The organism is Rhodoferax sp. (genome assembly GCF_018063565.1).
Lineage (GTDB): Bacteria > Pseudomonadota > Gammaproteobacteria > Burkholderiales > Burkholderiaceae_C > Rhodoferax.
On the sequence record NZ_JAGPBB010000017.1, the window covers coordinates 1 to 51,499 of the forward strand.

The 51,499-nt window shown below is 59.6% G+C and carries 52 protein-coding genes and 2 pseudogenes; 24 read left to right on the top strand and 30 right to left on the bottom strand.

What is annotated here, in order from left to right; all coding sequences use genetic code 11:
* A partial coding sequence (locus KBF66_RS06010) for a sensor domain-containing diguanylate cyclase (protein ID WP_296653913.1) occupies window positions 1-1,089 on the top strand: 1,089 nt, incomplete at its 5' end.
* A 221-nt stretch (window positions 1,090-1,310) separates the two neighbouring features.
* The gene (locus KBF66_RS06015; protein WP_296653915.1) at window positions 1,311-3,050 is read left to right on the top strand and encodes a methyl-accepting chemotaxis protein; all 1,740 of its coding nucleotides are present in this window, start codon (window positions 1,311-1,313) and stop codon (window positions 3,048-3,050) included.
* Between the two features lie 157 nt (window positions 3,051-3,207).
* Here the strand turns inward: KBF66_RS06015 and KBF66_RS06020 are convergent, their stop codons facing one another.
* Entirely contained in the window at window positions 3,208-3,831 is a 624-nt protein-coding gene (locus tag KBF66_RS06020) for an FMN-binding negative transcriptional regulator (protein WP_296653918.1), read from the bottom strand.
* Between the two features lie 85 nt (window positions 3,832-3,916).
* Here KBF66_RS06020 and KBF66_RS06025 point away from each other — a divergent pair, with 85 nt between their 5' ends.
* Entirely contained in the window at window positions 3,917-5,434 is a 1,518-nt protein-coding gene (locus tag KBF66_RS06025) for a PLP-dependent aminotransferase family protein (RefSeq protein WP_296653922.1), read from the top strand.
* On the opposite strand, the gene KBF66_RS06030 is transcribed toward KBF66_RS06025, so the two are convergent.
* The 8 genes and pseudogenes from KBF66_RS06030 to KBF66_RS06065 all read right to left on the bottom strand — a co-directional run bounded on the left by KBF66_RS06030 (window position 5,403) and on the right by KBF66_RS06065 (window position 13,691).
* Window positions 5,403-6,695 (bottom strand): glycerate kinase, encoded by a 1,293-nt coding sequence (locus KBF66_RS06030; RefSeq protein WP_296653925.1) that lies wholly within the window; start codon window positions 6,693-6,695, stop codon window positions 5,403-5,405. The two genes, KBF66_RS06025 and KBF66_RS06030, sit on opposite strands and share 32 nt — an antisense overlap.
* Before the next feature lie 115 nt (window positions 6,696-6,810).
* A pseudogene (locus KBF66_RS06035) lies at window positions 6,811-7,020 on the bottom strand (NAD-binding protein); the annotation flags it as partial.
* Window positions 7,010-7,165 carry a hypothetical protein gene (locus KBF66_RS06040; RefSeq protein ID WP_296653927.1) on the bottom strand — a complete coding sequence of 52 codons (156 nt, stop codon included), beginning with the start codon at window positions 7,163-7,165 and terminating at the stop codon, window positions 7,010-7,012. The pseudogene KBF66_RS06035 and the gene KBF66_RS06040, both read right to left, overlap by 11 nt.
* 284 nt (window positions 7,166-7,449) lie before the next feature.
* Entirely contained in the window at window positions 7,450-8,577 is a 1,128-nt protein-coding gene (locus KBF66_RS06045) for a sodium ion-translocating decarboxylase subunit beta (protein WP_296653930.1), read from the bottom strand.
* A gap of 3 nt (window positions 8,578-8,580) precedes the next feature.
* On the bottom strand, window positions 8,581-9,078 hold the full coding sequence (locus KBF66_RS06050) for a biotin/lipoyl-containing protein (RefSeq protein WP_296653932.1): 498 nt from the start codon (window positions 9,076-9,078) through the stop codon (window positions 8,581-8,583).
* A complete protein-coding gene (locus tag KBF66_RS06055) occupies window positions 9,078-9,482 on the bottom strand; it encodes an OadG family transporter subunit (protein ID WP_296653937.1) in 405 nt (134 codons plus the stop codon). The genes KBF66_RS06050 and KBF66_RS06055 overlap by 1 nt, the downstream gene beginning before the upstream one ends.
* A 16-nt stretch (window positions 9,483-9,498) precedes the next feature.
* Window positions 9,499-11,058 (bottom strand): acyl-CoA carboxylase subunit beta, encoded by a 1,560-nt coding sequence (locus KBF66_RS06060; protein WP_296653941.1) that lies wholly within the window; start codon window positions 11,056-11,058, stop codon window positions 9,499-9,501.
* A 395-nt stretch (window positions 11,059-11,453) separates the two neighbouring features.
* The gene (locus KBF66_RS06065; protein ID WP_296653945.1) at window positions 11,454-13,691 is read right to left on the bottom strand and encodes an NADP-dependent isocitrate dehydrogenase; all 2,238 of its coding nucleotides are present in this window, start codon (window positions 13,689-13,691) and stop codon (window positions 11,454-11,456) included.
* 158 nt (window positions 13,692-13,849) lie between these two features.
* Here KBF66_RS06065 and KBF66_RS06070 point away from each other — a divergent pair, with 158 nt between their 5' ends.
* The 3 genes from KBF66_RS06070 (at window position 13,850) to KBF66_RS06080 (ending at window position 18,747) form a co-directional block, all read left to right on the top strand.
* A complete protein-coding gene (locus KBF66_RS06070; RefSeq protein ID WP_296653950.1) occupies window positions 13,850-14,974 on the top strand; it encodes a gluconeogenesis factor YvcK family protein in 1,125 nt (374 codons plus the stop codon).
* Between the two features lie 85 nt (window positions 14,975-15,059).
* Complete coding sequence (locus tag KBF66_RS06075) at window positions 15,060-15,968, top strand: phosphate/phosphite/phosphonate ABC transporter substrate-binding protein (protein WP_296653954.1); 909 nt, start codon at window positions 15,060-15,062, stop codon at window positions 15,966-15,968.
* Window positions 15,969-15,972: 4 nt separating this feature from the next.
* Complete coding sequence (locus KBF66_RS06080) at window positions 15,973-18,747, top strand: EAL domain-containing protein (RefSeq protein WP_296653958.1); 2,775 nt, start codon at window positions 15,973-15,975, stop codon at window positions 18,745-18,747.
* Between the two features lie 75 nt (window positions 18,748-18,822).
* On the opposite strand, the gene KBF66_RS06085 is transcribed toward KBF66_RS06080, so the two are convergent.
* From KBF66_RS06085 to KBF66_RS06140, 12 genes are all read right to left on the bottom strand, one after another.
* Window positions 18,823-19,320, bottom strand: coding sequence for a hypothetical protein (locus tag KBF66_RS06085; protein ID WP_296653962.1), 498 nt, complete (start codon window positions 19,318-19,320; stop codon window positions 18,823-18,825).
* Window positions 19,321-19,399: 79 nt separating this feature from the next.
* Window positions 19,400-19,720 carry a hypothetical protein gene (locus tag KBF66_RS06090; RefSeq protein WP_296653968.1) on the bottom strand — a complete coding sequence of 107 codons (321 nt, stop codon included), beginning with the start codon at window positions 19,718-19,720 and terminating at the stop codon, window positions 19,400-19,402.
* A gap of 52 nt (window positions 19,721-19,772) precedes the next feature.
* Window positions 19,773-21,461 carry a Na(+)/H(+) antiporter subunit D gene (locus tag KBF66_RS06095; RefSeq protein ID WP_296653971.1) on the bottom strand — a complete coding sequence of 563 codons (1,689 nt, stop codon included), beginning with the start codon at window positions 21,459-21,461 and terminating at the stop codon, window positions 19,773-19,775.
* Window positions 21,454-21,711 (bottom strand): hypothetical protein, encoded by a 258-nt coding sequence (locus KBF66_RS06100; protein ID WP_296653972.1) that lies wholly within the window; start codon window positions 21,709-21,711, stop codon window positions 21,454-21,456. Before KBF66_RS06100 ends, KBF66_RS06095 begins: the two co-directional genes overlap by 8 nt.
* Window positions 21,708-23,168 carry a proton-conducting transporter membrane subunit gene (locus KBF66_RS06105; RefSeq protein WP_296653979.1) on the bottom strand — a complete coding sequence of 487 codons (1,461 nt, stop codon included), beginning with the start codon at window positions 23,166-23,168 and terminating at the stop codon, window positions 21,708-21,710. The genes KBF66_RS06100 and KBF66_RS06105 overlap by 4 nt, the downstream gene beginning before the upstream one ends.
* Window positions 23,169-23,175: 7 nt before the next feature.
* On the bottom strand, window positions 23,176-24,681 hold the full coding sequence (locus tag KBF66_RS06110) for a monovalent cation/H+ antiporter subunit D family protein (RefSeq protein WP_296653983.1): 1,506 nt from the start codon (window positions 24,679-24,681) through the stop codon (window positions 23,176-23,178).
* The gene (locus KBF66_RS06115) at window positions 24,678-25,076 is read right to left on the bottom strand and encodes a cation:proton antiporter subunit C (protein ID WP_296653986.1); all 399 of its coding nucleotides are present in this window, start codon (window positions 25,074-25,076) and stop codon (window positions 24,678-24,680) included. The genes KBF66_RS06110 and KBF66_RS06115 overlap by 4 nt, the downstream gene beginning before the upstream one ends.
* A gap of 2 nt (window positions 25,077-25,078) precedes the next feature.
* Entirely contained in the window at window positions 25,079-25,516 is a 438-nt protein-coding gene (locus KBF66_RS06120; protein ID WP_296653990.1) for a Na(+)/H(+) antiporter subunit B, read from the bottom strand.
* Entirely contained in the window at window positions 25,506-26,012 is a 507-nt protein-coding gene (locus KBF66_RS06125; protein WP_296653993.1) for a DUF4040 domain-containing protein, read from the bottom strand. Before KBF66_RS06125 ends, KBF66_RS06120 begins: the two co-directional genes overlap by 11 nt.
* 11 nt (window positions 26,013-26,023) lie before the next feature.
* On the bottom strand, window positions 26,024-26,365 hold the full coding sequence (mnhG, locus tag KBF66_RS06130) for a monovalent cation/H(+) antiporter subunit G (protein ID WP_296653998.1): 342 nt from the start codon (window positions 26,363-26,365) through the stop codon (window positions 26,024-26,026).
* Complete coding sequence (locus tag KBF66_RS06135; protein WP_296654000.1) at window positions 26,358-26,663, bottom strand: monovalent cation/H+ antiporter complex subunit F; 306 nt, start codon at window positions 26,661-26,663, stop codon at window positions 26,358-26,360. Before KBF66_RS06135 ends, mnhG begins: the two co-directional genes overlap by 8 nt.
* On the bottom strand, window positions 26,663-27,139 hold the full coding sequence (locus KBF66_RS06140) for a Na+/H+ antiporter subunit E (protein ID WP_296654004.1): 477 nt from the start codon (window positions 27,137-27,139) through the stop codon (window positions 26,663-26,665). Before KBF66_RS06140 ends, KBF66_RS06135 begins: the two co-directional genes overlap by 1 nt.
* A 218-nt stretch (window positions 27,140-27,357) precedes the next feature.
* On the opposite strand from KBF66_RS06140, the gene KBF66_RS06145 reads away from it, so the two are divergent.
* Both KBF66_RS06145 and KBF66_RS06150 read left to right on the top strand, forming a co-directional pair.
* Window positions 27,358-28,932: an ATP-binding protein gene (locus KBF66_RS06145; protein WP_296654008.1), complete on the top strand. Its 1,575-nt coding sequence runs from the start codon at window positions 27,358-27,360 to the stop codon at window positions 28,930-28,932.
* Complete coding sequence (locus KBF66_RS06150) at window positions 28,922-29,539, top strand: response regulator (RefSeq protein WP_296654013.1); 618 nt, start codon at window positions 28,922-28,924, stop codon at window positions 29,537-29,539. The genes KBF66_RS06145 and KBF66_RS06150 overlap by 11 nt, the downstream gene beginning before the upstream one ends.
* Before the next feature lie 44 nt (window positions 29,540-29,583).
* On the opposite strand, the gene KBF66_RS06155 is transcribed toward KBF66_RS06150, so the two are convergent.
* From KBF66_RS06155 to KBF66_RS06195, 9 genes are all read right to left on the bottom strand, one after another.
* Window positions 29,584-30,309, bottom strand: coding sequence for a class I SAM-dependent methyltransferase (locus KBF66_RS06155; RefSeq protein WP_296654019.1), 726 nt, complete (start codon window positions 30,307-30,309; stop codon window positions 29,584-29,586).
* Window positions 30,310-30,338: 29 nt separating this feature from the next.
* Complete coding sequence (locus tag KBF66_RS06160; RefSeq protein ID WP_296654023.1) at window positions 30,339-31,748, bottom strand: DUF4139 domain-containing protein; 1,410 nt, start codon at window positions 31,746-31,748, stop codon at window positions 30,339-30,341.
* A 44-nt stretch (window positions 31,749-31,792) separates the two neighbouring features.
* Window positions 31,793-32,782 carry a ParB/RepB/Spo0J family partition protein gene (locus tag KBF66_RS06165; RefSeq protein WP_296654028.1) on the bottom strand — a complete coding sequence of 330 codons (990 nt, stop codon included), beginning with the start codon at window positions 32,780-32,782 and terminating at the stop codon, window positions 31,793-31,795.
* 12 nt (window positions 32,783-32,794) lie between these two features.
* Window positions 32,795-33,334 (bottom strand): alpha/beta hydrolase, encoded by a 540-nt coding sequence (locus KBF66_RS06170; protein WP_296654031.1) that lies wholly within the window; start codon window positions 33,332-33,334, stop codon window positions 32,795-32,797.
* 57 nt (window positions 33,335-33,391) lie between these two features.
* Window positions 33,392-34,183 carry an AAA family ATPase gene (locus tag KBF66_RS06175; RefSeq protein ID WP_296654034.1) on the bottom strand — a complete coding sequence of 264 codons (792 nt, stop codon included), beginning with the start codon at window positions 34,181-34,183 and terminating at the stop codon, window positions 33,392-33,394.
* Window positions 34,184-34,261: 78 nt separating this feature from the next.
* Complete coding sequence (locus KBF66_RS06180; RefSeq protein ID WP_296654037.1) at window positions 34,262-34,876, bottom strand: LysE family transporter; 615 nt, start codon at window positions 34,874-34,876, stop codon at window positions 34,262-34,264.
* Between the two features lie 114 nt (window positions 34,877-34,990).
* Entirely contained in the window at window positions 34,991-36,274 is a 1,284-nt protein-coding gene (locus KBF66_RS06185; protein ID WP_296654039.1) for an NAD(P)/FAD-dependent oxidoreductase, read from the bottom strand.
* 20 nt (window positions 36,275-36,294) lie between these two features.
* Window positions 36,295-36,978: a 16S rRNA (guanine(527)-N(7))-methyltransferase RsmG gene (gene rsmG, locus KBF66_RS06190; protein ID WP_296654042.1), complete on the bottom strand. Its 684-nt coding sequence runs from the start codon at window positions 36,976-36,978 to the stop codon at window positions 36,295-36,297.
* Complete coding sequence (locus KBF66_RS06195) at window positions 36,975-39,056, bottom strand: tRNA uridine-5-carboxymethylaminomethyl(34) synthesis enzyme MnmG (RefSeq protein ID WP_296654044.1); 2,082 nt, start codon at window positions 39,054-39,056, stop codon at window positions 36,975-36,977. Before KBF66_RS06195 ends, rsmG begins: the two co-directional genes overlap by 4 nt.
* Window positions 39,057-39,183: 127 nt before the next feature.
* On the opposite strand from KBF66_RS06195, the gene KBF66_RS06200 reads away from it, so the two are divergent.
* The 16 genes and pseudogenes from KBF66_RS06200 to KBF66_RS06275 all read left to right on the top strand — a co-directional run.
* Window positions 39,184-40,398 (top strand): 6-phosphofructokinase, encoded by a 1,215-nt coding sequence (locus KBF66_RS06200; RefSeq protein ID WP_296654046.1) that lies wholly within the window; start codon window positions 39,184-39,186, stop codon window positions 40,396-40,398.
* 64 nt (window positions 40,399-40,462) lie between these two features.
* Window positions 40,463-41,038, top strand: a complete 576-nt coding sequence (locus KBF66_RS06205; protein ID WP_296654051.1) for an NAD(P)H-dependent oxidoreductase — start codon at window positions 40,463-40,465, stop codon at window positions 41,036-41,038.
* Between the two features lie 142 nt (window positions 41,039-41,180).
* Window positions 41,181-41,789, top strand: coding sequence for a glutathione transferase GstA (gstA, locus tag KBF66_RS06210; RefSeq protein WP_296654054.1), 609 nt, complete (start codon window positions 41,181-41,183; stop codon window positions 41,787-41,789).
* Between the two features lie 40 nt (window positions 41,790-41,829).
* A complete protein-coding gene (gene rquA, locus KBF66_RS06215; protein ID WP_296654057.1) occupies window positions 41,830-42,573 on the top strand; it encodes a rhodoquinone biosynthesis methyltransferase RquA in 744 nt (247 codons plus the stop codon).
* 87 nt (window positions 42,574-42,660) lie between these two features.
* Entirely contained in the window at window positions 42,661-43,296 is a 636-nt protein-coding gene (gene ccmA / locus KBF66_RS06220; RefSeq protein ID WP_296654064.1) for a cytochrome c biogenesis heme-transporting ATPase CcmA, read from the top strand.
* Complete coding sequence (gene ccmB, locus KBF66_RS06225) at window positions 43,293-43,988, top strand: heme exporter protein CcmB (protein WP_296654069.1); 696 nt, start codon at window positions 43,293-43,295, stop codon at window positions 43,986-43,988. The genes ccmA and ccmB overlap by 4 nt, the downstream gene beginning before the upstream one ends.
* Window positions 43,985-44,722 (top strand): heme ABC transporter permease CcmC, encoded by a 738-nt coding sequence (ccmC, locus tag KBF66_RS06230; protein WP_296654072.1) that lies wholly within the window; start codon window positions 43,985-43,987, stop codon window positions 44,720-44,722. The genes ccmB and ccmC overlap by 4 nt, the downstream gene beginning before the upstream one ends.
* Before the next feature lie 19 nt (window positions 44,723-44,741).
* The gene (gene ccmD, locus KBF66_RS06235; RefSeq protein WP_296654101.1) at window positions 44,742-44,900 is read left to right on the top strand and encodes a heme exporter protein CcmD; all 159 of its coding nucleotides are present in this window, start codon (window positions 44,742-44,744) and stop codon (window positions 44,898-44,900) included.
* A complete protein-coding gene (gene ccmE, locus KBF66_RS06240; RefSeq protein WP_296654075.1) occupies window positions 44,897-45,340 on the top strand; it encodes a cytochrome c maturation protein CcmE in 444 nt (147 codons plus the stop codon). Before ccmD ends, ccmE begins: the two co-directional genes overlap by 4 nt.
* A 12-nt stretch (window positions 45,341-45,352) precedes the next feature.
* The gene (locus tag KBF66_RS06245) at window positions 45,353-47,329 is read left to right on the top strand and encodes a heme lyase CcmF/NrfE family subunit (RefSeq protein WP_296654078.1); all 1,977 of its coding nucleotides are present in this window, start codon (window positions 45,353-45,355) and stop codon (window positions 47,327-47,329) included.
* Window positions 47,326-47,850, top strand: a complete 525-nt coding sequence (locus KBF66_RS06250; RefSeq protein WP_296654082.1) for a DsbE family thiol:disulfide interchange protein — start codon at window positions 47,326-47,328, stop codon at window positions 47,848-47,850. Before KBF66_RS06245 ends, KBF66_RS06250 begins: the two co-directional genes overlap by 4 nt.
* The gene (locus tag KBF66_RS06255; RefSeq protein WP_296654086.1) at window positions 47,847-48,323 is read left to right on the top strand and encodes a cytochrome c-type biogenesis protein; all 477 of its coding nucleotides are present in this window, start codon (window positions 47,847-47,849) and stop codon (window positions 48,321-48,323) included. Before KBF66_RS06250 ends, KBF66_RS06255 begins: the two co-directional genes overlap by 4 nt.
* Window positions 48,320-49,708, top strand: coding sequence for a c-type cytochrome biogenesis protein CcmI (gene ccmI, locus KBF66_RS06260; RefSeq protein ID WP_296654089.1), 1,389 nt, complete (start codon window positions 48,320-48,322; stop codon window positions 49,706-49,708). The genes KBF66_RS06255 and ccmI overlap by 4 nt, the downstream gene beginning before the upstream one ends.
* 268 nt (window positions 49,709-49,976) lie before the next feature.
* Window positions 49,977-50,192, top strand: a complete 216-nt coding sequence (locus tag KBF66_RS06265) for a 4Fe-4S dicluster domain-containing protein (protein ID WP_296654093.1) — start codon at window positions 49,977-49,979, stop codon at window positions 50,190-50,192.
* Between the two features lie 145 nt (window positions 50,193-50,337).
* On the top strand, window positions 50,338-51,123 hold the full coding sequence (locus KBF66_RS06270) for a prenyltransferase (RefSeq protein WP_296654097.1): 786 nt from the start codon (window positions 50,338-50,340) through the stop codon (window positions 51,121-51,123).
* A gap of 102 nt (window positions 51,124-51,225) precedes the next feature.
* Window positions 51,226-51,499, top strand: a pseudogene (locus tag KBF66_RS06275) (septum site-determining protein MinC); the annotation flags it as partial.

Here is a 51,499-nt window from a genome sequence, read left to right on the forward strand (position 1 = left end):
GAAGGCGCACAGTGGAAGATTGTGCACAGTGGTATTTCGATCCCCTATCCGATGGTTCAAACGGGTGAGGTGTATCCGCTTGAGGGCTTGATGGAACGCAATCAGGCATTGCAAGCGCTGGTTGCCGAGCGCACGCAGGCACTGCATGCCAGTGAGGCCATGTACCGCACGCTCATTGAGGACACCCGTGATGTACTGTGGCGGACCGATCACCAGTTGGTGCTGACCTACATCAGCCCGGCCGATGAGCGCTTGCGTGGCTTCAAGGCGAGCGAAGTGCTGGGGCACCACGTGTTTGAGATGTTTTCCGAAGCCGGCGTGGCCCATGTCAAAGCCGTCATGCGTCAAAGCCAGCAAATCCGGGCGGCAGGCCAGACCCGACAGTTCGTGACTTTTGAGGTGCAGCACCGGTGCAAGGACGGTCGCCTGATCTGGGGCGAGGTGCAGTCTCGCCCCGAAATAGGTCCAGAGGGTGACATTGTGGGCTACCACGGCATCACCCGCGAGATCACCGAGCGCAAGCTGCTGGAAGATCAGGTACGCCAGCTCGCCTTTTTTGACCCACTGACACAGTTGGCCAATCGCCGTCTGCTGGATGACCGGCTTTGCCAGGTACTGGCAGCAGGCAAGCGCTCGGCCAGCTTCGGTGCGCTGCTATTCCTTGATCTGGACAATTTCAAACCGCTCAATGACCTGCACGGGCATGCCGTCGGCGATTTGCTGCTGGTCGAGGTAGCAGGGCGATTGAAAACCAGCGTGCGGCAAATGGACACGGTGTCGCGTTTTGGCGGCGATGAGTTCGTGGTACTGCTGGCTGAATTGAGCACCGACCCTGCCCAGGCAGCGCAAATGGCACGCACTCTGGCCGAGAAATTTCGCCAAAAGCTGGCCGAGCCCTATCGGCTGACGATGGTGCATGAGGATGCGGCAACCAGCACGGTCGAACATCACTGTTCAGCCAGCATCGGGCTGGCCGTTTTCAATGGTGCCCAGGCCACGCAGGATGAGGTCATCAAGGCCGCTGATGCGGCCATGTACCGGGCCAAAGAGGCCGGCCGCAATGCTGTGTGTTTTGCGATGCTGGGTTAAGAGTTGCGCAGCACGGTTGACGCGCCTGGCCGCCAGCCAAAACCGCCAGGGGCCCCAACTGGCTCACCAAGCCGACTTGGTCGCTGCCTTTTTCATCATGACAAGAATCTGCAAGCTTTGTCACAATGAACTTGATCTCGGCGTTCCTGCGTAAGCCTGTTGGAAACATTGGACTTTACAAACGCCGTGCAAACACCTCGTCTACCCCACCAGGAAAAAAAATGCCAACCATGAATCTTTCGACCCGACTCAAGCTGGGATTTTTCCTGATCATTTCGACCTTTTTGGTCTTGTCTGCCGTGACGGCCTGGCGGATCGAGGCGGTCTCCAGCGCAACCCAGCACATGGAAACCGAGACCGAGTTGTTGGAACTGGCCGGTCGCTGGCAAGCCAATGTGCGGCAGAACTCGGCACGTGCCTTGGCCATTGCCTACAGCGAAGATGCTTCTTTGGCTGCATTCTTCAAGGAATCGGTGGACGCCGTCACCCGTGAAACCACCGATCTGCAAAAACGGGTGCTCAGCCTGGTGCACAGTGACTCCAGCAAAAAGGCCGCTGATCAGGTTGGCGTGGTGCGTAGCGCCTGGCTGGTGGTACGCGACGAAATCAATGCACTCAAAGCAGCCGGTGACAGCGCCAGCGCCAGGAAGGTCGCGCAGGGCAAGTTTGTCGCGGTGACCGAAGATTACATTCGAGCCACACAGGACTTGCTGGACGCACAGGTGCAGATTGTTCACGAAACCAACCAGCAGATCGACGCCATGTTCCAGCAGTTGTATCTGGTTGGTGCGGTGCTGTTGCTGCTGTGCATCGGCATGGCCCTGTTTGTCAGCATGAGTTTGACGCGCAGCATTTCGCAGGGCATCGAAAGTGCACGCGCCGCTGCCCAGCGCATCGGCGAGGGTGACCTCAGCGAACCCCTGCCGCAAACCAGGCAGGATGAAATTGGCCGCCTGTTTGCCTCTCTGTCGAGTATGCAAGACAACCTGATCAAGGTGGTGTCCCAGGTTCGCCAGGGCAGCGAAGGCGTGTCAACCGCCAGTTCAGAAATTGCGCAGGGCAATCAGGATTTGTCGGCACGCACCGAAACCCAAGCCAGCGCACTGGAGCAGACGGCTGCGAGCATGGAAGAATTGAGCTCTGCGGTCAAACAGAACGCTGACAACGCACGCCAGGCCAGCCAGCTGGCGATCAACGCCAGCAGTGTCGCGGTGCAGGGCGGTCAGGTGGTGTCGCAGGTGGTGGACACGATGAAAGGCATGAGCGACGCCTCGCGCAAGATTGCAGACATCATTGGCGTCATTGATGGCATTGCGTTCCAAACCAATATCCTGGCGCTCAACGCCGCCGTGGAGGCTGCCCGGGCGGGTGAACAGGGTCGTGGTTTTGCCGTGGTCGCCGGCGAAGTGCGTACCCTGGCCGGGCGCAGTGCCGAGGCGGCCAAAGAGATCAAGACCTTGATCACTGCCAGCGTCCAGCAGGTGGAACAAGGCACGGCACTGGTCGATCAGGCGGGCCAGACCATGCAGGAGATTGTGACGGCGATCCAGCGCGTGACCGACATCGTGACAGAAATCAGCTCTGCCAGCAACGAGCAGAGTTTGGGCGTCAGCCAGGTCGGCGAGGCGGTGAGCCAAATGGATCAGGTGACGCAGCAGAACGCGGCTCTGGTGGAGGAGATGGCTGCTGCTGCTGGCAGCCTGAAGGGTCAGTCGCAGGATCTGGTTCAGACCGTCGCGGTATTCAAACTGGCAGCCAGCGACGCCATGCAGCGACCCGTGCTGGCCACGGCACCCCGACAGCGCCGCGCATCGCCGGTCCGTGCCGCGAGCAAACCCATTAAACAGCGCGCCACCGTGTCAAAGCTGGCACCGCCCCGAGCGTCAGCACCCAAAGCGGGCAGTGCGGCGACGCTGGCGGCCCCGACGTCCAGCAAGGACGATGACTGGGAAACTTTCTGACTTTTGACTCAAAGAAGTACCATCGCCCGCAGTTCACTTGGGACAGCGTAGACCATGACTCCCAATGAAATGCCGACGCCTCACTGCGTGCCAATACCAGGAAGCCACCCAGACCCAGCATCGTGAAAAGGTGAGAAGATGGCGGTGTACATGGGGCTTACCCGGCCTGGCGCATCGCTTGCGCCATGCCACTTTGCCCACGTGCCTCCAGCGTGTCAGCAGCATTGAGACGATCGCCCTCATCCTTGTTTTGGCTGAGCTTGATCTTGCCCACCAGCGAGGTGATAGCGATCTCAATTCCCACAATGCTGCGCAGCATCTGGTGGATGTAGTCGGGCTCCGAGTCGCCCATCTTCCAGGGCTTGGGTTCAAGCGCCTCGTGCCGTCGGGTCAGACGCGCCACCAGGCTGCGCACAAAGCGCTCGTCGTCATGCACCGTGAGTGTGCCGTGGGCATGCACCACTTCGTAGTTCCAGGTAGGCACCTGGCGATGTGTCACATGTTTGCTCGGGTACCAGTTGGGTGAGATGTAGGCGTCAGCGCCCCGAAACACGACCATCACCGGTGTGCCGGTTGGGCAGCGTTGCCACAGCGTGTTGCCGCGGGCCACGTGGGCGGTCAGCATCCCGTGCGGGCCCGCCGTCGCATCGAACTCAAACGGAATGTGGTCGGCATCCAGCCCGACCTCACCATGTGTGACCAGCATCCCCAGCGGGTGCTCGCGCATGATGCGTTGCAGTTGTTCAGGTCGGTTCTCAGAAAAGTGGGCAGGAATGTACATCGTGGGCCGTTGAATGGAAGTCGAAATCGCTCCAACTGTCGCTTTAAGCCGGCACAATGAGAAGAACCAGTTTTACACATTTTCCATGGTCCAGTTCAAGCCACCAGCCGATCACCCGCGCGGTGCAACAGGTGCCGGGCGCAGTATCTATGAGCTGCTGCGGTCTCAGATGGCAGACGGTACGCGGCCTGCGGACGCACCGGTGCCGTCCACGCGCAGCCTGGCAGCCGAGTTGGGCGTGTCACGAACCACGGTCACCGCGGCTTATGAGCAGCTCGTCGCCGAGGGTTACCTCGTCACCTCTGCCGGGCGGGTAGCCAGAGTGGCCAAGCCACTGGCAGCAGCCGTGCCCCTGCATTTACCAACCCAACGCAACGCCCCATCCGAATCCACCTTGTCTGACTTTGGCTACCGTTTGCAAGCTATGGGCATGCCGGCGCTGCCGCAAACCGAGGCGGTCCGGTTTGACTTTCTGTATGGTGCGGTGGCCTATCGGGACTTTCCCACCCTGGCCTGGCGGCGGGCATACAAGACTGAGCTGTTGAGCGTGCAACAACGTCTGTACTACACCGCGCCCGAAGGTGATGCATCGCTGCGGGTCGCACTCCAGGCTTATTTGCGCCGTGCCCGGGGTTTGATCTGCGATGCAGAGCAAATTCTGGTGGTACATGGTTCGCAGCAGGCTATCGACCTGTGCGCGCGACTGCTGCTGAATGCCGATGATGCCTTTGTTTTTGAAGACCCGGGTTACTTGATGGCACGACGCTGCTTCGAGGCCACGGGTGCCACGTGTCTGGCCGCGCCTGTCGATGCGCAGGGCCTGGACACCAGCAGACTGCCCCAGGACAAAAACACGCGCCTGGTCTACGTGACACCCTCCCATCAGTTCCCCTTGGGGGGCGTGCTGCCGATTACCCGACGCCAGGCCCTGCTGCAATGGGCGCGACGACAAAACGCCTGGGTCGTCGAGGACGACTATGACGGTGAATTTCGTTATGGACAGCGCCCGATCGATGCGCTGCAATCGATTGATGGCGAGGGTCGCGTGATCTATATCGGTACTTTCTCCAAGGCCATGTCGCCGCAACTGCGCCTGGGGTATCTGGTGTTACCACCCGAACTGGTGCCAGTTTTCCGCCAGGCCAAGCGGCTGACTGACCGGCATGCGCCCGTGATGGAGCAGCGCGTGCTGGCGTCCTTGATCGAAAGCGGCAGCTATGAACGCCATGTAAGGCGCATGCGCCGCGAAAACGAGCGCCGCCGAGCGGCCCTGCTGGATGCCGTTGGACGCTATCTTCCAAAAGACGCACAGGTCGGCGGCACAGCCGCTGGCCTGCATGTGGTGTTGTGGTTGCCGTTCCTGAGTTTCAAGGATGAAACGACTTTGGTGGCTGCTGCACGTCAAGCGGGGGTGGGCATCTACCCGGTTTCGACCCTATTTGCCAAAGACGCACCAGCAGTTCAGCCCCGACCGGCAGGCTTCATCTTGGGATATGCCAGCCTCACGGTTGCACAAATTCAGCAAGGACTCCAGATCGTAGGGGACCTGGTTGCTCACTGGCAAGGGCGATTCATGCCAGCCATAGCGCCCGGAAGTCGTTGACATTGGTCAGTGTCGGGCCGGTGATGACCGAGTCGCCCAGCTGTTGAAAAAACGTATGCGCGTCGTTGTTGTCCAGATAGCTGCGCGGGTTCATACCTTGTGCCCAGGCCCGGGCAAGCGTATCCGGGGTGAGGATGGCACCGGCAATTTCTTCAGCGCCGTCCACGCCATCGGTGTCACCCGCCAGCGCGTAAACACCGGGCGTTCCCGCCAGCGCCACGCCCAGCGCCAGCAAGAATTCCACATTGCGGCCACCTCGGCCCTTGCCGCGAATCGTCACGGTGGTTTCGCCGCCGCTGAGCAGCACACACGGCCGCTGAAACGGCTGGCCGTGCAGCAGCACCTGACGCGCCATGCCACCAAGCACCTTGGCCACGTCGCGAGACTCGCCCTCCAGGCTGTCGCCCAGAATGTAGGGCGTGAGCCCAGCCGCCTGGGCGACTTTGGCGGCCGCTTCCAATGCCATTTGCGGTGCGGTGACGATGCGCACCGTGCTGGTTTGCAGCCGTGCATCGTCGGGTTTGACGGTTTCACCTGAGCCGTTGTGCAGCAGGCTGAGGGCAGCGGGTGGCAGGGCAATCTGATATCGCAGGCAAATAGCCAGCGCATCGGTACAACGGGTTGAATCGCCCACCGTGGGGCCAGAGGCGATGTCCATAGGCGAGTCGCCTGGTACGTCCGAGATCAGCAGCGTGTGCAGCCGGGCCGGATAGCACGCTGCGGCCAAGCGACCGCCCTTGATACCCGACAAATGTCGGCGCACGCAGTTCATCTCGGAAATCGTAGCACCTGACGCAAGCAAAGCGGCGTTAACCGCCTGTTTGTCTTGCAAAGTCAGACCCGCACCAGGCTCCACCAGCAAGGATGAGCCACCGCCCGAGATCAGCGCCACCACCAGGTCGTCAGCGCTCAGTCCGGCAACCAGTTCGCGGATGCGCCGCGCTGCCTGCAACCCGGCAGCATCGGGCACCGGGTGTGCGGCCTGGATGATCTCAATATGCTGGCACGGCACCTCATAACCATAGCGCGTGACCACCAGGCCCTCCAGTGGACTGTTGTCGCGTGCCGTCCATAAATCTTCAAAAGCGCGCGCCATCGCGGCCGATGCCTTGCCCGCGCCGATGACGAGGGTGCGACCTTTGGGCGGCGCGGGCAGGTGAGCGCCCAGGCACAGCGCGGGCTGTGCCGCCGCCACGGCGGCATCAAACATCTGGCGCAGCAGGACGGGCGGGGTGGCAGAGGCGATATCGGGTAGAGCCATGCGACGCTCCTGGAAAAAGTCAAGATTATCCGCAGCGTCGCGAAGCAACAGGACAAATCGACTTTAACCTTTTTGCTTATTACGCTGAGAGCTATCGAATCGATTCCAAACCGGGTCAAACGCTGGCCACTTCATGGTGACCCATCAGCTCCAGTGCCTTCACCAGCGCCGAATGGTCCAGATCGGCCATGCCGTTGGAGGCGCACACCTGCATCAACTGGGCGGCACCGGCGTTCTGCGGCAGCGCCAGGTCCAGGTCTTTCTGGTGCAGCCTGATGCGAAGACCGGGGTCAAAGTCGCGTTTGATCATGCGTTCACCGTGCACTGTTGAACATGATCGGCCGCCAACGGATATGCAACGGGTGGGCCAGCCAGCCGGCCAGCGCCACGGCGCTCTCGCCCATGAAGCCGAGCAAGGCTTGGGTCTGCGCAAATGCCGCGTTCGTACGGGTGCCAACACTCGCCAACATGGTGGTTCTACTGTTGGTAGCCACTGGCTCGCCCTTTCAAGGTCATGAGGTCAGAAAACATCGAAGCGCTATTGCGTTGCGCTCGACAGCGTTCTGACTCTGACCTTGATCAGATGCCTTGTCGGTGTGTCAGCCAACATATCGTGGCCGTCAACAAGCGCCGGCCAGAGAACTGCTTCCAGCCAAGTGCCAGGCCGGCGCGACGTTGGTTTTGATCAAAAGCGCAACGTCAGGCGCCTGTCACCCAGTCAACGTGACGCAAATGCCAGTTACATGCGTCGACTTCAGCCGCCGGCGCCCATCAGGGCCAGCAGCACGCCGCCCGCCACCACACTGGCCACCTGACCTGCGGCATTGGCACCCATCGCATGCATCAGCAGGAAATTCTCGAAGTCTTCTTCATGGGCCACCCGCTGGACCACACGTGCCGCCATCGGAAAGGCGCTGATACCAGCGGCACCGATCATCGGGTTCACCTTGCCACCACTGAGCCAGTTGAGCACCTTGGCAAACATCACGCCGGCCGCTGCATCAACGGCAAAAGCAATGATGCCCAGAATCAGAATGGCCAGGGTGCTGGTCTTGAGAAACTCGGAGCCGACCATGGTTGACCCGATTGCCAGGCCCAGAAACAGTGTCACTGCATTGGCAATTTCACCCGCCGACGCCTTGGTCAGCCGCTCCACGGCACCGGATTCCTTCATCAGGTTACCCAGCATCAGCATGCCAATCAGCGGCGTGGCAAACGGAACCAGGGTGCCCACCAGCACCGTCACCACCACCGGGAACATGATGCGGGTACGCCGGCTGATCTTGCGCTGGCTGTAAGGCATGCGGATCTGGCGCTCTTTCTGCGAGGTGAGCAGGCGGATGATGGGCGGCAGAATAATCGGTACCAACGACATGTAACTGTAGGCGGCCACCGTGATTGGCCCCAGCATGTGCGGCGCCAAAATGCCACTCACATAAATGGAGGTTGGTCCATCAATGGCGCCAATGATGCCGATGGATGCAGCCTCAGGCGGTGTAAAGCCAAGCAGCAAGGCAAAAATCAGGGTCATGAAAATACCGAACTGGCCTGCTGCCCCGAGTAGCACCAGACGCGGGTTCTCCAGCAAAGGACCAAAGTCGGTCAGTGCACCAATGCCGACAAAAATCAGCAACGGGAACATCTCGTTGGTAATGCCCATGTTGTAGAGCACCTTCAGCATGCCGTCTTCTGCGATCAACGGTGACAGCGGCAGATTGGCCAGCATGCAACCCGCCGCAATGGGCAGCAGCAATAGCGGCTCGTAATCCTTGGCGATGGCCAGATACATCAGCACGAAAGATACGCAGATCATCACCACCGACTGCCAGGTGACATTGTTCACGCCTTTTAGCAACAGCCCGAGCGTTTCTTGGTCGATCATCACTTAGCTCTCCTGAAACCGGACGATCGCGTCACCATGGTCAATATTCTGACCCGCCGCGACGCAGACCTCGGCGACTGTTCCGGCACGCGGCGAGCCGATCACGTTGTGCATTTTCATCGCGTCCAGAATGGCGACCTGCTGCCCACGCTCAATCTGATCACCGACTTTGACGCTGATCTCCAGAATGACACCGGGCATCGGCGCCGTCACGGCACCCTTGCCGCCCGAGCCGCCACCGGGCTTTCGCGCAACTGGTGACGCTGCCGCCGTGGATGCGGGCTCCTTGCGGACCTTTGCCACATTGCTGGATGCTATGGTGCGCTGTTCCGCTGCGGGCTGCAAACCTGGGGTGATGACCGCCTCGGACAGATTCTCATCACTTGACAGATTCACCTCATAAGAGTCGTCACCCACCACCACTTCAAAACGATCGATGGAGAGTTCCTGCACATCGATGACAAAGTTTCGGCCACTGATATCCAATGTATAGCGTCGCATTATTTTCCTCTCGGTTGCCAGGAGTGGTTTTGCCGCGCGCGGCCGGTGGCGATCCATCGGCTGGCAAACAGCTGACTGCCGGGCCAATACGCCCGCATGACCGGAGCTGCCTGGCGCCGCAAGGTCAATTTGTGTTTCATGGTGGCCACCAGAATCGCAGCCACCAAGTCAGCAGGCATGCCGTTGACAGTGGGGCGCTCCGGCACCTGTGCGCCGACCGCATCGTCAGCAACCGCTGCAATGCGTTCGGCCTGTGCATTGGCAACCGCTGCTGGCACGGCGGTGGCGGGCTCTTTGTCAAGCACCAGAACCAGTGTCAACAAACCCCACAACAGTCCCAGCAATGCAAAGACCAGGCCCATACCCAGCACAGTCATCTGCAGGCCCCAGGCTAAATTTTCCATGTCATCCTCCTGACTGTCAGACCGGGCAAAGACCGTGCTTCTTGGGCGGGTTCTGCTGAACCTTGGTGCGCAAAATTTCCAGCGCACGCGCCAGCCTCGGGCGGGTTTCACGTGGCTCAATCACTTCGTCGATCTGTCCTACGTCGGCCGCCCGATACGGGTTAAAGAACTTATCGCGATATTCCGTCATCAATTCCTTCTCGCGGGCGACCGGATCAGTGGCTCTCTTGATCTCTTCCCGGAAAAGGACATTCACCGCCGCGCCGGCGCCCATCACGGCGATTTGTGCCGATGGCCAGGCAAATGTGATGTCATTGCGCATCTGTTTGGAGCCCATGGCCACATAGGCACCGCCCATGGCTTTGCGCGTGACGATTGAAATTTTTGGCACCGTGGCTTCACAATAGGCGTAGATGATCTTGGCACCGTGGCGGATGATGCCGCTGTATTCCTGGCCGGTGCCAGGCAGAAAGCCCGGGCAATCGACAAAGGTCACGATCGGCACATTGAAAGCGTCGCAAACCCGGATAAAGCGGGCGATCTTGTCGCTGGCATCAATGTTGAGCGCCCCCGACATGAAGGCTGGCTGGTTCGCCACGACGCCAATCGAGTAACCATCCAGGCGGGCAAAGCCGATCACGGCATTGGCCGCATAGTCTGCCTGGATCTCAAAGAAACTGTCCTGGTCAAAAATCGCCTCAATGGCATCACGAATATCGTAGGGATTGTTTTCGCCATCCGGAATCAGGTCGTTGAGCGACTCATCCATGCGGTTGACCGGATCCTCTGGTGTGATCTGGGGTGGCTCTTCGTTGTTGTTCTGCGGCAGATAACTGAGCAAAAGCTTGGTCATGGCCAAGCCCTCAATTTCTGTTTCGGCCGCCAGATGGGCCACACCACTGCGGCCGGTGTGGACCTCGGCTCCGCCCAGATCGTGCGCACTGACCTGCTCGCCCGTCACCGCCTTGATGACTTCCGGTCCAGTCAAGAACATATAGCTTTCGCCGGCCATGATGACAAAGTCGGTCAGCGCTGGTGAATACACCGCGCCACCAGCGCATGGCCCCAGAATGACAGAAATCTGCGGAATCACGCCCGAGGCCATCACATTGCGCACGAACACCTCGCCGTAGGCCGCCAGACTGCGCACGCCTTCCTGGATACGGGCACCGCCAGAATCGTTCAGGCCGATCACCGGAATGCCCGACTCCAGCGCCATGTCCTGGATGCGGCTGATCTTCTGCGACTGCACTTCCGAGAAGGAACCACCCATCACGGTAAAGTCTTGCGCAAACACCGCCACCCGACGTCCGTTGACCTTGCCAAAACCGGTCACGATGCCGTCACCAGGAAAGCGCTGCTGATCCAGCCCGAAGGCGCTGAAATCGTGGGTTGCCAGCGCACCGAACTCCTGGAACGAACCCTCGTCAAGCAATACGGCCAAGCGTTCCCTGGCGGTCAGTTTGCCACGTTCGTGTTGCTGGTCAATGCGCTTTTGACCACCGCCCAACACCGCCCGACTGCGCATCTCGCGCAGTACCTCGAGGTGTCCTTTTGTCTTTCCACCGATCGTCATGACTTGATTCCTCTGGTCAACCGGCTCTTGAAAAAGCACAGGAACCGGAAAAAAATTTGATTTTTCTCGGGCCGAAGTGTCGCACTTAGGTTCGAGGATCTTTAGATTGAGGTGTTCAGATTCCGGGGAGTTGGCCTGCTAATCGACAAAACACTGCGCTATGTCAAATAAATACGAAATGGTACGTACATAGGTCTGCATGACATGACGGGGGTAGCCGACCCTCAAATTCAAGGCTGCATTGTTGGCGTTCATGTGCCCGCAACGGACTGAAGCCGTCACACGCAGACAGCCGTCATACAGGCGCCATGCCTGTATGACTGAGCGGGTGCAATACCTGCGCGTGCCGGTCTCACGCATGCAAAGCCTGATCCAGAGATCAGGCAAGTCGTCGCTCAGCCCAGCGCCGCGTCAATTACCGCATTGAAGGTTGCACTCGGGCGCATCACCGCAGTGACTTTCTGCAGGTCGGCGAGGTAGTAGCCGCCAATGTCGGCCGGCTTGCCTTGCACCGCCTTGAGCTCGTCAGCGATCTTCTGCTCGTTGTCGGTCAGCGCTTTGGCGATGGGTGCAAAGTGGGCCTGCAACGCCGCGTCATCGGTCTGCGCGGCAAGCTGCTGCGCCCAGTACATCGCCAGGTAGAACTGGCTGCCACGATTGTCCAACTGGCCGGTCTTGGGCGACGGGTTTTTGTTGTTGTCCAGCAGCTTGCCGGTGGCAGCGTCCAGCGTGGTGGCCAGTATCTTGGCCTTTTGATTGCCGGTCTTCAAACCCAGATCTTCCAGGCTCACCGCCAACGCCAGGAACTCACCCAGAGAATCCCAGCGCAGATGGTTCTCTTCCACCAGCTGTTTCACATGTTTGGGGGCCGAGCCGCCAGCGCCGGTTTCGTACATACCGCCGCCGGCCATCAGCGGCACGATGGACAGCATCTTGGCGCTGGTGCCCAGCTCCATGATGGGGAACAAGTCAGTCAGATAGTCGCGCAAGATGTTGCCGGTGACCGAGATGGTGTCAAGCCCGCGAATCACCCGCTCCAGCGTGTAGCGCATGGCGCGCACCTGCGACATGATCTGGATGTCGAGCCCCGTGGTGTCGTGGTCTTTGAGGTACTTTTCAACCTTTTTGATCAGCTCGTTCTCATGTGGGCGGTAGGGGTCGAGCCAGAACAGCGCAGGCGTGTTGGAGTTGCGCGCACGCGTCACGGCCAGCTTGACCCAGTCGCGGATCGGCGCGTCCTTGACCTGGCACATGCGCCAGATGTCACCCGCCTCGACGTTTTGCGACAGCAGCACTTCACCCGTGGCGATGTCGACAATGTTGGCCTGGCCGTCTTCGGCAATCTCAAAGGTCTTGTCGTGCGAGCCGTATTCTTCGGCCTGCTGCGCCATCAGGCCCACATTGGGTACCGTGCCCATCGTCACCGGGTCAAAGTTGCCATTGGTCTTGCAGAAGTTGATCATCTCCTGGTAGATGCGGGCAAAGGTGCTCTCGGGCATCACCGCCTTAGTGTCTTTGGGGCGACCATCGGCACCCCACATCTTGCCGCCAATGCGGATCATGGCCGGCATCGAGGCATCCACAATCACGTCGCTGGGGGAGTGGAAGTTGGAGATGCCTTTGGCCGAATCGACCATCGCCAGTTCGGGGCGGTGCTCGTGGCAGGCATGCAGGTCACGTTCGATTTCTTCGCGCAGCGACGCTGGCAAGTCGGCAATCTTGTCATACAGGTTGGCCATGCCGTTGTTGACGTTGACGCCAATCTCTTCAAACAACTGGGCGTGTTTCTCGAACGCGTCCTTGTAGAAGATCCGTACGCAATGGCCAAACACGATCGGGTGCGAGACCTTCATCATGGTCGCCTTGACATGCAGCGAGAACATCACACCAGTCTGGCGTGCGTCTTCGAGTTGCTCTTCGTAAAACTCGCACAGCGCCTTTTTGCTCATGAACATGCTGTCGATGATCTCGCCGGCCAGCAGCTTGGTTAGCGACTTGAGCACCGTGGTCTTGCCGCTCTTGCCGACGAGTTCCATGCGCACGTCACGCGCCTTGTCCAAAGTCAACGACTTTTCGCCGTGATAGAAGTCGCCTTTGGTCATGTGCGCCACATGGGTGCGCGAAGCCATGCTCCACTTGCCCATGCTGTGTGGGTTTTTGCGGGCAAAACGCTTGACCGCCATTGGCGCGCGCCGGTCGGAGTTGCCTTCACGCAGCACCGGGTTGACTGCACTGCCCAGACACTTGGAGTAGCGCGCCTTGATCGCCTTGTCTTCGTCGCTGGTCGGGCTTTCTGGGTAATCCGGAATTTTGTAGCCACGCGCCTGCAGCTCCTTGATGGCAGCTGTCAGTTGCGGCAGTGACGCACTGATATTGGGCAACTTGATGATGTTGGTGTCTGGCAATAGGGTCAGACGGCCAAGTTCGGCCAGATGGTTGGGCACTTTCTGTTCATCGGTCAGATATTCCGGAAACTCACCCAGCACGCGTGCCGCCACCGAGATATCACTCTCAGCCACGTCGATCCCGGCAGGCGCCGCAAACGCCCGAATGACCGGCAAAAACGCGTGCGTCGCCAGCAGCGGCGCCTCGTCGGTAAGGGTGTAGATGATTTTGGATTTTTGCGATGTCATGGGTGTCCTCTTTCTAGTTGAGGGGTGAAGTTTAGCGACGAAGGCATTACGGAATGTTGACAAACAAGTCGCTTGATGAGTGTACTAACTGGTTAGTTGTTGTTCAAATGCTTTTTCTTCTTTTCCCCCGTTGGTGCACCAGCCATAAAATTCGCGCCATGAAACGCATCGTGATGTTTGGGGGGGGCAGCGGCAGCCGCGACGTCACCATGGCGTTGTGTCAACAGGGCTACGACATCACGCGCGTGGTGCCAGCCTGGGACAGTGGTGGCAGCTCCAAGGCACTGCGCGAGCGCCTGGGCATTCTGGCCATGGGCGACATCCGGCAGGCCCTGATGACACTGGCCCACGGCGAAGACCGGGTCAGCGGCGTGGTTCGGTTTTTCAATGCACGCCTGTCCGAGGCGGCCGATGCACCCGAATTGCAAGCCGAGTTTGACTTTTACGCCGGTGGCGCACACCCCCTTCTGGCGACGATGGCACCAGACATCCGCAGGGCGGTGCTGGATTGCCTGCAGGTTTTCAAAGCCAGCGTGGGCCACGATTTCGATTGGCGTCGCGGCAGTATTGGCAACTTTGTGCTGACCGGAGCTTATCTGTCGCACGGCCGGGACATCAACGCGGCGATTGCCATTTTTCGCCAGTTGTGCGGTATTGAGGGTCAGGTCTGGCCGTCCACCACAGCAGACAACGTGGCGCTGCACGCGCGGCTGGGCGATGGCACCGTGGTACACGGGCAAGACCAGGTCACCACCCTCAACCCGAGACAAGCCCGGCTTGGCATCCGGCTGGTGCATCTCAGCGTGGCCGATAACGGTGCGGATACCGGTCGGCAGCCCGCTGCCAATGCCGCCGTGCTGGGCGCCATTGCGCAGGCCGATCTGCTGGTGTTTGGCCCGGGCAGTTTTTTTACCAGCACGCTGGCGCATTTTGCGGTGCAGGGCATTGCCCAGGCGATTGCGCAGACTTCCCCCGAAGTGCCCAAAGTGCTGATTGGCAACATCCTGGAGTGTCCCGAGACCACCGGGCGCAGCCTGGCAGAACTGGTGCAGGCATTTGAGCTGGCGGCCGGCGCCGGTACGTTGACGCATGTGCTGGTCAATCGCGGCTGGGTGCCTTTTGCGCGCGTGGTCAAGGGCTTTCGCTACCTGACCGAAGGACCGATGGCATTTGCTGTGCCCACCGAAGTGGTGTTGGATGACTTCGAAGACCCCTGGCGTCGCGGTCGGCACGACGCCCAGAAGGTGGCGACCCAACTGGGGGAAATGGTGGCGTCGGCTTGACCATTTTGGGCGCGGTTACCCCGTTTTGATCATCGGATATTCGGTGATAGGATGTTATTTCACTCGTCAATATGAAACGGGAGTCATGAACACTTGGTCGCGTCTGGGTTCGTTGCTGCTGCTGGCTTTGGCAGCTGCGTGCAGCGACCAGACGGCCGAGAAACCGCTTCAATACAGCACAGCGCCAGTCGGCCAGCACAGCCCGGTGTACCGCTTGGTACCCCACCCCTTGTACAACCCGCAAACCCTCAGTGAAGTGATGCAGCCGCTGGTGGACCACCTCAATCTGCATTTGAAAGGCGTTCGGCTGGAGCTTGAGGCTTCACGTGACTATCAAGCCTTTGAGGCCAAGTTTCGCGCCCGTGAAGCCGAGATCCTGATGCCCAACCCGTGGCAAACCATCGAAGCACAAAAAGTCGGCTATCAGGTGTTGGCGATGTGGGGAGAGGCGCAGGATTTCAAAGGCATTTTCATTGTCCGCAAGGATGGTCCCGTCAAGGTGCCCGCCGACCTGCGCGGCAAAGCCGTGAGTTACCCCTCACCAACGGCGCTGGCCGCGGCCATCATGCCGCAATACTATTTGCATCAGCAAGGCATCAAGGTCAACAGTGAGATCCGCAATCAGTATGTCGGCACACAAGAGTCGTCCATCATGAACGTGTACATGGGCACCGTGGCGGCAGGTGCGACCTGGCCGCCGCCGTGGCGTAAATTCCAGAAGGACCATCCGGCCGAGGCAGCCCAGCTCAAGGTCCTGTGGGAGACACCGCCGCTGGTCAACAACTCGGTCATGATGCGCAGTGACCTCGACCCGGGCATTCGCCAGGAGATGACCCGGATCCTGCTGGAGCTGCCCGGCTCGCCCGAGGGGCGCAAGATTCTTGCGGGCATGGAAACCTCGCGCTTTCACCCGGCCAACGATGCCAGCTACGAGGTGGTACGTGAGTACATCGCGCGCTTTGAGAGGGATGTGCGTCCGATTGAGCGGCCCTGACACCATGCACATGCGACTCCAGTATCTGCTGATGGGTACGCTGCGCCGCCAGCTGATTGTGGGTATGGCGCTGGTGGTGGCGATCACCATGTCGGTGTTTGTCTGGGATCAGACGCGCCGCGAGCAACAAGCACTTTTTGAGCAGCAGTCCGAACTGGCCATGGTATTGGCCAACAGCGTGGCCACGTCCAGTGCCGTGTGGGCCGCTTCAAAAGACTACGGCGGCATGCAGGCCATTGTGGCCGGCCTGCAGCACTACCCCGAACTCAAGCACGCCATGGTGCTGGACACCAGCGGTCGCGTACTGGCGCACAGCGAGACAGGTCGCCGCGGCATGTACCTCAGTGATCTGCCAGCCACGCCGCAGTCCCGGGTGATGCAACGCAGCACCAAGCTGGTGGACGTGGTGAGTCCGATCTGGTTTTCAGAGAAACACATCGGCTGGGTGCGCCTGGGCCTGGGCAGTGATGCGCTCCATGCCCAGCTGAACGACAGTTTGCGCCGCGGTATGTGGGTCACGCTGGCCGGGGTGTTGCTGAGCATCGTGCTGGCAGCGCTGACCGGGCGGGCACTGACACGCAGACTCAATGTCATCCAGCAAGTCGCCGGTGAGGTGCAGGCGGGCGCATCCCACCTGCGCGCCAGTCTGGGCGGTGACGACGAGGCGGCCTGGCTGGCGCGCCAGTTCAACAGCATGCTCGACAGCCTGGACCAGCGTGAGGCCGCGCTCAAACTCGCTGCCAGCGTGTTCACCCACGCACGCGAGGGCATCATGATCACCGATGTGAACGAGGTCATTGTCGAAGTCAATGACGCGTTCACCCGCATCACCGGCTACAGCCGCGAAGATGCCATTGGACAAACCCCGCGATTGCTGAGCTCCGGGCGGCAAAGCAAGGAGTTCTATGGCAACCTGTGGCAGCAGCTGCACGACAAGGGCCATTGGTACGGCGAGATCTGGAACCAGCGCAAGAGCGGCGAAGTGTTTGCCGAAATGCTGACCATCACCGCCGTGCGCAACGCGCAGCAGCTCGCCACGCACTATGTGGGCCTGTTTTTTGACATCACGGCAGTCAAGGAGCACGAACACGAGCTGGACCATATTGCGCATTACGACGCACTGACCAACCTGCCCAACCGCGTGCTGCTGGCCGACCGCCTGCACCAGGGCATGGCCCACGAGTTGCGACGCGGCAGAAAACTGGCGGTGGTGTTTCTGGATCTGGACGGCTTCAAAAGCGTCAACGATCACCATGGCCATGAAATAGGTGACCAATTGCTGATCGCCGTGGCAGCGCGCATGAAGCAGACACTGCGCGAAGGCGACACCCTGGCGCGTATTGGCGGCGACGAGTTTGTCGCGGTGCTGGGTGACCTGGATGACGGCACCGCATGTGTTCCCATGCTCAACCGCCTGCTCAACGCCGCCTCGCTGCCGGTCAAGTTTGGCGTAACCCAGTTGCAGGTATCGGCCAGCATTGGTGTGACGAGTTTTCCACAGGCGCAGGACATCGAGGCGGAACAGTTGCTGCGCCAGGCCGACCAGGCCATGTACCAGGCCAAGCTGGCCGGCAAGAACCGGTACACCTTTTTTGACGCCGAACAGGACAGCGGTCTGCGCAGCCGCTTTGAGAGCGTGGAGCGCATCCGCCAGGGCCTGCTGGACCACGAGTTTGTGTTGTTTTATCAGCCCAAAGTGAATATGCGCAGCGGAAAAGTCATTGGCGCCGAGGCGTTGATCCGCTGGCAACACCCAACGCTTGGCCTGTTGTCGCCCGCTCACTTTTTGCCGGCCATTGAAAATCACCCGCTATCCGTGACGCTGGGGGAATGGGTAATCGACACCGCGCTGACCCAAATGGCGCACTGGTGCCAGCAAGGGTTTGATTTGCCCGTCAGCGTCAACGTCGGTGCTCGCCAGCTACAGCAGTCCAGCTTTGTCAACCGCCTGCGCGAACTGCTGGACGCACATCCGCTGGTCAAAGCAAGCTGTCTTGAAATTGAAATTCTGGAAACCAGCGCGCTGGAAGACCTGGCCCGGGTGTCGCGGGTGATCGAACAATGCAGCGAATTCGGCGTGCGATTTGCCATGGATGATTTTGGCACCGGCTACTCTTCGCTGACCTACCTGCGCCGCCTGCGTGTGCACGTGCTCAAGATCGACCAGAGTTTTGTGCGTGACATGCTCGACGACGTCGATGATCTGGCCATCCTGCAAGGGGTGATTGGCCTGGCCAACTCTTTCCGCCGCGCGGTCATTGCCGAAGGTGTGGAGACCATCGACCACGGCAGCCTGCTGCTGCAACTGGGTTGCGAAGCGGCACAGGGTTACGGCATTGCCAAACCCATGCCCGCTGAACACCTGCCTGACTGGGTTGCCGAATGGCAACCCGACGCCGCCTGGCGCACACAAAGGCCGATTCATCTGGAACAGGTCCCGTTGCTGTATGCCCGCATCGAACACCGGTCCTGGATTGCCGGTATCAGGAGTTTTGTTCTGGGTGAACGTCCATCTCCGCCAGCGCTCGACCCCACGCAGTGCGATTTTGGACAGTGGCTGCAAGGCCACACGCCACAGCATGGCACCCACGCGGCCACACGTGCCTTGTACCAGCGACACGATGAGGTGCACAGGCTGGGCAACGAGTTGGTGGCTTTGCAAAGTCAAGGGAAAAATGCTCAGGCGCTGGCCAAGCTGCCAGAACTGGACCGGTTGCGCGATCTGCTGCTGGGCGAGTTTGATCAGCAGTTCAATCGAAGACAGACTGGGTCGGACTGAGATCGCAACGGGGCCGAACTGGCAGGCAGCGAGCAGTGGTCAGTGATTACACAAGTAGATAGCAACAAACGCTTACTAGGTCTGGTCTAAATGGCATTCAGTACCATACCAGCGCGTCAAACCCAGTTGACCCAGCAGATTCAGGAAGCCGGCGTCGTCCGCCAGCGCCTGGAAGGCGCAGGTGACGCCGGCCAGGACGCACGGACTCTCCATGGCAGCAATGGCCAGCTGCAGCGTCCGCAACGCGGCGGCGTGATCGCCCAGCCAGGCATGGAGCTCGGCTTCTCGGAAATGGCTGGCCACGGGCCAACGCTGGCGGGCATCACGGGCCAACGCCAGGGCAAGAGCGCCATCACCACGCAGGGCCGCCACGTGCGCCTGTCCGTAACAAGAAATAGCATTCGCCTGGAATGATTCTCCGATGCGTCGGTAAAGCGCTTGCGCCTGGTTCAGATTGCCAGCCCACAACTCGTTGCCGGCGCAGGCCGAAAGGGAAAACAAAGACTCGCCGCCCACACGCAAGCCAGTGTCAAAAACCGTTCGCGCCTGACCCTTAACCCCGTAGTTGTCCACTTGACAAGGACTATGGACTATCTTGGGTGGTTCTTGATGAACTGGTGCCGCGCAGCGATAGCAGACCCTGGGAAATAGCTCAGGACGGTGCCGATGAGTCGGATTGCATCTGCTTGCGGACCTCGCGACGCATTTTTCGCAGATAAACCGGTACAAACACCAAAAGCAAAAGCGGTAAAGTGATCAGCAGGTTGGCAACCAGAGCATCTGCGACGGGATTCTCGCCGGGTGTACTGGCAAGAATGCGCTTGTTTAGCAGGTACGCAAAAATCAGCCAAATAACCATGATGATGGCTTCATGGGTACGAAAGCTTGTTTTGCTGGCCTGGTCAATGGCCTTGACCTGCTCGGCAGCGCTCAAACGTCCCAACTCAGGAATCAGCTTCACCCAGATCTTCATCATGCACATTCAATCTCTCGCAGCGGCAAAGGGCATCCAGTAAGGGCTCGGATCAAAAGTAATACAGCAGCAGGTTGGCGAGCAGCATCAACATCACCCACAAGGACATGCTCCCGGTGGGCCAGGACCGCAGCAGGAACCCACCTGGCAACTGCTGACGCAATAAGCTGTCGCTGATCCGGGATTTAGCCTTAGCGATGTAGCGGCCAAGCAGAGTCATCACGCCATTGATGCTGGCACCGAGTGACCGGATCAGCCGCGGCCCGGCGCTACGCCACAACCAGTCGACATCCAAGGTGATGGTCGGGGTGCGCTTAAGGTAGCTGAGCATGACAAAAAAGGCCAGGCCGGAGAACAGCAACAACTGCAACTGTGTGAGGACATGTGCGGCGGTGTATGGCACGTAATCGACCACGTACGGCAACATGGCATACAGCGGCTCGGGCCAGACACCAAGCCCGATACACAAGGCAGCAAAAATAACCATGGCCCAGCGCATGGACGCCGGCGGATCCGGCGGCCGCAAACCACTGTCTTTCTGGAAAAACACAAACCACGGAAACTTGATGCCGGCATGGAGAAACACACCGGCTGATGCCGCGCTGAGGAACAACCAAACCAGTTGCATATGCCCATCCACCGCCGCCTGGGTCACCATGGACTTGGAGATGAATCCTGAGGTCAACGGAAAAGACGAAATCGCCAGCGCCCCAATGGTGCCGCAGATCGTCGTCAGCGGCATGCTGTGAAACAGGCCACCGAGCTCAGAGCATTTGCGTTTACCAGTCGCCGACAACACGGCACCGGCCGACATCAACAACAGCGCCTTGTAGATGATGTGGCTGAAGGCGTGGGCCGCAGCGCCGTTGAGCGCCATCTCGGTACCAATGCCGATCCCGGTCACCATAAAACCGACCTGGTTGACGATCGAATACGCCAGGATGCGGCGCATATCGTTCTCCAGCAGCGCATAGACGATGCCGTAAAAGATCATGAAGATGCCAACCGGAATCAGGATATCAGCGCCGGCAAATCCGCGCATCAGCACATACACCGCCGTTTTGGTGGTGAAGGCCGACAAAAACACCGTACCGCTCCAGGATGCCTCGGGGTAGGCGTCAGGCAGCCACGCCGAGAATGGCGCTGCGCCCGCGTTGATCAAGAAGCCCGCCAGCACCAGCCAATGTGCCCAGGAATCGAGCGCCATGGCAACAAAGTCCACCGAGCCGGTCTGGGTGATGTGTCCTGTGATTCCGGCAAACAACACCACCCCACCGGCCAGATGGATCGCCACATAGCGCCGACTCGCCGCCCAGGCACCCGGGGTGCCCGCGCTCCAGATCACCAGCGTCGAGCCCACGGCCATCAGCTCCCAATACACAAAAACACTGACCAGATCCCCCGCCAGTGCCACCCCGACCGCCGAACCCGCGTAGATGAACGCTGCCGGCACCTCCAGTCGGCTGGTCTGGCCTAAAGCAAACAGGCCACCGACCGCTGCCATCAGAATAAAAATGGTGGCAAACAGGCGGGACAGTTTGTCAACGACCAGCGGTGCCAGCGTGTAATCCAGCCAGGGCAGCTGCCACAAACGGCCTTCTGGCAGCATCCACAAAACGAGCAGCGCGATGCTCGGCAAAACCACCGTTGCTACCTGCCGGAGGGTTCCACGCAACATTGGCAGCAACAACCCGGTGGCCAGCAGGATCAGGCCAGGATGCAGGTAGAAGCCTTCAGTCATGGTGCGCATCACCCTCGTAATGGGTGTCCGGGCGCTTGAGCAACAAGCCCAACAGTTTGGCACCCATAATCATCAACAGACAGGTGATAAACCCATAGGCTGCGTTGAACCCCATCCAGTGCTCGATTTCGAAGTGCGGATGCAGCTCGATAAACAGCTCAGCCACCACGGTCAATGCCAGTACCAGCAGGAAGCCGCGCCAAAGTTTCTGGATGTTTTGGGGCTTGTCCAGCCAGTGTTCGTGGTTCATGGTGTTGCAAGCAGTTGGTGCGCCAGGGCAAGCGGCACGTCCGGAAAGAAAAACAGTGCCAGGGTGGCTGCAGCGGTAAAACTCAGCGCGATCACGATGGGCCAGGGTGCCTCTCCGTGAGGATGCGTCAGGTCGTGCGCTGACAAGGGCCTTAAAAAAGCCCGGTAAATGACCGGCAGGAAATACGCCGAGTTCAGCAGCGTGCTCAGCAGGATCACCCCCAACGCCACCCACTGGCCTTGCGCCATGGCGCCAGACACCAGGTACCACTTGCTGACAAAACCGGCGGCAGGCGGCAGGCCAATCATCGACATCGCACCAATGGCAAAGGCGGTCATGGTCCACGGCATACGACGCCCGATGCCGTCGAGCTGGCTCACCTCGGTCTTGTGGGCTGCGGTATAGATGGAACCAGCCGCAAAAAACAAGGTGATCTTGCCCAGTGCGTGGGCAGCGATGTGCAACACCGCGGCCACAATGGACAGTGGTGCCAAGATGGCCACGGCCAGCACAATGTAAGAGAGTTGACTGACCGTTGAATACGCCAGACGCCGCTTGAGGTTGTCAGCACGCAGCGCCACCACCGATGCCGCCACAATGGTGAAACCAGCCACTGCAATCAGCCAGTCTGTGTTACCAGCCAGTTGCTCCAGACCAAAAACATAGATCGCCACTTTCACCACTGTGAACACACCGGCCTTGACCACTGCGACCGCGTGCAACAAGGCTGACACCGGCGTAGGCGCCACCATGGCCGCTGGCAGCCAGCGGTGAAAGGGCATCAGCGCAGCCTTGCCAATGCCGAACATGAACAAGGCCAGCAACACCGTGATTTCACTGCTGCTCAGGTTGTCGGGCAGGATGCCACCCACCCTGAAATCGGTAGTCCCAGCCACATGCCAGGTGTAAATGACCGCTGGCAGCAGAAACACGATGGACGTCCCCATCAAAATGCCCAGATAGGTTCGCCCCCCTTGGCGAGCCTTATCGTTGCCAGCGTGCGTGACCAACGGGTATGTCACCAGCGTCAGGACTTCATAGAACAGAAACAGCGTGAACAGGTTGGCGGCAAACGCAATCGCCAGCGCTGAGGCAATCGCCAACGCAAAACAGACATAGAACCGGGTTTGATGTTGCTCCCGGTTGCCGCGCATGTAGCCGATCGAGTAGACCGAGTTCACAATCCACAAGCCTGAGGCAATCAGCGCAAACATTAGGCCCAAGGGTTCCACCCGAAACGCCACCGGCAAGCCCGGCAGCGGCTCCAATAGCCGCCAGTAGGGACGCTCACCCGCCAGAACCGGTGTCAGCAACTGCACCACACACAACGCGAGCAGCACCGCCGTCACCAGGGTCACCGTTTCGCGCAGATTGGGCCGCGAACCGGACACCGAGATACCCAGCGCACCCACAAGCGGTAAAACCAGCGACAAAAGAATCAGCGTTTGCAGGTTCATGCTGACCTCAAACCCCCGCCTTGAACAGGAACTGGGCTGCTTGCTGGGCCGAACCCAGGGTCAGTGAGGTATCCAGCCCCATCCATACGGTCAGAAAAACCAGCAGCCAGGCGGGAATCAGCATCGAAAGGGGTGCTTCACTGCGCACAGACGCACCCGCGGGAGGTGCCTGCAGATAGGCGGTTTCGACAAACCGCCAGACGTAAGCCACCGCCAGCAGCGAACTCAGCACAATGGCCCCCACCAGCCAGAACTGTCCCGCTTCAAGGGCCGCTTTGATCAGCATCCATTTGCTGACAAATCCGGCCGTTCCGGGCACCCCTATCAGGCTTAAACCCGCCAACACAATGCCGAAACAGGTCAGAGGCATACGTCGGGCCAGCCCATTCAGTCGCTCAAACGTTGGGCTCAAGGGGCTTTGCTGCGACCCCGCCAGCCCCAGAACCACGCCGCCAATCAAAAGGAAAATCGCGCCCTTGGTGACACCGTGGTTGACCAGATGCACGATCGATGCGGACAGGCCGGTGATGGAGTCAAACGACAAACCAAGCGTGATGTAGCCAATTTGCCCCACACTGGAATAGGCAAACAGGCGTTTCAGATTGCTCTGGAAAATGGCGATGAAGTTGGCAGCAAACATCGCCAGCAGTGACAAACCCAGCATGATCTGCGCCAACGGCAGCTTGTGGAACACCATGCTTTCACCAAACACGCTGAAATAGAACCGGATCAGCACGTAGATCGACACCTTGGTGGCGGTGGCCGCTAAAAACGCCGTCACACCAGAAGGTGCGTAGGTGTAGGCGTTGGGCAACCACTGGTGCAAGGGAAACAAGGCGAGCTTGAGTGACACGCCGACTGTCAAAAATGCCAGCGCCGCCAGCACGGGCCGGGTGTTTTGTACCCCGGCCAGACGTGTCGCCATGTCAGCCAGGTTCAGGGTTCCGGTCATCAGGTACAAGAACCCGATGCCGATCACGATAAACGTCGCACCGATGCTGCCCATGATCAGGTAACGGTAAGACGCCGCCAGAGCGCGCCGGTCCTTGCCCAACGCTATCAACACATAGGTTGATAGTGAAGAGATTTCAAGAAACACGAAGATATTGAAAGCATCCCCGGTGATGGTGATGCCCAGCAGACCCGCCACACACAAACCAAACATGGCGTAATACAGATAGTGCAGGTCAGGTGCGATTTCACGCGCCACGCTGGCCCGACTCCACGGCAACACCACCGCAGCCATGCCCGAGACCAGCACCAGAACCAGACTGGACAACTTGTCCACCCGGTACTCAATTCCCCAGGGCGGTGGCCAGCTCCCAATGTGGTAAGCGATGTCACCCCCTGCCTGAACCTGCAGCCAGAGCATGATGGATGCGGCAAACGCAAACCAGGCCGCAGAAGTGACCACGCCAAACGCCAGTCCACCATGGCGCAGCAGCACTGCCAGTGGTGCCGAGATCAGCGGCACCACCACCTGTAGTGCCGGCAAATGCATGGCCCAAGTCATCGCAGCTGATCCCCCGACGGCTCAACAACCTGGTCTGCCTGGTTATCCAGCGCGGTGATATCGTCCTCCTCGATGCTGCCGTAAGCCTCGCGAATACGCACCGCCAATGCCAGCCCCAACGCCATCGTGGCCACACCCACCACAATCGCCGTCAAAATCAGCACATGGGGCAAGGGGTTGGAATACACCTTGAAAGCGGGTGAGATGATGGGTGCCGTTCCCCCCAGCAATTTGGCCGGGGCGATATAGAGCAGATAGACCGAGGTCTGAAAGATCGATAGGCCCACCAGCTTTTTGATCAGGTTGCCACGTGCCATCACAATGAACAGCCCAGCCATCATCAAAAAGATGGTGATGGCGTAACCGAAGTGGCTGAATTGACTTGGATCGAGCATGGTCACTGTTGCGGCGGTCCATCGGCATGGCCACGCGAGGCAAACATATAGAAAATCTTCAGCATGACACCGCAGACCGTCATGGCCACGCCAACCTCGACCCAGAAAATGCCACGATGCTGCCCGTGAATGGGATCGGCAGACAGCACAAAGTAGTCAAGGTAATTGCCACCGAGGAATATCCCAGCCAGACCCACGCCGGCGTAGACCAGCACGCCACACGCCAGCAGTGTTTCAACCAACCAGTCCGGCATGACCCGCCGGGTGTTGACCAGGCCAAATATCAACGCATAGAACACCATACCCGCGGCAAAAATAACCCCTGCCTGAAACCCGCCTCCAGGGCCGAAGTCGCCATGAAACTGCACGTACAAAGCGAACAACAGAATGAAGGGAATCAGCAGTTTGCCGACAATGCGCAGGATCAGGTCACTTTGCATCGCGGCTCCCGCCACGTCTGCGCAACAGCGCGATGATGCCGGCCCCGGCAGTGAACACCACGGTGGTCTCACCGAGCGTGTCGTACCCCCGGAAACTGGCCAGCACTGCCGTGACTACATTGGGTACGTCGACCTCGTTTTGCATGTAACGTGGCACCACATGGTGATGAATGGGTGCATTCGGGTCGGCAAAGTCCGGCAGGCCCAGGCCGCCGTAAATCAACAGGCCACCCGTACAAATCGAGGCGGCCAGCGGCAACCAGGGCCGATGGACCGGTCGCACTTCTTCGCTGCGGCACAAGTACAGCGCACCCAACAACAGGACGGTGGAGACACCAGCCCCCACCGAAGCCTCAGTCATGGCCACATCCACGGCGTCCATGGCCACCAGCACGGTGGCCATCAGAAAGCTGTAGATTCCCGACAGCACCACCACCGCAAACAGGCTGCGCAGCCACACCAGTACCAGCACTGTGAGTGCCATCAGGGACAGCAAGATATCGATGATCAGAGTTTCGATACCGCCTCCTGGGAGCCGCCCAATCGCGGCATAAGTTTGCGCACATAGGCGGCCCGTGCCAGGGCGTGCCCTGCGGTCGGGCTGACGAAAAAGACCAATACTCCGATCAGGATCAGCTTGACACCAATCAAGCTGAATCCGGCCTCCAGCATCAGGCCCAGCAGAATCAGCCCGACACCCAGGGTTTCAGTGACGCTGGCGGCATGCATACGGGTGTAGAAGTCCGGCATACGCAATAGACCAATACCACCCACCACACAAAACAACGCACCGGCGACCAGACAGATCGCAGCCAGCCCTTCCCGCAACCACTGCAGCGTCTCAATCATGTTGGGCCGGTTTCAATGTCGAGGGTGTGTCCAGATCAGTCATACCGAGGTCACCCTGGCGCAGGAACTTGAGCACTGCAAAGGTGCCAATGGCGTTGAGCAACCCGTAGGTCAGGGCCAGGTCGAGAAATTCGGGCCGACCGGCCAGAAATCCCAATACCGCCAGCAGCAGCATTGCGCAGGTGCCAATGGTGTTGGCAGCCTGCAAGCGGTCGAACAGGGTTGGCCCCAACGATGCCCGGATGAGCGCCAGCACCACCGTGACCAGCAGACCCAATGCTGCTGCGGCCAGCACCATCAACGCTGCTCCAGCGCATGACAGCGCCGGTCCATCTCGGTATCCGCCAACGTATCGCCCGGCTGAGCATTGAGCGCGTGCACCAGGAACCGGCCCCGCTGTGCCACCACGGTGATGGTGCCTGGTGTCAGGGTGATCGAGTTGGCGTGAATGACCAGGCCCATATCGGTCGACTGCGCGGGTGAAAACTCCAGCATTGCCGGTGCAATGGGTAACGCTGGATGCAATACACGCCAACTGACATCCAGGCCCGATCTGACGATCTCCTTGATCAGCCAGGGCATGTAAGTAAACAGCGATAGCCAGGACAGTTGCAAGGCGCTGTTGTCGCGATCGAACTCGTCCATCCGTCGGGAAAACAGCATCACGGCGATGGCACTACCCACCCCTGCCGTTACCAGAAAAGGGGTGAACATGCCCGATAACAGTAACCAGAACGAGATCAGACAGAGCAAAAATCCAAAACGGCGAAGCATGAGACGATGCTACCGATTGGTCGTGACTTTGAAAATTCGTGAACTCTCTTAAGGGAGTTGGTCTGTTCTCGGTGCTTCGTTTTGGCATCTTGACCCAGTTTTGAAGCCATCTGACCGGGCACACTACGCGAATTACTTAGGTATCTGCACGAATTACTTTTCGCCCAATGTCACAGCAAAATCAACCTCTACACAACCTGAACAAACCGATCTCTGCCATGTTGCCGAAACTGCGGCCAAGTTGGCGCGACCTTGCCATCTTGTTCTTCGGCTATGTCGCGCTGGATTGGGCCAGCTATATTCACCCGCTGCACCAGCTCAACATTACGCCATGGAATCCGGCACCGGCTCTGGGCCTGGTGTATTTGCTGCGCTTTGGTGTCCACATGGTGTTACCAATTTCCGCAGCCATTTTTTCTGCTGAGCTGTGGGTACGGGGTTTGCCCGTTGGCCTGGTACTCACCCTGGCCATTGCGATGCTCCTGACATTCAACCTCTGGGTGCTGGCCCAAGTGCTGCACCGGGCACTTGCTGGTGGCCGCATTTTTTTTGAACGGCAAGGTCTGCTACTGTGGACCATTGGCACCACGATCGGGATGCTGATCAATAGCATGCTGCTAATGGGCTTGCTGAATTTAACCGGCCACGTTCCTGACTCTGGTATGGTGGATTCGGTATTTCAGTACTGGGTGGGTGATGCCACCGGTGCCCTTGTGGCCATGCCCTTGATCTGGTCGCTGATGGATGCTGAGCGCCGCCGGGAAATGGGACGCATTGTTTTCAAGACTGATTTCCTGATCTCTCTATGCCTTGCAGGAACGGCATTGTGGGTGGCGTTTGTGCCAGGTTCAGCCGCATCGTTCAAGTACTTTTACGTCCTGTTCCTGCCGATCGCCTGGGCCGCGTCGCGTGACGGCCTTCCCGGCGCGGTGATCAGCGCCACCCTGATTCAGCTAGGACTGATTGCCGGGTTTCAATGGCTGGACATCGCCACCGTGACCGTGGTTGAAACACAGGCCCTGGCGGTTGTGATTGCCGTATTCGGCTTTTTCATTGGAGTCGTGGTCGACGAAAAGCAGCGCGTCAGCGACGAACTGCGCGAAACCCTGCGGCTGGCGGCAGCCGCCGAGATGGCAGGAGCATTGGCGCACGAGCTCAATCAGCCACTGTCAGCACTTTCGACCTACGGCGCCGCCTGCGAGACGCTGCTGGAAATGGGTGAAACCGGCGATCGCCTGCGCGAGGCAGTGCGCTGCATGAGCCGCGAATCCACACGAGCCGCGGACGTCCTGCGCCGACTGCGGGACTTCTTCCGCACCGGCTCGACGCAACTTGAACCGCTCGAACTGGCGCCACTGCTACAGCGAGCGATGGCACCCTTTCAGTTGTCCGGGTCAGTAACGTTTCATGTGGACAATTTTCCGTCCTGCTGGCTGATGGGCGACCGCTTGCAACTGGAGGTGGTATTGCGCAATGTGTTCTCCAATGCCGTGGATGCAGCCGATGGCAGCGCACCGGAAGGCAAAGCCATCCACGTCAGCGCCCTCATCGACCCGCAGTCCCACGGTGTCACGGTGGTGATCGAGGATAACGGCGCCGGTTTTGACCATGCCGGACTGTCACGCTTGTTTGCGAGTTTCCAATCCACCAAGTCCAGTGGCTTGGGGCTTGGACTGGTCATCAGCCGTGCGATCGCCGTGGCGCACGGGGGTCAGTTATGGGCCGAGGCAGCTGATCACGGCATCTTCAATTTGTATCTGCCGTTAAAAGGGGAGTCCGCGCATGCGCCATGATGGCTTGACCGTGTTTGTTGTCGAAGACGACCCTTCGGTGCGTGATGCATTGGGTTTGCTGCTGGGACTTCGGGGTTTTCCAGTGGCCTTATTCAGAGATGCAGAGAGCTTTCTGGAGGTTTACCAGCCTGATTGGGCGGGTTGCCTGTTGCTCGACATCCGGATGCCTGGCATGGACGGTTTGAGTTTGCAAGCCCAGTTACAAAGTATGGGCTGCCAGATGCCGATCATCATCATGACCGGGCACGGCGACATGGCGTCGGCGCGGCGCGCTTTTCGAGCGCACGCCCTGGATTTTCTGGAAAAACCACTGGACCATGGCTTGCTGATGGAGAGAATCGATGAAGCCATGCAGAGCCAGGCTGACCCGCGCAAAGTACCAGCCTCACCAGGCTCGCTTGGCAACAGGATCGCCGCACTGACGCCGCGTGAACGCCAGGTGATGGACCTGGTGGTGGCGGGCAACCATAACCGGGAGATCGCCGTCGAGCTGGGTATCAGTGTTCGCACGGTTGAAGTCCACAAGGCACGCATGATGGACAAGCTCCGCGTTGACGGTTTGTCGCAACTCATCAGAATGGTGATCAGCGCGGAATCCGACGGCTGACTGGCGCACACATCATAAGGCTGGGTGGTCGCGCCAGCCGTCAGTCACGCCATGCGATACAGCCAGACCGGTCTGCCATCCGGGGCCAGCAAGCGGCCATGCAAGGGCAACTCTGTGGCCTCAAACTCCAGACTCACCAGCCAGGCACCGGGTTTAAGCTCGCCACGGGCTTTGACGGCAGCGCGTAGCATGCTCTCGGGTCGCTGAAACAGGTAGACCAAATCGTAGGCTGACCAGTCGGCCTGCCAGATATCGCCCTGGCGCACCCGTGCCCACGGGCATCGCAGGGCACACAGGGCGCGCAACGGCCAGCTCCATTCCAGCCCATGCAAGCGTGCCTGCGGGTAGGCACGACGCAGTGCGATCAGGCCATCCCCCAGTCCACAGCCCGCATCTAAAATAAGAGCATTAAAGTCAATATTACATTGCGCTGTAAGCCCATCCAATGCATTTCTTGGGGTTGGAAACAGGGGTGCATCACGCCAGGCATTGAGCGGGTAGATCAGCAGCAGCAACAGCAGTGGCAACAACCAAGCCCAGGGCGGCAGCGCCAGGCTGCCCGACAGTGCCAGCGATAGCGGAAAGCCCAGCGCAATCATTATGCGACGCCACCAACTGTCGCCCAGCAGGCTCGCCAACACCCCCAGTGAACACGCCAGCGTGAGCGCCAACCAGTGACTGCCACCCTGCTGCAGGCTCAGGCGAAACAGGCCCCAGGCCGCCGCCCAGACCAGCACCGCAGGCAGTGGCCAGCGCAGACGGCTCAGCATCGTGCCAGGTCACCAACGACGCAGATTGTTTACCACTTGACGCGCACGCTGTAGGTCAGCACGGTCTTGCCACCGGCTGGCAGCTCGACATTCCAGACGTTGACACGGGCGGATTCCTTGCTGCTCTTGATGGACTCCTGCACCACCTCCCAGTCACCGGGCAGTGGCTCCACCACCCGCACCGTCACCGCTTCGTCCTTAGCATTGCGCAACTCGACCTGGTAGGCGGTCTCAATCAGGTTGTCAGCCAGTTTCTTATAGCTGGTCTGCTTGCGATCGGCCGTGATGTCAAACGCCTCGCCCAGTTTGAGCCGCACGTTCTCGTTCTTGGCGGTGTGGCTGATGCGGTCCTCGCCCACAAACTGCGCCGCCCCTTTGCTATCTTTGGCGTAGACCCGCACCACCCCGGCCGGCAGCGGTTTGCCCAGCTGCGCACCCTTGTTGTCAAAGCTGATGAACACCTGGGGTTTGAGCTTCTGGCCCAGCTCGCCAAAGCGGTCGCGGTAGTAGTACTCGCCGCCCGGCAAGACATATTCGCGCTTGACCGCAATGTCACTGGCCGACAGCAGCGCCAACTGTTTGGTCTGGTTTTCGGCCACCGAAGTGGGGCGCTCAAAGCTGTACAGGTGGTAGTCCATCAGCGACTCTTGCGCCACTGACTCGGCCACCTTGGCGCGTGGTGCCGGGGCCGGCATCGCAGCCATCATGGCCTGTGGCGGGCGCACCCGGTTGACGTTGCCCGCGACCAGCTGCAGGGTGGCATCGGTGTAGGCGCTGCCACTGTTGTTGGTCAGCGTGACCCAGCCCGACAGGTTCATCTGCTTGCCATCTGCCGAGAGGTTGCTCACATAGTCGGCGCGCCAGGACAGTCCACCCGTCAGGTAAGACAGTTCGACCGACTGCTCGCCACCGGCAGCCTCCAGCAGCACCGACAAGGTGGGCCGGTCACGCAGATTGGCTGGCACACTGTCAAACACGATGCGACCCGGCACCCCCGCTTCAATACGGTTGGCAAAACGCAGCACCGTGCCCCCGTTGGTGGCCAGGACAGTGGCTTTTTCGCTCGTCTCTGCGCCGGTGGTGGGGTGGGTTCGCAGCACGGTGACTTCGCGCCCGACATACTTTTCAAGCAACTTGGCGGGCGTGAGCAGGTCAAAGTCAAAGTTCTGTTCCACCAGCGTGATGGGTGAGCCACTGACGGCGCGCAGCAGGGCGGTCTCGGGGCGCATTTTGGCCGACACCTCGCGCAGGCTGAGCCAGGATGGCCCGGCCGGCAGATTGATTTTGCGCTGTTCCTTGACCAGCGCCAGGTCGTCGTTGTAAACCGTGATCGCCATGCCCTGGCGCTGCGCCGCCCCGGACACCAAAGTGGGGGGCACCTGCGCCACCGCGGCACCGCTGAGTGCCATGGCACCGACCAGACCGAAAATGTGTTTCATGCTTGCCTTTGCGTAGAGAGTTGGGAAAACCCGGTTGTGGCGATTCAGTTGCGGGTGCTGCGCAACTTGTCGATCAGGCCGTTGAGCTCGTCGAGTGAGGCAAAACCAATGCTGAGCTCACCCACGTCTTCCAGCCGTCCGGCGCGTTTGATGCGTTTTTTGACCCGCACCTCCACCGTGGCAGTGAGCAGGTCAGACAGCTCTTCTTCGACACGCTTGAGGTCGCGGGACTTCTCTTTCTTGGGCTTGGTTGCCACCAGCGAGAACTCGGCACCCAGTTTTTTGACCAGGCTCTCGGCTTCGCGCACCGACATTTTTTTGGCGACGATCTGGTTGGCAGCGGTGATCTGAGTGGCCCGATCGAGTGCCAGCAGCGCCCGGGCATGGCCCATGTCGACATCACCGGCCATCAGCATGGTCTGCACCGGCTCGGCCAGATTGAGCAGGCGCAGCAGGTTGCTGGCGGCACTGCGGCTGCGACCCACCGCTTGCGCAGCTGTTTCGTGCGTCAACCCAAAGTCCTTGATCAGGCGCTGCAGCCCCTGCGCTTCTTCGAGCGGATTGAGGTCTTCGCGCTGGATGTTCTCGATCAGCGCCATGGCGGCCGCTGACTCATTGGGCACATCCCGCACGAGGACCGGCACACTGTCGAGCCCGGCAAGTTTTGCTGCGCGAAAACGCCGTTCACCCGCGATGATTTCATACAGTGCGCGCACCGCGCCACCACTGGGTGCCTCGGGGTTGAGCTGGGCACGTTTCAACTCGGCATCGGCGTCACTCAGGCGGCGCACCAGAATGGGTTGCATGATGCCCTGTACCTTGATGGATTCGGCCAGTTCGTACAACGCACCCTCGTCCATGCGGGTGCGTGGCTGATACTGGCCGGGCACCAGGTCGGACAGCAGCAGTGTGGACGGTGCCGCCTGCTCACCCAGGCCACCACCACTGCCACCCGCGCCCGGCGATTCATCCACGCTGGGGCCAAGCAGGGCTTCCAGCCCGCGGCCCAGTCCCTTTGGTTTTTTGGTCGCCATGTGTTTCCTTCCTTAGTGTGTGATCAGGTCGCGCAGCAAGCGCTGCCCTTGTGGCCAGTCGCCCAGCCCTGAGTCCGCGTTGATATGCCCCTGCGCGCCCAGGTTGACCCGCTCGGCGCCCCAGGCACTGGCAAAAATGTCGGCACGCTCCAGGCTGCAATACGGGTCATCGCTGCTGGCCACCAGGCAACTGCGAAACGGCAGACGCTGCAACACCGGGGGCGACCAGCTCGGGAGCAGCGGTTGCAACTCCTCGCGCTGGGCATCGCCCGGCGCCACCAACAGGGCCGCCTTGACACGCCCGCATTGGCGCGAATGCGCGGCCCAGGCTGCCACCAACTGACAGCCCAGACTGTGCGCTACCAGAACCACCGGGGTCTCAATGGACAGCAAAACTTCTTCGAGCCGCGCGATCCAGTCGCCACGCAGCGGGCGCATCCAGTCGTGCTGCTCGACCCAGGTGTAACCGAATTGCTGTTGCCACAGGCTCTGCCAATGCCCGGCTCCGGAGTTCTGCCAGCCCGGCAGCAGGAGGATTTGTGATGGGTTCATGACTACAAACTCAATAGCTTTTAAGACTCGCGAAATATGGGCTAGCGGTCAATTTACCTACATTTTTTGGACACGTTCCACCATCTCGCGCGCAAAGGCCACAAACGCCTGCGCACCTTTGCTGGCGGGGTCAAACACCACCCCTGGCAAACCATAACTCGGCGCCTCGGCCAGGCGCACGTTGCGTGGAATCACCGTGTCAAACAATTGACCTTTGGCGCGGTAGCGGGCATCGAGCTCCTGGCTGACTTGTTGCTGCAAGGTGATGCGCGGATCGAACATCACCCGCAACAGACCGATGATCTTGAGCTCACGGTTGAGGTTGGCATGCACCTGTTTGATGGTGTTGACCAGATCGGCCAGACCTTCAAGCGCGAAGTACTCACACTGCATGGGCACAATCACCCCGTGTGCACAACACAGGCCGTTGAGGGTGAGCAGTGACAGGCTCGGCGGGCAGTCAATCAGCACAAAGTCATAGTCGTCGGACACCGTGGCCAAGGCGCTCTTGAGGCGTTTCTCGCGTCGCTCCAGACTCACCATTTCAACCTCGGCACCAGCGAGTTCACGGTTCGCACCCAGAATGCTGTAGCCGCACTGCGCATCCAGCAGCTTGCTGCTTTGCACACTGGCCTCTTTGATCGTGGCCGACTCCAGCAGCACATCGTAAACGCTGAGTTCAAGCTGGCGCTTGTCGATGCCCGAGCCCATGGTGGCGTTGCCCTGCGGGTCCAGGTCGACCATCAGCACCCGCTGCCCAACCTTGGCCAGTCCGGCAGCCAAATTGACGGTGGTGGTGGTTTTGCCAACGCCACCCTTTTGGTTGGCAATGCAGAAAATTTTGGCCATGGAGTCAGTCAGAAGAAGTGGTGAGCAGCAAGCGTTGTCAGGCGATGGTGTATTGTTTCACGTGAAACAGCACAAGTGTCAGTGCGACACCGCCAGCTTGATGCCGAACCCGACCAGAAACAGACCGGCGATCTTCTCAAGCCCGCGGGAAATCATCGGATTGGCGCGAACCCGCTCAGCCAAGAAATGGGTCAGCAGCACCGCGCCAAGCCCATACAGAAAGGTCAGCACGGCGATGGTTGCCGCCATGAAGCCGTAAGTGATCAGGCCCAGTTGCTGGGACGGGTCAACAAACAGCGGGAAAAACGCCATGTAAAACAGGATCGCCTTGGGATTGAGCAAGGTGATCATCAGCGCCTGCCGCAGGAAGTGGTGTGGTTTGATGTTGAGCACCGGTGCCGCACCAGGTTTGGCCAGCAGCATGTGCGCGCCAAGCCAGGCCAGGTAGGCGGCACCCAGCCATTGGACGGCGTTGAACGCATCGGGATAGGCAGTCAATAAAGCCGCCACACCCGCCACGGCCGACCACATCAGCACCTGATCACCAAAAATCACGCCAAAAGTAGCCGCCAGACCACCCCGGATACCCCCCTTGCCGGTGGAGGTGATCAATGCCAGATTGCCTGGCCCGGGTATTGCCAGAAAAACAATGACGGTAATGACAAAAGTGCCGTAGTCGGTGACGCCAAGCATGGTGTTTCCTGATTGAAGCTGGATAGTGGTTTGAGGCGCGGGAAGGCGCTGAGTTTACGTGAGGCAACGCCGGGCCAGCGTGATTGGCCCACGCGCTTGGCTACCAGGGAGAAATCAGCCGCGCAAGAACAGTCCTCGCAGGCCACGCCAGGACAGCAGGCTGTCGGGTTGCCGACGCTCCGCCAGAATATCCGACAGTGCCCGCAGGATGCGAGGGCTGCGTTGGGCACGCCAGATCACCAGATTGAGCAGCCAGGGGTGTTGGTTGAAACTTGCTGCTTTGCGGTACATCCGAAACTGCGGCAACAAGGCGGCCAGGCGTTCTGCATGGCCGGTCTGCACCGCGTCGTCTTCACCAGCATTCCCATCATCCTGCCACGCGACTTGCTGCACCAGAACCTCGGCACAGGCGATGCCGGTTTCCAGGGACTTGCCAATGCCTTCACCGCTGAACGCATAGGTCGCACCGGCAGCATCACCCGCCAGCAGCACTCCGGGGCGACTCCACTGCGCCCCGTCCAGGTTGCAACGCAGGGGCGCACCAGCCGGTTTGCCCACCAGCTCTCCCTCGGCCAGCAACCGCGCTGCGACCGGGTCGACGCGCTGAAAATCGGCCAGCATGGTGCGCAGGTTCTTGCGCGCGGGCGGCTGCTGATGTGTGGCCGGATCAGCAGGCTTGCCGGCGGGGAAGGTGCCGACCCCGATGTTATAGGTGTGATGCGGACCCGGGAATATCCAGCCGTAGCCGCCCTTGAGCTCCGAATGCCAGACAAAACGCATACCGGGCAGATCATCGGCCAAGCTCGGGTGGCGCACGTAGCTGCGCATCGCCATGCTGGAGGCAGCACGCCGCTGGCAAAGGCCCAGCAGTTCCAGACTGTCGGTGGCCGCACCGGTGGCCAGCACCAGCCAGCGCGCACGGATATCACGTGTACAACCCTCTGACCGCAAAGATGCACCGACGACGCGACCGTCGATCGACAAAAGTGGTGCCACAAAACGGGCGGGTGCAAACATCCGGGCACCGGCAAGCACGGCCGAGCGGCACAGGATGGCATCGAGTTCCCGCCGGGGAATCACGGCCAGTTCACCCGGCACATCGATGCTGCGGCCACTGGGCGCCACACAACGGGCAGCACCGACAACCTGAGCATGAGCCAACACCTCATCAAGTACACCCAGGCGGCGCAACGCCGCATGGGTGTCGGGCACCAACCCGTCACCACAGGTCTTGTCACGCGGGAAAGCCCTGGCATCCACCTGCACCACCTGCACGCCAGACTGCGCCAGCAGCTTGGCACAGGCACTGCCTGCCGGACCGCAGCCAATCACCAGCACATCGCAGCGAGGCGGCAACTGCTGCAGTGGCTGGTTCCAGTCACCAGGCGCGTCGGGCACGGTGTGCACTCCTTGACCCGTCAGGCTTGCGCACGTCGCATCCACACCAGACAACGCTCGGCATCAAGTTGTGGTACCTTGAGTTGTTCCACGTGAAACACGTCTACCGTTTGAGGCAAGGCGGCAAGCTCATCAGCGGGGTTCTTGCCTTTCATGGCCATCCAGATGCCGCGCGGCGCAAGCGCTGCCACCGACCAGGACGTGAAGTCCGCCAGTGACGCAAACGCCCTGGCACTGATGATGTCGTAGGGCTCGACAATTTGCTCCACCCGCCTGTGCAGACCACGCAAATTGGGCAAACGCAGCGCTGCCGCGACTTGCTGGATGAAGGCCGCTTTCTTGGCAACCGTATCCACGCAATGCACCTGGATGTGCGGACAACAAATGGCGATCACCACACCCGGCAGCCCCGCACCGGAACCCACATCCAACAAACGCAAGCTCCGGGTCGCGGCATCTGCTGATCGATCCGCGCCCGTCGCTGACTGCAACCGTGACGTCAGTGGCCCAATGACCGCCAGGCTATCGAGCAGGTGATGGCTCAGCATCTCCGACGCGTCACGCACTGCCGTGAGGTTGTAGACCTTGGTCCACTTTTGAATCAAGGCCAGGTAGTCAAGCAGGCACGCAATCTGAGCATCACTCAGTGCCAGGCCAAGGTCACCCAGACCCTGGCGCAAGGCGCGGTCCAGACCGGTGTTCACGTCTGCCCTTCTTTGCCCTCGGCCACAAATCCCTTGAGCCTGGACTTCTTGAGGTGGATCAGCAACAACGAGATGGTGGCTGGTGTGATGCCCGAAAGACGCGATGCATGACCCAGTGTCTCCGGCTTGTGCCGATTGAGCTTTTGCCGCGCCTCAAAACTCAGTGCACTCACCTGCATGTAATCCAGATCCTGCGGCAACCGGAGGTTTTCATAGTGGGCCGCCCGACCCACATCGGACTTTTGCCGGTCGATGTAACCCGAGTACTTGGCAGCAATTTCCACCTGCTCGATCACCGACAAAGCCAGCAAATCGGTGTCAGTCAAACCTGCTGTTTCACGTGAAACATGGGCAGGCAACTCCACCGCGGCGTGTTTGCCACCATCGAGCGACATCAAGCTGGCGTAACTCACATCCGGGCGTCGCAGCAAATCGGCCAGGTTGTACTCATGCTCAATGGCCTTGCCCAGTACACGCTCCGACTCTGATGCATCCAGATTTTTCGGGCTGACCCAGATCGAACGCAAGCGCTCTGTTTCACGTGAAACCGCATCGCGCTTGCGGTTGAACGCGTCCCAACGCACATCGTCGATCAGACCCAACTGACGCCCTGCATCGGTCAGCCGTGCGTCGGCATTGTCTTCGCGCAACTGCAAGCGAAACTCGGCCCGGCTGGTGAACATGCGGTACGGCTCAGTCACCCCTTTGGTGATCAGGTCATCCACCATCACACCCAGGTAAGCCACATCACGCGCCGGCAACCAAGCCTCGCCGTCATAGCTGACGCTTCCTGCCGCACTGTCCCCCGCCACACCGCCACCCCCCATCGCGCGCACCTGCAAGGCGGCGTTGATACCGGCAAACAAACCCTGCGCTGCCGCCTCTTCGTAACCGGTGGTACCGTTGATCTGGCCAGCAAAAAACAGCCCGCCCAGTGCGCGCGTCTCAAAGTTGCTGCGCAACTGTTGCGGGTCAAAATAATCGTATTCAATGGCGTAACCCGGGCGCAGCAGGTGCGCATTCTCCAGCCCGGCCATGCTGCGCACCAGCTCGTACTGGATGTCAAACGGCAAGCTGGTGCTGATGCCGTTGGGGTAGTACTCGTGCGTGTTCAGGCCCTCGGGTTCGAGAAAAATCTGGTGGCTCTCCTTATCGGCAAAACGGTTGATCTTGTCCTCGACGCTGGGGCAATAGCGCGGCCCCACGCCTTCGATCTTGCCGGTGAACATCGGGCTGCGATCGAACCCGCTGCGGATGATGTCGTGCGTGCGTGCATTGGTGTGGGTGATCCAGCACGACATCTGCAGCGGGTGCTGCTGCGCCCGCCCGAGAAAACTGAACACCGGCATGCCCGGGCCACCCGCCAGTCCGCCAGGCAAACCGCCATCCGCGGGCAGTGCGGTCCCCGTCACACCATCGCCCAGTTGCTCCTGGCATTTGCTGAAGTCAATGCTGCGCCCATCGATGCGCGGCGGCGTGCCGGTTTTCAGGCGCGCCTGAGGTAGCTTGAGCTCCTTGAGCCGTGCACTCAGGCTCACCGCCGGTGGATCTCCAGCGCGCCCCGCCGGGTAATTGGCCAAACCCACGTGCACCTTGCCGTCCAGAAAGGTGCCCGCCGTCAGCACCACGGTGCTGGCCGCAAAGCGGATACCCAGTTGCGTCACCGCACCCACCACGCGGTCACCCTGCACCATCAGGTCGTCCACCGCCTGCTGAAACAGCCACAGGTTGGGCTGGTTTTCCAACCGGCGGCGGATCGCCGCCTTGTACAAGATACGGTCAGCCTGCGCCCGTGTGGCACGCACCGCCGGCCCCTTGCTAGCGTTGAGAATGCGAAACTGCACACCGCCCTCGTCGGTCGCGGCGGCCATGGCGCCACCCAGCGCGTCGACCTCCTTGACCAGATGCCCCTTGCCAATGCCGCCGATCGACGGGTTGCAGCTCATCTGCCCCAGCGTCTCGATGTTGTGGGTGAGCAGCAGTGTTTTGCAGCCCATGCGGGCAGCGGCCAGCGCGGCCTCGGTGCCAGCATGGCCACCGCCGACGACGATCACGTCAAAGTGTTGGGGATAAAGCATGCGGCCAATTTTACCGACCGTCCCAAAAACCATAGCTGGAACCACCGCTTGTCCCGGTGATCGACCCGGATCAAAGGCACAATGACAGCCTGCAGTTTTGATTCAACCTCATCAACAGGACAAGACCATGGCATCCGGAAAAATACTCGTCGCACAAGGTGGTGGCCCCACCGCCGTCATCAACCAGTCACTCGTCGGCGTGGCACTCGAAGCGCGCCGCTTTGCCCAGATTGGTCACATCTATGGTGCACTCAATGGGGTGCGCGGCATTGTGGATGAGCGTTTTGTTGACCTGACGCAGGAGACCAGTCACAACCTCGAACTGGTGGCCAACACGCCCTCGAGTGCTTTGGGCTCGACCCGCGACAAGCCTGACGCGGCCTACTGCCATGAGATTTTCAAGGTCCTGCAGGCACACCAGATCGGTCACTTCTTCTACATCGGTGGCAACGATTCGAGCGACACCGTGCGCATCGTCAGCGAGGAGGCGCAGGCAGCCAACTACCCCTTGCGCAGCATCCACATTCCCAAGACCATTGACAACGATCTGGTCGGCAGCGACCACACGCCGGGTTTTCCGTCGGCCGCACGGTTTGTGGCGCAGGCTTTTGCCGGAGCCAATCTGGACAATGCTGCCCTGCCCGGTGTTTATGTGTGTGTGGTCATGGGTCGTCACGCCGGTTTTCTGACCGCCGCCTCGGCCCTGGGCAAGAAGTTCCCCGACGACGGCCCACACCTGATCTATTTGCCCGAACGCACCTTTGTGCTTGACAAGTTTCTGGCCGACGTCAAAGCCATGTACGAGCGCCATGGCCGCTGCGTGATTGCCGTGTCGGAGGGCATTCACGACGAGTCCGGCGCGCCGATTGCCGCCCTGCTGGCCAAAGACCTGGAGCACGATGCGCACGGCAACGTGCAGCTCTCAGGCAGTGGCGCGCTGGCGGATTTGCTGTGCGAGGAAATCAAGGCCAAACTCAAGATCAAGCGCGTGCGGGGTGACACGCTGGGCTACATGCAGCGCTCGTTCATCGGATGTGTCTCTGACGTGGACCAGCGTGAAGCCCGCGAGGTGGGAGAAAAGGCGGTGCAGTTTGCCATGTGGGGCGGACAAGACGGCTCGGTGGCCATCAAGCGCACCGGGTTTTATTCGGTCGACTACGAACTGTTACCGCTGACCGCCGTGGCGGGTAAAACCCGCACCATGGAAGATCAGTTCATCTCGGCCAGCGGCACGGACGTCACCGACGCCTTCCGGCTGTACCTGCGCCCGCTGCTGGGCTCGGGCATGCCCGACGCTTTCCGCTTGCGGCACAACCCGGTGGCCAAGGTTTTACATAAGTAAATCGACCTCTAGCCCATACAATACAAGCATCTATAGCTATTGTTTTTGCGAGAGAATACGCACCATGAAACTTCTGGTCTTTGCGGGCAGCACGCGCCAACAGTCCTATAACCGGCAGTTGGCTCGCGCTGCAGCCGACATGGCGCGCTCGCAGGGTGCCGACGTCACGCTGCTGGAGCTGGGTAGCCTGGACATCCCGCTGTACAACGCCGATCTGGAAGCTCAGGGCACGCCGCCCGATGTGATCCGGCTCAAGCAGCTATTGTGGGAACATCCGGCGTGGATCATCTGCTCGCCCGAGTACAACGCTGGCATGACGGCGCTGCTCAAGAACAGTATCGACTGGGCATCCAGTCCGGTCAAAGGCAACACCGACTGGGCCGACGGACTCAAGCCCTTTGCAGGCAAGGTGGTCGGCCTGTTATCTGCATCACCCGGTGCTCTGGGGGGATTGCGCTCACTGATGACCCTGGGACCGCTGCTGTTGAACCTGCAATGCTGGGTTGCACCGAGACAATTTGCTGTGGCTGGTGCCGCACAAGCCTTTGATGCCAGCGGCCAACTGGTGTCGGCACCACAGCGCAGTGGCGTGCAGGCCGTTGTTGACCAGGTGGTCTGGGCCGGCCAGCGGTTGGCCTGAACGGTCACGTTGTCAGGTAGCGCCAATTCCGCAAGATCACCATGCCTTAACCCAAGCCGATTAAACTCAACCGATCGGCATGAACCCTGCATGTCTGTCTGTACCTTTGGCTTGATTGACTTTTCCTCAAGGAATCCCACCCATGAAGCTTTATTACTCGTCCGGTGCCTGTTCATTGGCACCCCATATCGTCCTGAAAGAATCGGGTCTGGCCTTTGAGGCCATTTCAGCGCCCACCAAAACCCACAAGCTGGCCGACGGCACGGACTACTACACCATCAACCCGCTGGGATATGTGCCGCTGCTGGTGCTCGATGATGGTCGTCAGTTGCACGAATGTGCGGTGATCATGCAGTATGTGGCCGATCAGGCGCCACAAACGCAGTTGGCGCCCGCGAACGGGAGTTTTGAGCGTTACAAACAGCAGGAGTGGCTGAACTTCATTGCCACCGAACTGCACAAAGGCTTCTCACCGCTGTTCACACCGGGTATGCCCGAGGAGGCCAAGACACTGTTCAAGACCCGCCTCATGGGACGACTGCAATGGGTGGATGGCGAGCTCAAAGGCAAGTCGTTTCTGACCGGAGACAGTTTCACCATCGCCGATGCTTACCTGTTTGTGGTGAGCGGCTGGGGTAAATTTGTCGGGCTGGATACCTCTGCCCTGGGCGAGTTGACCGCGTTTTCTGCGCGTGTGGCAACGCGCCCGGCCGTGCAGGACACTTTGCGCGCTGAAGGCTTGCTCAAGTAACTGCGTTTGTGCCCAGTGGCACCCCCATCAAGGTCTGTTCATGATTTTTGAGAAAACCAGCATCGCTGCGCGTGACACCCACCATGTCGTCGGCGCAACGGCCCATTGCTCGCCGGTGGCCGTGCCGGAATACCTGGAAAAAACCTACTGGTGGGCCTACACCCACCCCAATGCGGTGCGGGTGTTTGAACGCCAGTGGCTGGTCAACTTGATCCTGTGGGGCAATTTTTCACGTTTGCGTGACCTGGCACTGGATGAAATGGGCAAGGCCGTGCAAGGCCAGGTGCTGCAAGTGGCCTGTGTCTACGGCAACCTGACGGAACATCTGGTGCGCCGTCTTGGCCCCAAGGGTCACCTGAATGTGGTGGACGTGGCACCGGTGCAAATCAAAAACCTGCACCAGAAGCTCAACGACAAACGTCAGGTGAGCATCCTGCAACAGGACGCGTCGCAGCTGTCTTTCGACAATGCCAGCCATGACGCGGTGCTGGTGTTTTTTCTGCTGCACGAAATGCCGCTGGAAGTGCGGCGAAAAACCATTGCCGAAGCTCTGCGGGTGACCAAGCCAGGCGGCAAACTGATTTTTGTGGACTACCACAAACCGGTGGCGAGCAGCCCGTTTCGGTACCTCATGGTGCCCATTCTCAGCACGCTTGAACCCTTTGCGATGGACTTGTGGAACCACAACATCACCGACTGGCTACCCGCCGGTGGCAGCTACAGCCACATGGATCATCAAACGTACTTTGGCGGTTTGTACCAGAAGCTCGTCATCACGCGGTAGTCCAAAGCCCCGACGCGTCAGGTGCACCATGACAGGGCGCACTTCATAAGATAATCCGCCACTGTCCGCCCCTCATACACCGCTGTTTTGAACACCTCCCCGTCATTGACGCTTTCCCGGCTTGGCTGCAGCAAGGGCGGGCGTCAGCTTTTCAAAGACGTCGATTGCACCCTGCAGGCCGGGCACTGGCTGTATGTGGCTGGTGCCAATGGTGTGGGCAAGACCAGTCTGCTGCGTATGCTGTGTGGTCTGGCACCCATCGAGACCGGCGACATTCTGTGGAATCAGCAGTCGATCCACCGCCAGCGTGAGACCTATCGGCAAGACCTGTGCTACCTGGGGCATCTCAACGCGCTGCAGGAATCGATGAGTGTCGAGGAAAACCTGCGGTTCACCTGTGCGTTGGGGGGCGTCGCCGCCGATGCTCCGCAAATGCGTGAGGTGCTGGCGCGCTTTGGCCTGCGTGGTCGGTCACAACAGTTGGTGCGGCATTTGTCGCAGGGACAAAAGCGCCGTGTCGCGCTGTCGCGCCTGGTGCTCAGCAGCGCGCGCCTGTGGGTGCTTGACGAACCCTATGTCGCCATGGACGAAGGTGGCGTTCGCATGCTGGCCGACCTGATTGCCAGCCATCTGGACGATGGCGGCCTGGCAGTTTTGACCAGTCATCAGAAGGTACCGGTGGGCCAGCATCCGGCACAAATGCTTGAATTGACGCCGGCATGAACCAGGCGCTCAAGATTCTGGGTCTGGCCGATGTCATGCTGGCCGTGCTCAGGCGCGAAGTGGCGCTGGGTATGCGGCAAAAGGGCGAGGTGCTGACACCCCTGGTGTTCTTTATGGTGGTGACCAGCCTGTTCCCGCTCGGGGTAGGGGCCGAATCCAAACTGTTGCTGCGCATGGCACCCGGTGTGTTATGGGTCAGCGCCCTGCTGGCGGCGATGCTGAGTCTGCAGCGCATGTTTGCCACCGACTATGCCGATGGTTCGCTGGAGCAGATGGTGCTGTCACCCACACCGCTGGGCTTGCTGGTGCTGGCCAAGGCGCTGGCGCATTTTGTCGTGTCGGGCCTGCCGCTGGTGGCCATAGCCCCGGTGCTGGGCCTGCAGTTTGGCCTGGACGCTCGTGCTTTGGGCATCCTGATGCTGACCCTGCTGCTGGGCGCCCCCACCCTCAGCCTGATTGGCAGCATTGGTGCGGCACTGACATTGGGCGTACGAGGTGCGGGGGTATTGCTTTCTTTATTGATCCTGCCCCTCTATATTCCGGTGCTGATTTTTGGTGCCGGTGCGGTGGAAGCCGATGCTGCCGGTCTGGGTTTTGGTGGCCACCTGTCCTTGCTCAGTGCTCTGTTGGTACTCTCGCTGTTCTTTTCACCCTTTGCCACCGCTGCCGCTTTGAGGATTTCCCTGGAATGAAGAAACGTGTAATTCACTGGTTCAAGTTTGCCTCACCGCAAAACTTCTACGAACTGGCGGGCAAGTTGTGGCCCTGGTTTGCCCTGCTGGCCACGGCATTGATGCTGGTGGGCCTGTGGATCGGCCTGTTTGTGGCTCCGGTGGATGCGCAGCAGGGACAGGGTTACCGCATCATTTTTGTGCATGTGCCGGCATCTCAAATGGCCATGTTCATCTACCTGGTGATGGCCGCCTGGGCCGGCGTGGGGCTGATGTTCAATACACGGCTCTCGGGCATGATGGCCTCTGCACTGGCACCTACCGGTGCGCTATTTGCATTTTTGTCGCTGCTCACCGGTGCCTTGTGGGGAAAACCCATGTGGGGTGCCTGGTGGGTGTGGGATGCGCGACTGACCTCAACGCTGATCCTGTTGTTTCTTTATCTGGGCTTCATGGCCCTGCAGGCCAGCATCGACGATCCCAGGCGCGCCGACAAGGCTGGTGCCGTGCTGGCGCTGGTGGGTGCCGTGAATGTTCCCATCATCTATTTTTCGGTCAAATGGTGGAACACCTTGCACCAGGGTGCTTCGGTTTCACTCAAGGGCAGTTCCATGGCCAGCACCATGCTCACGGGAATGCTGGTGATGGTGGTGGCGTTCTGGATGTACGCCATTGCCATGGCGTTGCTGCGGGTTCGCAACATCATTCTTGAGCGTGAACGACATACCGAATGGGTGAAACATGCAGTGGCATAGTGCGGCAGAGTTTTTCGCAATGGGTGGTTACGCCCTTTACGTATGGGGCAGCTTTGGTGCCACAGCCGTGGTCTTGGTCGCCGAGATCTGGCAGGTGCGCGCCCGCCGCCGCGAAATTGTGCGAAACCTTTTGGACGAAACCGGGTCAGATTCCGACTCAACTCAACACACATCATGAAACCTCGTTATCAACGTGCCGCCATCATCACCGGTGGCCTGGCGGCGGTCGGTCTGGCGGCTTACTTTGTACTGAATGCCTTCGAAAGCAATCTGGTGTTTTTCTTCACGCCCACCCAGATCGAGGCCGGTGAAGCACCCAAAGGCCGTGCCTTCAGGGTTGGGGGCATGGTCAAGGAAGGTTCCATCAAGCGCGACAACATGACGGTGAATTTCATCGTCACCGACACCGCACGCGATGTCAAGGTGTCTTACACCGGTATCCTGCCTGACCTGTTCAAGGAAGGTAAAGGTGTGGTGGCGCAAGGCCAGCTCGACAACTCGGGCCACTTCACGGCCACCGAAGTGCTGGCCAAACACGACGAAAACTACATGCCCCCGGAAGCGCAACACGCCATGGACCAGGCCCAAATCAACAAAGCCGCCAAATCCCTCAAGTAAGGACTTAAAACCATGATCCCTGAACTTGGCCATTTCGCACTGATTCTTTCCCTGCTGGTGGCCTTGAGCCTGGGGGTTTTTGGCGTTGCCGGCGGGCATCGCAACCGCGCCGACTGGATGGCATTCGCGCGTCCGGGGGCGCAGGTGCTGTGGCTGTTGACCGCCATTTCCTTTGCCTGCCTGACCTACGCCTTTTATACCAACGATTTTTCTGTGCAATACGTGGCACAACAGTCCAACACCCAGTTGCCGATGCTGTACAAAATCTCGGCCGTCTGGGGTGGCCACGAGGGCTCACTGCTGTTGTGGATGCTGATGCTGGCGAGCTGGATGCTGGCGGTCAGCCTGTTTTCGCGCCAGTTGCCCGATGCCATGGTGGCACGGGTGCTGGGTGTGCTGGGGCTGGTGTCTGTGGGCTTTTTGCTGTTCATGCTGCTCACCTCCAATCCTTTTTTGCGTCTTGCCGACATTCCTGAAAACGGCCGCAGCCTCAACCCCCTGCTGCAGGACCCGGGTCTGGTGTTTCACCCACCTCTGCTGTACATGGGCTACGTGGGCATGGCGATTCCATTTGCCTTCGCCATTGCGGCCCTGCTGAATGGCCGTCTGGACGCCGCCTGGGCGCGGTGGTCGCGCCCCTGGGCCACCGCCGCCTGGATTTTTTTGACGCTGGGCATCGCGCTGGGCTCCTGGTGGGCTTATTACGAACTGGGCTGGGGTGGCTGGTGGTTCTGGGACCCGGTAGAAAACGCCTCGTTCCTGCCCTGGCTGATCTGCACCGCACTGATTCACTCACTCGCCGTGACAGAAAAGAGGGGTTTGTTTCGCAACTGGACCATCATTCTGGCCATCACCTCCTTTTCACTCAGCCTGCTAGGCACCTTCCTGGTGCGCTCGGGCGTGTTGACCTCGGTGCACGCTTTTGCCACTGACCCGCGCCGAGGCGTCTTTATCCTGATCTTCCTGGCCGCGGTGGTAGGGGGGTCACTCGCCCTGTTTGCCGCGCGCGCCAGCAAAGTCCGCGCCGGCGGCAGCTTTGCGCTGGTGTCTCGCGAGACCTTTCTGCTGGTCAACAATGTGCTGCTGACCACTGCCACTGCCAGCGTGCTGCTGGGCACCCTGTATCCGCTGATCATCGACGCTCTCAACATGGGCAAGCTGTCGGTTGGCCCACCCTACTTCAATGCGGTCTTTGCGCCCATCATGGTGCCCGTACTGTTTTTCATGGTCATCGGTTCATATGCGCGCTGGAAAAATGACACCCTGGCCGAAATTGGCAAACGTCTGCGCCCGGTGGCAATTGTGTCGGTCCTGCTGGGCTGCAGCTTGCCGTTTCTGGCAGGGTCATGGTCACCCATCGTGGCAGTGGGTCTGACGTTGGCTGTGTGGATCATGCTGGGCTCGGCAGCTCACATTTATCGCCATATCCGCAATACCGGCCCGGGGCAAAGTACGCCACTGTCGTTCTGGGGAATGCATGTGGCGCACATCGGTATTGCCGTCTGCGTCGTGGGCATCACCATGGTCAAGGGCTACGAGACGGAGAAAGATGTGGCCATGAACCTGGGTGACACGGTGTCCGTAGGCGGCTACACCTTCCGCCTGATCGGCATCAAGCAGGTTCCTGGCCCCAACTACAAAGCCGATGTGGGCACAGTCGAGCTGATCCAGGATGGCAAAGTCATTAAAAACCTGTATCCAGAAAAACGTGCCTACTTTGCATCATCCATGCCAATGACAGAAGCCGCCATTGACGCTGGCCTGACGCGTGATGTGTATGTGTCGTTGGGCGAAAGGCTTGATGACAGCGCCACTTCGGCCTGGGCGGTACGGGTCTACCACAAACCCTTTGTCAACTGGATCTGGTTTGGCTGCCTGGTCATGGCTATGGGTGGCAGTCTGGCCGCGCTGGACAAACGTTATCGCAAAAAGTTGGCTAAACAAGTTGAGACCAAAGGTATTGCCAATGCAAAGGCAGTTGCGGCATGAAAAAAACGCTGATACCGCTGGCCATCTTCATTGTGCTGGTGGTTTTTCTGGCCATTGGCTTGACCCGCGACCCACGGGAAATTCCCTCCCCACTGATCGGCAAGCCTTCACCAGTATTTACCGCCCCGATTCTGGATGGCGCCGGCGCACAGTTTTCATCAAAAGACATGTTGGGCAAAGTATGGTTGCTCAACACCTGGGCTTCCTGGTGCGTTGCCTGCCGCCAGGAGCACCCACTGCTGGTTGAACTCGCCAAAACCAAAAGCTTTCCCATCATCGGGCTGGACTACAAAGACAAAGATGCTGACGGGCTGAAATGGCTGAGCCGTTACGGCAATCCGTATGACGTATCCATTGCGGATCGGGATGGCCGCATTGGCATCGACTTTGGTGTGTACGGTGTACCGGAAAGTTTCCTGATCGACAAGGCCGGTCTCATCCGCTACAAGCAGATTGGCCCCTTCACCGAAGAAGCCATCCGTGACAAATTGCTGCCTTTGGTGCAGGAGCTGCAGAAATGAAGAAATGGCTGGCCAGTCTGCCCTTGTGGGCAGCACTTTTATGGGTCAATCCGGTGCTGTCCAACGAGGCCGCCCCACTGGCTGAAGATCCGGTGGTAGAACAGCGACTGATCGTGATTGCCGAAGAATTGCGTTGCCTTGTCTGCCAGAACGAATCTCTGGCCGGATCACGGGCCGACCTGGCAATGGATTTGCGCCGCGAGGTGCGCACGCTGATCAAATCAGGCAAAAGTGATGCCGAGATCAAGAAGTTTCTGGTTGACCGCTACGGTGATTTCATCCTCTACAACCCACCCGTCAAACCCACCACCTGGTTGCTCTGGTTTGGTCCACTGGCATTGCTGTTGCTGGCCATCGGTGTGCTGTTGAACGTGGTTCGGCGCAATCAGCGGCAGACGGACACTCCCGTGCTGGATGCCCAGCAACGTGCCCGTGCACAAGCCCTTCTTCAAGAGACAGACTCCAAAAAATGAATGTTTTTATTGCATGTGCAGTGCTGTTGACGCTGCTGGTGGTGGCTTGGCTGGTGGTTCCCCTGTTGCGTAGCAGGACTGATCAGAGTATCTCTGCCGAAAAACTCAACGCCGCCATTCACCGTGACCAATTACAAGCGCTCGAAGCCGATCTGGCCCGTGGCGCAATCAGCCAGCAGGACTTCGAAGCCTCACGTGACGAGCTTCAATTGCGTCTGCTCGATGACACGCAGAGCTACAACGCTGTCGCAACACCGTCAACCGCGGGCTTCTGGAGTGCCAGAAAATCCGCCGTGCTGGTCGGATTGGGGTTGCCCCTGCTGTCACTGGCACTGTATCTGCAGATCGGTCAACCCCTGGCCATTGATGCCGTGGCGAAAGCCAATGTCAATGAGCAGGAAGTCCGCGAAATGATTGACAAGCTGGCGCAAAGACTCAAGGAAAAGCCCGACAACCCGCAAGGCTGGGCCATGCTGGCGAGGTCATACAAAGTGATGGGCCGATTTGACGAAGCCATCGACGCGTTTGAAAAATCCGGTGACTTGCTGCAAACCCAGCCTGACCTGCTGGTGGACTATGCAGATGTGGTGGCCGTCAAAGCAGAGGGTAATCTGGAAGGAAAACCCATGGCGCTGGTGAACAAGGCATTGAGCATCAACCCGCTGCACCCGATGGGCTTGATGATTTCTGGCGTGGCAGCCTACCGGCGTTCAGACTTCAAGCTGGCCATTAGCCAGTGGGAAAAATTGATGACGGTACTGGAACCCGGTTCGCCTGACGCACAACAGGTGGAATCTGACATTGCTGAAGCACGGGCCAAGGCCGGCCTCGGCGACGCACCCAAGACCGCCCTCATCGCGCCGCCACCCTTGCGCAACAGTTCCGCCACAGATTCTGGCAAGTTGCCACCTGTGGCCGAAGGTGCAGCCGCCGGCATGACCCCGGAGATGATCAACCAGATGGTTGAACGTCTGGCCACCCGCATGAAAGACAACCCGGGTGATCTGGCAGGCTGGGCGCGATTGGCCCGTGTGTACAAAGTCCAGGGCCGCATTGACGATGCAGAAAAAGCCTACGCCAAAACCGGCAAGCTGATGGAAACCGACGTCGACCTGATGACCCAGTACGCCGACTTGCTCGCCACCCGCGCCAAAGGTGATTTCAAGGGCAAACCGCAGGCTTTGATTGACCGGGCCCTGAAAGTGGATCCTAAACATCCGATGGCTCTGATGATGGCAGGCCAATCTGCCTACAAGTCGGCCGATTACGTCAAAGCCATTGGCCATTGGGAAACGGTCCTGAGCGTGCTGCCAGCCGGTTCACCCGATGCGATTCAGGTAAAAGCCGAGATTGCTGACGCCAAAACCAGGCAAGCTAATCGGTAGGTTCTGCCCATTCGGGCACGCCAAGATGCCTTGTATAAAGCTGTGTACAAAGAGACTGATAAAGCTGACTTATCCACAGCGCACGGGGCAGCGGCCGACTTGTTCAGCATTTGGGTACACCAGAAAAGCAAGGTCACACACAGTCATACGCGCAGGCCAAGCCCTTGATCTATAAGCAATAAGAGGGCTTGTCCACAAAAAAGTGGCAGCTTATCTACTATGACTAATTTAAAAAGTAACAGAATAAGGAATAACCAACAACCGTTTTATGGCGAAATTGGTCGCACAAGTGAACACCGAACGCTGCACCGGTTGTGGCCGGTGTATCTCTGTCTGTCCATTGGCTCTGTTTGTTTTTGAAACACACGACTGGAAAAAACGCTCGGTATTGCGAGAACCGTCCCGTTGCACCGGGTGTGATCGATGTGTTGCCAAATGTCCGGTCAATGCCTTGAGTCTGGTTCTGCCAAGATCGGAACATTGAGATGGTCAAGCCCGCTGTGCAGGAAATAGCGCTTTCAACGGTTTGGACATTGGCCAGGCCGGCGTCACTCTGGTTGACTGTGGTGGCGTGTCTGCTGGGCTGGGCAAGCGCTGCAGCCTGTGCTCACCAGCCTGATGGGCCTTCCATGCTTGCCACCCTTATTTTGGCCGCGGGTTTTCACGCCAGCGCCAATATGTTGCAGGAAACGGGTCGATCCGTTGGGGGTGCTGATGTGCGGGCACCCAGGTGGCTTTGCTCCTGGACCGGCGGTTTTGGTTTGGCAAGTCGAGGTGTCATCGATGTGCGACAGACCCGCCAGTTGGCCTGGGCGGTGTTGGCCCTGGTGGTGTTGGCAGGGGTGTTACTGGCGTTTAAAACTGCCTCCGGCGTGATCTGGCTCGGCGTTGCCGGTGTGATCCTGGTCTGGGCCTATGCTCTGCCACCCTTGCATTTGGGCAGCAGGGGTTTTGGGGCGATCATTGCCGCTGTCAGTTGGTGGCTGGTTGTGTTGGGTGCCGATTGGGTGCAAAGGCGTTATTTCTTTTTCATTCCAGCCATCAATGCCGTCAGTTTTGCCTTGCTGGTGGCCAATGTGCATCTCATGGCGTCGAACGTCATCCGCCGCGCGAGTTCGCCGGTGGCACGGCGGCCTGCCCCCGGCGGTGGTGAATTGAGGGGTTCAGCGACTGTTTACGGCATTATTTTGATGATCGCACACCTTTGGTTGGTGGGCGGAGTGATGGCGCTCTATCAGCCTCAACGGGCTTTGTGGGGGGTGTTGTCCTTGCCCTTGTCAACACTGGCGCTGGTATTTTTGTGGTTTCACGACAACCGGGTCGATCGCCTGCATGGGGCGCTGGGCTTGTCGATCGCTGCCGCGGTCGTGCACGGTCTGGCTATGGCTGCCGGTCTGGCAAGCATGTACAGCTGAAGTCAAATTTTTTCTGACCCGATCAAGTAAGATTTGGGGGTCACACTGCAAACTGGTCAATGCTGATCAGTGCACTCATTAACCGCTCCATCATCAGGTCTCGTGCTCAATTCCTTTGAAATCAAAAGTGCTCAGTTGCCTTTGGTGTCACTTTTGCTGAAATCGGCCGAGTGGGAGCAGGTCAACCACGAGGTGTTGCAACAGTATGGGCCTGGCGGTGAAAATGCCGACTTTTTTGATCAAGACGCACTGGTGCTTGATTTTTCAAAGCTGGATGGCCCGATTTCGCGGCACGCGGTCGAGACGCTGTTATCGACTTTGGCGGCCTGCCGCCTGAAGCCGGTGGCTTTCAGGGGCTGCCATCCTTCGGACCGGG

Coding starts and splice junctions, on each gene's coding strand:
- KBF66_RS06040 (WP_296653927.1), bottom strand. CDS start 7,165: ATGTTGGCGAGTGTTGGCACCCGTACGAACGCGGCATTTGCGCAGACC.
- gstA (WP_296654054.1), top strand. CDS start 41,181: ATGAAGCTTTATTACTCGTCCGGTGCCTGTTCATTGGCACCCCATATC.
- mnhG (WP_296653998.1), bottom strand. CDS start 26,365: ATGATTGAGACGCTGCAGTGGTTGCGGGAAGGGCTGGCTGCGATCTGT.
- KBF66_RS06255 (WP_296654086.1), top strand. CDS start 47,847: ATGAAGAAATGGCTGGCCAGTCTGCCCTTGTGGGCAGCACTTTTATGG.
- KBF66_RS06195 (WP_296654044.1), bottom strand. CDS start 39,056: ATGCTTTATCCCCAACACTTTGACGTGATCGTCGTCGGCGGTGGCCAT.
- KBF66_RS06050 (WP_296653932.1), bottom strand. CDS start 9,078: ATGCGACGCTATACATTGGATATCAGTGGCCGAAACTTTGTCATCGAT.
- KBF66_RS06160 (WP_296654023.1), bottom strand. CDS start 31,748: ATGAAACACATTTTCGGTCTGGTCGGTGCCATGGCACTCAGCGGTGCC.
- KBF66_RS06020 (WP_296653918.1), bottom strand. CDS start 3,831: ATGTACATTCCTGCCCACTTTTCTGAGAACCGACCTGAACAACTGCAA.
- KBF66_RS06155 (WP_296654019.1), bottom strand. CDS start 30,309: ATGCTGAGCCGTCTGCGCTGGCCACTGCCTGCGGTGCTGGTCTGGGCG.
- KBF66_RS06090 (WP_296653968.1), bottom strand. CDS start 19,720: ATGAAGATCTGGGTGAAGCTGATTCCTGAGTTGGGACGTTTGAGCGCT.
- KBF66_RS06245 (WP_296654078.1), top strand. CDS start 45,353: ATGATCCCTGAACTTGGCCATTTCGCACTGATTCTTTCCCTGCTGGTG.
- KBF66_RS06055 (WP_296653937.1), bottom strand. CDS start 9,482: ATGGAAAATTTAGCCTGGGGCCTGCAGATGACTGTGCTGGGTATGGGC.
- KBF66_RS06270 (WP_296654097.1), top strand. CDS start 50,338: ATGCTTGCCACCCTTATTTTGGCCGCGGGTTTTCACGCCAGCGCCAAT.
- KBF66_RS06095 (WP_296653971.1), bottom strand. CDS start 21,461: ATGACTGAAGGCTTCTACCTGCATCCTGGCCTGATCCTGCTGGCCACC.
- KBF66_RS06105 (WP_296653979.1), bottom strand. CDS start 23,168: ATGAACCTGCAAACGCTGATTCTTTTGTCGCTGGTTTTACCGCTTGTG.
- KBF66_RS06165 (WP_296654028.1), bottom strand. CDS start 32,782: ATGGCGACCAAAAAACCAAAGGGACTGGGCCGCGGGCTGGAAGCCCTG.
- KBF66_RS06045 (WP_296653930.1), bottom strand. CDS start 8,577: ATGATCGACCAAGAAACGCTCGGGCTGTTGCTAAAAGGCGTGAACAAT.
- KBF66_RS06070 (WP_296653950.1), top strand. CDS start 13,850: ATGAAACGCATCGTGATGTTTGGGGGGGGCAGCGGCAGCCGCGACGTC.
- KBF66_RS06015 (WP_296653915.1), top strand. CDS start 1,311: ATGCCAACCATGAATCTTTCGACCCGACTCAAGCTGGGATTTTTCCTG.
- KBF66_RS06135 (WP_296654000.1), bottom strand. CDS start 26,663: ATGGTGCTGGCCGCAGCAGCATTGGGTCTGCTGGTCACGGTGGTGCTG.
- KBF66_RS06115 (WP_296653986.1), bottom strand. CDS start 25,076: ATGCTCGATCCAAGTCAATTCAGCCACTTCGGTTACGCCATCACCATC.
- KBF66_RS06080 (WP_296653958.1), top strand. CDS start 15,973: ATGCACATGCGACTCCAGTATCTGCTGATGGGTACGCTGCGCCGCCAG.
- KBF66_RS06025 (WP_296653922.1), top strand. CDS start 3,917: ATGGTCCAGTTCAAGCCACCAGCCGATCACCCGCGCGGTGCAACAGGT.
- KBF66_RS06120 (WP_296653990.1), bottom strand. CDS start 25,516: ATGCAAAGTGACCTGATCCTGCGCATTGTCGGCAAACTGCTGATTCCC.
- KBF66_RS06250 (WP_296654082.1), top strand. CDS start 47,326: ATGAAAAAAACGCTGATACCGCTGGCCATCTTCATTGTGCTGGTGGTT.
- ccmB (WP_296654069.1), top strand. CDS start 43,293: ATGAACCAGGCGCTCAAGATTCTGGGTCTGGCCGATGTCATGCTGGCC.
- KBF66_RS06075 (WP_296653954.1), top strand. CDS start 15,060: ATGAACACTTGGTCGCGTCTGGGTTCGTTGCTGCTGCTGGCTTTGGCA.
- ccmI (WP_296654089.1), top strand. CDS start 48,320: ATGAATGTTTTTATTGCATGTGCAGTGCTGTTGACGCTGCTGGTGGTG.
- KBF66_RS06265 (WP_296654093.1), top strand. CDS start 49,977: ATGGCGAAATTGGTCGCACAAGTGAACACCGAACGCTGCACCGGTTGT.
- KBF66_RS06065 (WP_296653945.1), bottom strand. CDS start 13,691: ATGACATCGCAAAAATCCAAAATCATCTACACCCTTACCGACGAGGCG.
- KBF66_RS06205 (WP_296654051.1), top strand. CDS start 40,463: ATGAAACTTCTGGTCTTTGCGGGCAGCACGCGCCAACAGTCCTATAAC.
- rquA (WP_296654057.1), top strand. CDS start 41,830: ATGATTTTTGAGAAAACCAGCATCGCTGCGCGTGACACCCACCATGTC.
- ccmC (WP_296654072.1), top strand. CDS start 43,985: ATGAAGAAACGTGTAATTCACTGGTTCAAGTTTGCCTCACCGCAAAAC.
- ccmD (WP_296654101.1), top strand. CDS start 44,742: ATGGGTGGTTACGCCCTTTACGTATGGGGCAGCTTTGGTGCCACAGCC.
- KBF66_RS06200 (WP_296654046.1), top strand. CDS start 39,184: ATGGCATCCGGAAAAATACTCGTCGCACAAGGTGGTGGCCCCACCGCC.
- KBF66_RS06140 (WP_296654004.1), bottom strand. CDS start 27,139: ATGCTTCGCCGTTTTGGATTTTTGCTCTGTCTGATCTCGTTCTGGTTA.
- ccmE (WP_296654075.1), top strand. CDS start 44,897: ATGAAACCTCGTTATCAACGTGCCGCCATCATCACCGGTGGCCTGGCG.
- KBF66_RS06100 (WP_296653972.1), bottom strand. CDS start 21,711: ATGAACCACGAACACTGGCTGGACAAGCCCCAAAACATCCAGAAACTT.
- KBF66_RS06145 (WP_296654008.1), top strand. CDS start 27,358: ATGTTGCCGAAACTGCGGCCAAGTTGGCGCGACCTTGCCATCTTGTTC.
- KBF66_RS06110 (WP_296653983.1), bottom strand. CDS start 24,681: ATGACTTGGGCCATGCATTTGCCGGCACTACAGGTGGTGGTGCCGCTG.
- KBF66_RS06060 (WP_296653941.1), bottom strand. CDS start 11,058: ATGACGATCGGTGGAAAGACAAAAGGACACCTCGAGGTACTGCGCGAG.
- KBF66_RS06175 (WP_296654034.1), bottom strand. CDS start 34,183: ATGGCCAAAATTTTCTGCATTGCCAACCAAAAGGGTGGCGTTGGCAAA.
- KBF66_RS06170 (WP_296654031.1), bottom strand. CDS start 33,334: ATGAACCCATCACAAATCCTCCTGCTGCCGGGCTGGCAGAACTCCGGA.
- KBF66_RS06150 (WP_296654013.1), top strand. CDS start 28,922: ATGCGCCATGATGGCTTGACCGTGTTTGTTGTCGAAGACGACCCTTCG.
- KBF66_RS06030 (WP_296653925.1), bottom strand. CDS start 6,695: ATGGCTCTACCCGATATCGCCTCTGCCACCCCGCCCGTCCTGCTGCGC.
- KBF66_RS06180 (WP_296654037.1), bottom strand. CDS start 34,876: ATGCTTGGCGTCACCGACTACGGCACTTTTGTCATTACCGTCATTGTT.